The organism is Nonomuraea sp. NPDC005650 (assembly GCF_040605375.1).
Lineage (GTDB): Bacteria > Actinomycetota > Actinomycetes > Streptosporangiales > Streptosporangiaceae > Nonomuraea.
The window spans coordinates 170710-228380 of sequence record NZ_JBEXCR010000001.1; the positions used below are offsets into that span (position 1 = coordinate 170710).

The 57671-nt window shown below is 72.0% G+C and carries 48 protein-coding genes (1 of these 48 running past the window's edge); 24 read left to right on the forward strand and 24 right to left on the reverse strand.

From position 1 onward, the window contains the following. The first annotated feature begins 84 nt into the window (after window positions 1-84). The 3 genes from ABZS69_RS00770 (at window position 85) to ABZS69_RS00780 (ending at window position 2501) form a co-directional block, all read left to right on the forward strand. On the forward strand, window positions 85-1062 hold the full coding sequence (locus ABZS69_RS00770) for a hypothetical protein (RefSeq protein ID WP_355364179.1): 978 nt from the start codon (window positions 85-87) through the stop codon (window positions 1060-1062). Window positions 1063-1332: 270 nt separating this feature from the next. After that, window positions 1333-2187 carry a phosphotransferase gene (locus ABZS69_RS00775; protein ID WP_355364182.1) on the forward strand — a complete coding sequence of 285 codons (855 nt, stop codon included), beginning with the start codon at window positions 1333-1335 and terminating at the stop codon, window positions 2185-2187. A 59-nt stretch (window positions 2188-2246) separates the two neighbouring features. Next, complete coding sequence (locus ABZS69_RS00780) at window positions 2247-2501, forward strand: zf-TFIIB domain-containing protein (RefSeq protein ID WP_355364185.1); 255 nt, start codon at window positions 2247-2249, stop codon at window positions 2499-2501. 113 nt (window positions 2502-2614) lie between these two features. Here the strand turns inward: ABZS69_RS00780 and ABZS69_RS00785 are convergent, their stop codons facing one another. The 3 genes from ABZS69_RS00785 to ABZS69_RS00795 all read right to left on the reverse strand — a co-directional run bounded on the left by ABZS69_RS00785 (window position 2615) and on the right by ABZS69_RS00795 (window position 6139). Then, window positions 2615-3598: a hypothetical protein gene (locus tag ABZS69_RS00785; RefSeq protein WP_355364188.1), complete on the reverse strand. Its 984-nt coding sequence runs from the start codon at window positions 3596-3598 to the stop codon at window positions 2615-2617. 38 nt (window positions 3599-3636) lie between these two features. After that, window positions 3637-5388: an ABC-F family ATP-binding cassette domain-containing protein gene (locus ABZS69_RS00790; protein WP_355364191.1), complete on the reverse strand. Its 1752-nt coding sequence runs from the start codon at window positions 5386-5388 to the stop codon at window positions 3637-3639. Between the two features lie 229 nt (window positions 5389-5617). Next, the gene (locus ABZS69_RS00795) at window positions 5618-6139 is read right to left on the reverse strand and encodes a CGNR zinc finger domain-containing protein (protein ID WP_355364194.1); all 522 of its coding nucleotides are present in this window, start codon (window positions 6137-6139) and stop codon (window positions 5618-5620) included. A 25-nt stretch (window positions 6140-6164) separates the two neighbouring features. Between ABZS69_RS00795 and ABZS69_RS00800 the strand changes: the two genes are divergently transcribed. The 4 genes from ABZS69_RS00800 (at window position 6165) to ABZS69_RS00815 (ending at window position 10572) form a co-directional block, all read left to right on the forward strand. Beyond that, entirely contained in the window at window positions 6165-6323 is a 159-nt protein-coding gene (locus ABZS69_RS00800; protein WP_355364197.1) for a hypothetical protein, read from the forward strand. A gap of 191 nt (window positions 6324-6514) precedes the next feature. Next, the gene (locus ABZS69_RS00805) at window positions 6515-8827 is read left to right on the forward strand and encodes a CehA/McbA family metallohydrolase (RefSeq protein WP_355364200.1); all 2313 of its coding nucleotides are present in this window, start codon (window positions 6515-6517) and stop codon (window positions 8825-8827) included. 57 nt (window positions 8828-8884) lie between these two features. After that, window positions 8885-9502, forward strand: a complete 618-nt coding sequence (locus ABZS69_RS00810) for a TetR/AcrR family transcriptional regulator (RefSeq protein ID WP_355364203.1) — start codon at window positions 8885-8887, stop codon at window positions 9500-9502. Further along, window positions 9499-10572, forward strand: a complete 1074-nt coding sequence (locus tag ABZS69_RS00815) for an acyltransferase family protein (protein ID WP_355364206.1) — start codon at window positions 9499-9501, stop codon at window positions 10570-10572. The genes ABZS69_RS00810 and ABZS69_RS00815 overlap by 4 nt, the downstream gene beginning before the upstream one ends. Before the next feature lie 6 nt (window positions 10573-10578). Here ABZS69_RS00815 and ABZS69_RS00820 read toward each other — a convergent pair whose 3' ends face one another. From ABZS69_RS00820 to meaB, 3 genes are all read right to left on the reverse strand, one after another. Next, window positions 10579-10962, reverse strand: a complete 384-nt coding sequence (locus ABZS69_RS00820; RefSeq protein ID WP_355364209.1) for a thioesterase family protein — start codon at window positions 10960-10962, stop codon at window positions 10579-10581. Between the two features lie 7 nt (window positions 10963-10969). Next, window positions 10970-12736: a long-chain fatty acid--CoA ligase gene (locus ABZS69_RS00825; protein WP_355364212.1), complete on the reverse strand. Its 1767-nt coding sequence runs from the start codon at window positions 12734-12736 to the stop codon at window positions 10970-10972. Between the two features lie 86 nt (window positions 12737-12822). Continuing rightward, window positions 12823-13782, reverse strand: a complete 960-nt coding sequence (meaB, locus tag ABZS69_RS00830) for a methylmalonyl Co-A mutase-associated GTPase MeaB (protein WP_355364214.1) — start codon at window positions 13780-13782, stop codon at window positions 12823-12825. 112 nt (window positions 13783-13894) lie between these two features. Between meaB and ABZS69_RS00835 the strand changes: the two genes are divergently transcribed. After that, window positions 13895-16027, forward strand: a complete 2133-nt coding sequence (locus ABZS69_RS00835) for a protein kinase (protein ID WP_355364217.1) — start codon at window positions 13895-13897, stop codon at window positions 16025-16027. On the opposite strand, the gene scpA is transcribed toward ABZS69_RS00835, so the two are convergent. The 5 genes from scpA to ABZS69_RS00860 form a co-directional block, all read right to left on the reverse strand. After that, window positions 16021-18168, reverse strand: a complete 2148-nt coding sequence (gene scpA, locus ABZS69_RS00840; protein ID WP_355364220.1) for a methylmalonyl-CoA mutase — start codon at window positions 18166-18168, stop codon at window positions 16021-16023. The two genes, ABZS69_RS00835 and scpA, sit on opposite strands and share 7 nt — an antisense overlap. Continuing rightward, on the reverse strand, window positions 18165-19907 hold the full coding sequence (locus ABZS69_RS00845; protein ID WP_355364223.1) for a methylmalonyl-CoA mutase subunit beta: 1743 nt from the start codon (window positions 19905-19907) through the stop codon (window positions 18165-18167). Before ABZS69_RS00845 ends, scpA begins: the two co-directional genes overlap by 4 nt. 66 nt (window positions 19908-19973) lie before the next feature. Then, window positions 19974-21650, reverse strand: coding sequence for a peptidoglycan-binding protein (locus ABZS69_RS00850; protein WP_355364226.1), 1677 nt, complete (start codon window positions 21648-21650; stop codon window positions 19974-19976). 81 nt (window positions 21651-21731) lie between these two features. Beyond that, window positions 21732-22670, reverse strand: coding sequence for an S-methyl-5-thioribose-1-phosphate isomerase (gene mtnA, locus ABZS69_RS00855; protein WP_355364229.1), 939 nt, complete (start codon window positions 22668-22670; stop codon window positions 21732-21734). An 18-nt stretch (window positions 22671-22688) separates the two neighbouring features. Further along, a complete protein-coding gene (locus ABZS69_RS00860; protein WP_355364232.1) occupies window positions 22689-24554 on the reverse strand; it encodes a TrkA C-terminal domain-containing protein in 1866 nt (621 codons plus the stop codon). Window positions 24555-24650: 96 nt separating this feature from the next. On the opposite strand from ABZS69_RS00860, the gene ABZS69_RS00865 reads away from it, so the two are divergent. Further along, entirely contained in the window at window positions 24651-26222 is a 1572-nt protein-coding gene (locus ABZS69_RS00865) for a serine/threonine-protein kinase (protein ID WP_355364235.1), read from the forward strand. A 67-nt stretch (window positions 26223-26289) separates the two neighbouring features. Then, window positions 26290-27399 (forward strand): DUF5925 domain-containing protein, encoded by a 1110-nt coding sequence (locus tag ABZS69_RS00870; protein ID WP_355364238.1) that lies wholly within the window; start codon window positions 26290-26292, stop codon window positions 27397-27399. A 22-nt stretch (window positions 27400-27421) separates the two neighbouring features. On the opposite strand, the gene ABZS69_RS00875 is transcribed toward ABZS69_RS00870, so the two are convergent. After that, window positions 27422-30130 (reverse strand): hypothetical protein, encoded by a 2709-nt coding sequence (locus ABZS69_RS00875; protein WP_355364241.1) that lies wholly within the window; start codon window positions 30128-30130, stop codon window positions 27422-27424. After that, complete coding sequence (locus ABZS69_RS00880; protein WP_355364244.1) at window positions 30127-31470, reverse strand: SWIM zinc finger family protein; 1344 nt, start codon at window positions 31468-31470, stop codon at window positions 30127-30129. Before ABZS69_RS00880 ends, ABZS69_RS00875 begins: the two co-directional genes overlap by 4 nt. A gap of 86 nt (window positions 31471-31556) precedes the next feature. On the opposite strand from ABZS69_RS00880, the gene ABZS69_RS00885 reads away from it, so the two are divergent. The 3 genes from ABZS69_RS00885 to ABZS69_RS00895 are packed head-to-tail and all read left to right on the forward strand — an operon-like array spanning window position 31557 to window position 35741. Then, window positions 31557-32615, forward strand: a complete 1059-nt coding sequence (locus ABZS69_RS00885) for a C39 family peptidase (RefSeq protein WP_355364247.1) — start codon at window positions 31557-31559, stop codon at window positions 32613-32615. 4 nt (window positions 32616-32619) lie between these two features. After that, complete coding sequence (locus ABZS69_RS00890; protein ID WP_355364250.1) at window positions 32620-34482, forward strand: prolyl oligopeptidase family serine peptidase; 1863 nt, start codon at window positions 32620-32622, stop codon at window positions 34480-34482. Continuing rightward, window positions 34479-35741, forward strand: a complete 1263-nt coding sequence (locus tag ABZS69_RS00895; protein ID WP_355364253.1) for a M20/M25/M40 family metallo-hydrolase — start codon at window positions 34479-34481, stop codon at window positions 35739-35741. Before ABZS69_RS00890 ends, ABZS69_RS00895 begins: the two co-directional genes overlap by 4 nt. Here ABZS69_RS00895 and ABZS69_RS00900 read toward each other — a convergent pair. After that, window positions 35734-37329, reverse strand: a complete 1596-nt coding sequence (locus tag ABZS69_RS00900) for an FAD-dependent monooxygenase (RefSeq protein WP_355364256.1) — start codon at window positions 37327-37329, stop codon at window positions 35734-35736. The genes ABZS69_RS00895 and ABZS69_RS00900 overlap by 8 nt on opposite strands. Window positions 37330-37425: 96 nt before the next feature. Between ABZS69_RS00900 and ABZS69_RS00905 the strand changes: the two genes are divergently transcribed. Continuing rightward, on the forward strand, window positions 37426-38088 hold the full coding sequence (locus tag ABZS69_RS00905; protein ID WP_355364259.1) for a TetR/AcrR family transcriptional regulator C-terminal domain-containing protein: 663 nt from the start codon (window positions 37426-37428) through the stop codon (window positions 38086-38088). 128 nt (window positions 38089-38216) lie between these two features. Continuing rightward, entirely contained in the window at window positions 38217-38819 is a 603-nt protein-coding gene (locus ABZS69_RS00910) for a TIGR03086 family metal-binding protein (protein ID WP_355364262.1), read from the forward strand. A gap of 10 nt (window positions 38820-38829) precedes the next feature. Here the strand turns inward: ABZS69_RS00910 and ABZS69_RS00915 are convergent, their stop codons facing one another. The 3 genes from ABZS69_RS00915 to ABZS69_RS00925 all read right to left on the reverse strand — a co-directional run bounded on the left by ABZS69_RS00915 (window position 38830) and on the right by ABZS69_RS00925 (window position 40835). Continuing rightward, window positions 38830-39573: a DUF427 domain-containing protein gene (locus ABZS69_RS00915; RefSeq protein WP_355364265.1), complete on the reverse strand. Its 744-nt coding sequence runs from the start codon at window positions 39571-39573 to the stop codon at window positions 38830-38832. 62 nt (window positions 39574-39635) lie between these two features. After that, a complete protein-coding gene (locus ABZS69_RS00920) occupies window positions 39636-40223 on the reverse strand; it encodes a hypothetical protein (protein ID WP_355364268.1) in 588 nt (195 codons plus the stop codon). Window positions 40224-40367: 144 nt separating this feature from the next. Beyond that, window positions 40368-40835 (reverse strand): adenylyltransferase/cytidyltransferase family protein, encoded by a 468-nt coding sequence (locus ABZS69_RS00925; protein ID WP_355364271.1) that lies wholly within the window; start codon window positions 40833-40835, stop codon window positions 40368-40370. A 174-nt stretch (window positions 40836-41009) separates the two neighbouring features. Between ABZS69_RS00925 and ABZS69_RS00930 the strand changes: the two genes are divergently transcribed. Next, window positions 41010-41453, forward strand: coding sequence for an ATP-binding protein (locus ABZS69_RS00930; RefSeq protein WP_355364274.1), 444 nt, complete (start codon window positions 41010-41012; stop codon window positions 41451-41453). Here ABZS69_RS00930 and ABZS69_RS00935 read toward each other — a convergent pair. Beyond that, window positions 41433-42425, reverse strand: coding sequence for a LuxR C-terminal-related transcriptional regulator (locus tag ABZS69_RS00935; protein ID WP_355364276.1), 993 nt, complete (start codon window positions 42423-42425; stop codon window positions 41433-41435). The two genes, ABZS69_RS00930 and ABZS69_RS00935, sit on opposite strands and share 21 nt — an antisense overlap. A gap of 136 nt (window positions 42426-42561) precedes the next feature. Between ABZS69_RS00935 and thrS the strand changes: the two genes are divergently transcribed. The 4 genes from thrS (at window position 42562) to ABZS69_RS00955 (ending at window position 47356) form a co-directional block, all read left to right on the forward strand. Next, window positions 42562-43809: a threonine--tRNA ligase gene (gene thrS, locus ABZS69_RS00940; protein WP_355364279.1), complete on the forward strand. Its 1248-nt coding sequence runs from the start codon at window positions 42562-42564 to the stop codon at window positions 43807-43809. A gap of 90 nt (window positions 43810-43899) precedes the next feature. Further along, window positions 43900-45906, forward strand: coding sequence for a TRAP transporter fused permease subunit (locus ABZS69_RS00945; protein ID WP_355364282.1), 2007 nt, complete (start codon window positions 43900-43902; stop codon window positions 45904-45906). Beyond that, complete coding sequence (locus tag ABZS69_RS00950; protein WP_355364285.1) at window positions 45903-46850, forward strand: TAXI family TRAP transporter solute-binding subunit; 948 nt, start codon at window positions 45903-45905, stop codon at window positions 46848-46850. Before ABZS69_RS00945 ends, ABZS69_RS00950 begins: the two co-directional genes overlap by 4 nt. A gap of 26 nt (window positions 46851-46876) precedes the next feature. Then, a complete protein-coding gene (locus ABZS69_RS00955) occupies window positions 46877-47356 on the forward strand; it encodes a DUF1850 domain-containing protein (protein ID WP_355364288.1) in 480 nt (159 codons plus the stop codon). On the opposite strand, the gene ABZS69_RS00960 is transcribed toward ABZS69_RS00955, so the two are convergent. Next, complete coding sequence (locus ABZS69_RS00960; RefSeq protein ID WP_355364291.1) at window positions 47334-48305, reverse strand: magnesium transporter CorA family protein; 972 nt, start codon at window positions 48303-48305, stop codon at window positions 47334-47336. The two genes, ABZS69_RS00955 and ABZS69_RS00960, sit on opposite strands and share 23 nt — an antisense overlap. After that, complete coding sequence (locus ABZS69_RS00965; RefSeq protein WP_355364294.1) at window positions 48305-49012, reverse strand: DUF72 domain-containing protein; 708 nt, start codon at window positions 49010-49012, stop codon at window positions 48305-48307. The genes ABZS69_RS00960 and ABZS69_RS00965 overlap by 1 nt, the downstream gene beginning before the upstream one ends. 46 nt (window positions 49013-49058) lie before the next feature. On the opposite strand from ABZS69_RS00965, the gene ABZS69_RS00970 reads away from it, so the two are divergent. Beyond that, entirely contained in the window at window positions 49059-50321 is a 1263-nt protein-coding gene (locus tag ABZS69_RS00970; protein ID WP_355364297.1) for a YibE/F family protein, read from the forward strand. Between the two features lie 6 nt (window positions 50322-50327). On the opposite strand, the gene ABZS69_RS00975 is transcribed toward ABZS69_RS00970, so the two are convergent. From ABZS69_RS00975 to ABZS69_RS00990, 4 genes are all read right to left on the reverse strand, one after another. After that, entirely contained in the window at window positions 50328-51185 is an 858-nt protein-coding gene (locus ABZS69_RS00975; RefSeq protein WP_355364300.1) for an NAD(+)/NADH kinase, read from the reverse strand. Between the two features lie 102 nt (window positions 51186-51287). Next, window positions 51288-52610, reverse strand: coding sequence for an enolase C-terminal domain-like protein (locus tag ABZS69_RS00980; protein WP_355364303.1), 1323 nt, complete (start codon window positions 52608-52610; stop codon window positions 51288-51290). A 6-nt stretch (window positions 52611-52616) separates the two neighbouring features. After that, entirely contained in the window at window positions 52617-53531 is a 915-nt protein-coding gene (kdgD, locus tag ABZS69_RS00985; protein ID WP_355364306.1) for a 5-dehydro-4-deoxyglucarate dehydratase, read from the reverse strand. A 63-nt stretch (window positions 53532-53594) separates the two neighbouring features. Next, the gene (locus ABZS69_RS00990; RefSeq protein WP_355364309.1) at window positions 53595-54581 is read right to left on the reverse strand and encodes a LysR family transcriptional regulator; all 987 of its coding nucleotides are present in this window, start codon (window positions 54579-54581) and stop codon (window positions 53595-53597) included. A 136-nt stretch (window positions 54582-54717) separates the two neighbouring features. Here ABZS69_RS00990 and ABZS69_RS00995 point away from each other — a divergent pair, with 136 nt between their 5' ends. The 3 genes in view from ABZS69_RS00995 to ABZS69_RS01005 are tightly spaced (at most 23 nt apart) and all read left to right on the forward strand, a layout consistent with a single transcriptional unit that may run on beyond the window. Then, a complete protein-coding gene (locus tag ABZS69_RS00995; protein ID WP_355364312.1) occupies window positions 54718-55725 on the forward strand; it encodes a tripartite tricarboxylate transporter substrate binding protein in 1008 nt (335 codons plus the stop codon). Window positions 55726-55748: 23 nt separating this feature from the next. Then, window positions 55749-56276: a tripartite tricarboxylate transporter TctB family protein gene (locus tag ABZS69_RS01000; protein WP_355364315.1), complete on the forward strand. Its 528-nt coding sequence runs from the start codon at window positions 55749-55751 to the stop codon at window positions 56274-56276. A gap of 9 nt (window positions 56277-56285) precedes the next feature. Then, window positions 56286-57671: the 5' portion of a tripartite tricarboxylate transporter permease gene (locus tag ABZS69_RS01005; RefSeq protein WP_355364318.1), read on the forward strand. 132 nt of this gene lie beyond the right edge of the window; the window shows 1386 of its 1518 coding nt (coding positions 1-1386); the start codon lies at window positions 56286-56288; its stop codon lies off the right edge, out of view.

Below are 57671 nucleotides of genomic sequence, written 5' to 3' on the forward strand. Positions count from 1 at the left end.
TGCGGATCAGAGGCGGAGCTCGTTTGTGCATACGAAGCACATCTAACGCTTGTGCCGCAGGCCACATGTTTCTAATGTGACTCTATGCGGCGCTTCGAGCGACCTTTCGATGACAATTTGATCCTGAGCGACCACAGCACCCCGGATCGACCTATTCTGCGCCTTACTGCCGAATGCCTCCTCAACTCGGACAATGAAGTCGCCGAAGAGCACGAATACCGTCTCTTGGACAACGACGAATCCGCGTCGGGTGCCGCTGACTACCTGGAGAAGCATGGGCTCGCCTTGGAAGAGGAGAGACGCATCTACGAACTGGAGGCCGCCCATGCTCCTAGGCCTTGCATGTTCGCCATGGGGCGAGATTCGGACGCCATAGAAGATTTTGCTCAGTCCGCTATAGATCGGGGCCCTAACGGTCAGGCATTGATTAGCATCATGTTCTGCCATCCTCGGTCGATTGTGTTTCGCGATCTCCTCAACAACTTCGCGTACCTCGACCACCGATCTGGAATGAGCTGGGATCTGATCTTCGCCGGCTACACCAGCCGCAACCAGTTCCTGCCTCCACAAGTAGCCGGAATACGCATCTGGAAGTTCCGGCCGACAGACTTCCACGAAATCAGGCAACTAGTTTCTCAACACCATAGAAGGGCGCTGTGCCGGGATGTGCCCAGTGGGCTGACTCCATGGGAATACTCAGGAACGCCCGAGCTGGTCAGCGTCATGGCTTACGCGACGGAGGTCACTGCAAGAGGCTACACGGACACCGTCGCCAAAATTGATTGGGCCTCCCTTCGCGCAGTGCGCCTCACCGATCTCAACGGGAACTACAAGTCTCACAACCTGGGCACGTTGGTGGAAACTCTCAGCGACTGGAGAGAGGCTTCGGAGAGCACTGAACCGGTCCCCGCCTTTCGAGAGTTGGCACCCGGCGAAGCGCCTTCCACCACGACATCCGTTGAGATCCTCAGACCTCTGCTCAACGCGGCGGCAGCAGCGATCGCGGGAGGTATAGCAGGGAACGCCGCATACGATCTCCTCAAGAAAATCATGGGGATGTAGCAGCGCGCCCGCATCAAAGGGACCGTCAATAGACGGAAATGGGTTAGAGGAGCCGAAGCCAGGCAGCCTGCGTGGTGTGGAGGGCGTAGCGCAGGGCATCGACGGAGTGGTCATCGACCTTGACCGGAGAGTCCTCACCTTCTCGGCCGGGGAGTCGACCGGCGCACAATGGCACATGTCGAACGTGGGCGGGCCGCCGTTGCCGCAGGCCCGATCCGGCGATCGCGTCCGGCGGCGCGCACCGCCCGTACCGCCGAATACTCTGTACGAGTGGGGCTGGAGGAGGAGCTGGCGGGGACCGCCGCGGCGTACGGAGGGGCGGGCGAGCCCGTGCTGCATCCGACGCGCACGGACGTCGTGGTGTTACGCAGGGGCGAGGTCGTGGTCAAGGCCCACTCGGCGCGCGACGACGTGGAGTCGTTGCGGATCCGGTTGCGGGCCGCGGCGTCGGCCGCGGTGACCGGCGTGATGCTGGCCCCGCTCGACCCCGAGGTGCTGACGGTCGCGGGCCGCGCGGTGACGGTCTGGCCGGCCGGGCGGCCGGTCGCGCAGGACGACCCGGACTCCGCGCCGTGGGAGGAGGGCGCCAGGCTGCTGGCCAGGCTGCACGCCGTCCCGCTGACGCCGCTGCCCGGCCTGCCCCCGGCCGGCGGGCCCGCGCGGGCCGCCAGGGCGGTGGCCCGGATGACCGGCGACGGCCCGGTGGAGCAGCTCGTCAGGCGGGCCTTCAAGGAGCTGCCCGAGCCCGACCCGCTGCCCGGACTGCTCACGCACGGCGACTGGCATCTGGGCCAGCTCGTCCGCCGCGACGACTGGCTGCTCATCGACGTCGACGACCTGGGCGTCGGCGACCCAGCATGGGACCTGGCCAGGCCGGCCGCCTGGTATGCCGCCGGGCTGCTCGACCCGGCCGTGTGGGAGCGGTTCCTGGGGGCCTACCTCGGCTCCGGCGGGCCCGCGCTCGGCCGGGGCGACGACCCCTGGCGGCGGCTCGACGTGCCCGCCAGGGCGCTGACCGTCCAGCTCGCCGCCGTGGCCGTGGTCAACGCCGAGCGCGACGGCCGGGAACTGGACGAGGTCGAGCATTCGTTAGTGGAGTCGTGCAACAGAATCGTCCGAGCGTGACGGGGTTGCGCGCGGTAGGTTTCAACCCTGAGACCTCGAAGCCAAGGAGAGCGACCTAGATGCAGTGCCCCAAGTGCCGCGGCAACATGCGGACCTATGAGCGCAACGGCGTCCACATCGAGCAGTGTGACAACTGCCGCGGGATCTTCCTCGACTACGGCGAGCTCGAGACGCTGACCCGGATGGAGACTCAGTACCACACGGCTCCCCCGCCCCCGGCCCCCGGCCCCGCCTGGGGTGCCCCGCACCACGGTGGCCACCACGGCGGCCACCACCGGCAGCGCAGCTGGGTGGGCATGCTGTTCTCGACCTGACCGCGGTTCTCGACCCGACCGCGATGAAGGCCGCGCGCCGGTGGGGGTGCGCGGCCTTCGCGTCGCCTGCGGGGATCGGGGGTCAGCCTGGGAGGTCGTCGGGGTCCACGGGCTCAGCCGGGGAAGTCGTCGGGGTCGACGGGCGAGGTGCGGGCGTTGCCGCCCGCGATCGCGTGCAGCGTGATCCGCCAGTCGTGCCAGCGGATCTGCGTGGCGGTGAACGTCGTCTTGAACTTCACCGACTTCTGGAACCGCTCGAAGCTGCACTCACGCGTGAACGACTTGCTCTTGCCGTCCCAGTCCACGCCGTGCGTGAAGTAGATCTTGTAGTTGCCGTCGCGCACGCCCTTGACCTTGAACTTGGCGTTCCTGCGCACGTACACGCTGAACACCTTGCTCCCGCCCTTCATGACGGTGACCACGGAGTCGCGGGTGCCGCCGTTGTCGACCTCCAGCGAGCTGCGGCCGTTGAACGTGCTCTTCTTGATGAACGAGCCGTTGCTCAGCCGCCTGGTCTGCCGCTTGCCGGCCTTCACGTTCACGACGTCGGCCGGGTAGTCGCCGGCGCTCTGCAGGGCCTCCCCCGCCTTGTCGAGCGCGGCCAGCTTGTCGTCGAGGTCGATGAGGACGGCCGACGACGTGCACAGGTTTCGCCCGCCGACCTTGCCGGCCGTGGAGCCCAGCTCGCCGGCGAAGTCACGCAGGCCGGCCACGTACGCGTCGTGCTGGGTGCGTACGGCGTCGGGCGGGGTGATGGCGGCCAGCGCGTCCGCCGCCCCGCTCAGCGCCTCCTCGGCGCGGGTGACGCGCTGGTCCAGGGCCTTGACCCCGCGCGCGCCGGCCAGGGCGCTGATGGCGTCCGCCATCGACTTGTGCCTGCTCTGGAGCTCGCCCTTGTAGGCCTCGGGCGTGAGGGCGGTCGCGCTGGGGGTGCCCGCCGCCGTGCCGCCGCCCGCGGGCACGCCGCCGCCGTTGCCGCCGGCGACACCACTGACCTTCGGCTCGCCTCCGGTCGGTGAAGGTAACGCCGAGGAGCACGCGCCGAGCGTGAGGGTTGCCAGGGCGAGAACACAGGAGATCAACCGGGGTCCAGCCACCTGTCACACTATCGTCCGGTTGATCCCTGCCCGTCAATTCAGGATTCGGCCAGTCCGGCGTTGCGATCCTGCCGCAGCCACCGGGTGATCCCGATCGTCTCCAGGAACGGCACGTCGTGGCTGGCCACGACGAGCGCCCCCCGGTACGCGTTCAGCGCCTGGGAGAGCTGGCGGACGCTGGCCATGTCCAGGTTGTTCGTCGGCTCGTCGAGCAGGAGCAGCTGGGGCGGCGGCTCGGCCGACAGGAGCGCGGCCAGCGTCGCCCGGAAGCGCTCGCCTCCCGACAGCGTGCCGACGGCCTGGTTGACCCGCTCGCCCCTGAACAGGAAGCGCGCCAGGCGTGCCCGGACGTCGTTCACGGAGGCGGACGGCGCCACCGCCCGCACGTTGTCCACCACGCTCAGCGCGCCGTCCAGGAGGTCGAGGCGCTGCGGCAGGTACCGCACCGGGACATGGGCGCCGTGCTCGATGATCCGTTTGAGCAACGTGGTCTTGCCCGAGCCGTTGGGGCCCAGCAGCGCGATCCGCTCGGGACCCCGCACGACCAGCGCCTCCAGCACCACGCCGCGCACACCGCCTTCCTCGGCGTCTCCCGACTCCCCGGCTCCCTCCGCTTCTCCGGCCACGTCCGCCTCCCGCACGCGCCGCTGTCCGGACGCCCCGCGCGCGCCGGAGCCGCCCGCCTCCTCGGCTGCCCCACCGGCATCCGGGCCGCCGGTGGCCTCGGCCGCGCGCGTTTCACGTGCGGTGCCGACGTCGAGGGGAAGGTTCAGGACCGTGCGCCCCGCCGGGACCTCGGTGCCCGGCAGCTCGATGCGGATCTCCGCGTCGTCGCGCACCGCCTGCTCGGCCTCCGTCAGCCGCCCCCGTGCCTCCTCCAGCTTCTCGATGGCCAGGTTGCGCTGCTTGCCCGCCGTCACCTGGGCCTTCCGCTTGAGGCCGTTCGCGACGATCTTCGGCGCCTTCTTGTTCTCGAACGCCTTGCGGCCGGCCCGCTGGCTCCGGTCGATCCGGGTGCGGACGTCGACGAGCTCCCGCTGCTGCCGGCGGATCTCGCCTTCCGCGGTCCGTACCATCCGCTGGGCGGTCTCCTGTTCGGCGGCGACCTGCTCCTCGTAGTCGCTCAGGTTGCCCCCGTACATGCGCACAGTCCCGTCGCGCAGCTCGGCGATCTGGTCCACCAGCTCCAGCAGCGTGCGGTCGTGGCTGACCACGACCAGCACCCCCGACCAGGCGGCGACCGCGGCGTAGAGCCGCTCCCGGGCGTCCAGGTCGAGGTTGTTGGTGGGCTCGTCGAGCAGCAGCACCTCGGGCCGTTTCAGCAGCTGGGCGGCGAGCGCGACCATGATGGTCTCGCCGCCGGACAGCGTGCCGACCGTGCGGTCCAGCCCGATGTGGCCGAGCCCGAGCCGGTCGAGCTCCGCCAGCGCGCGCTCCTCCACGTCCCAGTCGTCGCCGACGGCCGCGAAGTGCTCCTCGGCCACGTCCCCGCTCTCGATGGCGTGCAGCGCCGCCCGCGTCGCGCTGATCTCCAGCAGGTCCGACACGGTACGGGCGGCGACCAGCGGGACGTTCTGCGGCAGGTATCCCACCTCCCCGGACACGGACACCGATCCGGGCCGCGGGGCCAGCTCCCCCGCGATGATCTTCAGCAGGGTGGACTTGCCCGACCCGTTGGTCCCGATGAGCCCGGTGCGCCCCGCGGGGAACGCGGCGTCGAGCCCGTCGAGCACCTTGGTGCCGTCCGGCCAGCCGAAGGACACGTGATCTACAACAATGGAAAAAGACATAAGGCGGCTCCCGTCACAAAGGTCGAAATTTCGTGACTTGGCGGGAAACACCGCAAACGCGCGCAGCACAACAAGGGGATTCGGGGCGAGAAAGGATCGCCGGAGGTCCAGGTGTGCGCGCGTGCCCACGACAGGGCGGAACGGCGCGGTGCCCGCGACCTCAGATCCTCACGTCAACTGCCCCCACGGCTCGGCGATAAGACGCCACACAGCGTACGCGACGCGTCGATCACCTCGCAAGGCCACGCGCCCGGTGCGCCGCGACGTTGACCCTGTTCGCGCAGGCGGGAGAGCAGAACCGGCGCCGCCCGTTGCGGGAGGTGTCGATGAAGACGATCGCGCACCCCTCGCGGTCGCACCGCCCCAGCCGGTGCCTGCCCGCGAACGACATCGCCATGGCCAGCCCGCCGGCCGTGGTGTCCTTCGCCCTGGACACGACGTCGGCGTCCACGGAGAAGAAGTGCAGGTGGGGCTCGCGGCCGTCGTGCGCGCTGACGTACGGCTTGGACGCGGTGACGTCGAGCAGGTCGTTGATCAGCTTGATCTGCGTGTCCTGATCGCGCTCCCCGAACACCGGCGACAGCCGCCCCGCCCACACCCGCAGCTCCTCGGCCTGCTCGGCGGTGACGGCGGTGCGAACGAGGCGATGCTCGGTCAGCATCGCCTCGACCGCCTCGGGGCTGAACTCGGTCGCGTTCACCAGCGCCGCCGCGAGCGCCGCCCCGTTGCCGCCGTAAGCGTTGAAATGCATAAGGCCATTACAGCAGATTGGAATCATGCACTCCAGACACCTGCACGACCCTCTGGCCCTGGCCGTCGTCTCCTCCCACCGCACCTCCGAGGGCACGGTCTCCTACCTGCGGTGCGCCTGCGGCGTGTGGGAGGTCCGCACTTCGGCCATGGTCGCCACCGTCCCACCCCGCCGCCGCGGCTGACGCAACGCTCCAGGGTCGTCCGTCAGCCGCCCACACCCGGCAATTCAGGACAGATGGAGAGGCCCAGGGAATACGTAGGGGCAGAGATTCTCCCCCGGGGGAGAAGATTCCGCACCGCCGCCAGAGCCGCCACGGCCTGCTTTTCGTGATCCATGTCACGATGGCGCGCAGGCTAGATGGGGAGGGCGTGGATGTGTAGTGAGCCAGTGCTGCCCGAAAGCGTGGCGGGCGCGTTGGAGGAGTACGGACAGCTGCTGGACGAGCACGGCATCACCTGGGGTGAGCCGGAGATCCATTACGTCAAGTTCTTCGCCAGGCGCAGGGTGCTGCCGTCCGCGCTGTCCGACCGGTTCTGGCAGCTGGTCTTCGAGGCGGTCGCCGAGAGCCGTCCGGGCCGGACGCGCGACCAGCTCGGGGCCTGCCTGGCCGAGCCCGACTACGACAGGGTGCTGCGTGACACCCTTGACGGCGTGCTGCCCCGGCACCTCGCCGCCGTACGCGTGGGGCCCGAGGAGGTCCGGCTCGAAGGCGCGCCGCGGACGGTGCTGCTGCCTTCGCGTCCGGTCCGGGGCGAGAGCGCGGGCAACCGCCGCGCGAAGGCGGGCCTGCGGTGGGCGCGCCGGCTCCCGTTCATCCCGCGTCCCGGTGGCGCGGGCTCGCGTCGCGTGAACGGAAATGGCCGGGGGCCCGAGAGCGGCGGGACGGATCAGGTGCCGTCCGTCCCGCGCCCCGCCCTCGCCGGGGACTCCGCCCCGTCCGCGGTCGATCCCGCCGGCGGGCTCGTGCCCGCCGGGCCGGGGCGCGGCGAGGAGCGGCTGTCGCTGCTCATCGACTCGAGGCGGGAGGAGGCCTGCCTGGTCAGCGTGGACGAGACGCAGCGGCGGCTCGACCCCGGCGGCGCGTGGCTGGTGGAGGTGGACCACGACAGCTCGGTAGTGGTGGACGGCGTGCGGATCCAGCTCGACACGCTCCTGAGACCCGCCCAGGCGGCCAGGCTGCGGCTGGTGGCGGGGATGCCGTGCCGGTGGAGCGTGACAAGCGAGGACGGCAGCGGCTGGTTCCCGCCCGACACCCCCAACCGGTACGACTACCACGGCCGCCCGTACTTCCACGGCGACGACATCGTCCTGGAGGTCCCCTGCGTGCCCCTGACGATCACGGTCGCCCGGGGCATGGAGTACGACGAGGCCAGCCTGGAGCTCGTACCCGAGCCGGGCGAGGAGCGCCTGGTCGAGCTCGCCCCGCGGCGCATCTACGACGCGGCCGCGCGCGGCTGGTACGGCGCCGACATGCACGTGCACCTCAACTGGGCGGGCGACCTCGTCGGCGCGCCCGCGGACGCCGCCGCCGCGCAGCACGGCGAGGACCTGCACGTGCTCAACCTGCTGGCGGGCAACGTCTCCGGCCGGCGCGTCTACGACCGCGAGGCCCTGGAACACTGGGCGGACGTCGACCTGCCGTGGTCCGACGCGACGCACGTGGCCAGGATGGGCGTCGAATACCGCAACGACCTGCTCGGCCACATCTACGCGTTCGCGCCGCGGGCCGCGCCGGGCCGCTATCACACCGGGTTCGAGGGCGACGCCGACTGGCCGCCCAACGCCGACGGGCTGCGGGAGCTGCGCGGGCTCGGCGCGCTCGTCGGCTACAGCCACCCCTTCCGCACCCCGATCTCCGACGGCGACCCGCCCAAGGGCATCGTGTCGCCCGTGTGGCGCAACTGTGCCGCCCGCGAGCTGGTCGCCGACGTCGCGCTCGGGCTCGTGGACAGCCTCGACGTGCTCACGCACGCCTCGATCCCGTCCACGGCGGCGGTCTACCGGCGGCTGCTCGGCGCGGGCAACCGGCTCTCCGTGACCGCGGGCACGGACGCGATGATCTCCTTCACCCGTTCCGACAACCAGTCGAACCCGCCCGGCTGGGCCCGTGTCTACGCCCAGGTCGACGGCGAGCTGACCGCCCGGTCGTTCGCGGCGGCCGTACGCGCGGGCCGTACGTTCGCCACCACCGGTCCCTGGCTGGAGTTGTCGGTGGCCGGTCACGGCCCCGGCCACGTGATCCAGGCCCGCAGGGGCCGGCAGGTCCGGGTCACGGCCGTCGCCGTCGGCCCGGAGGTCGCGGCGGTGCGCATCCGCACGGCGGAGGGCGTGGTCGCCGGGGGCGAGCGGCTGACGGACGAGCCCGGACGGGCCTTCGACGAGCCGCTGACCGTGACGGTCGACCTCACGGTGGACGCCTCCACGTACGTGATCGCGGAGGTCCTGTGCGGCCGGCACCTCCGCACCCTGACCTCCACCGGGTACGCCCTGACCAGCCCCGTCTACGTGGAGGTGGACGGCAGGCGGGTCGCCCGGCGGGAGGACGTCATGTGGTGCCTGGAGTGGCTCGACCTGCTGGAGGACCTGATCAAGCAGCACGGCCGCCTGGCCGGCGCCTACCAGTTCGGTGACCACGTGTCCCTGCTGGAACAGGCCAGGGGCGTCTACCGGTCCCGGCTGAGCTGAGGTCGGCGGATCCGACGGGCATCGACGTTTTCTGGCCGTACGTGTTAGATTTTGGCCATGCGGTCAGAAATTGAGCCGGACGGCCAGAAGCGGTCGTTCATCGAGGAGGCCAGGCGCGCGCAGATCGTGGCGTCGGCCGTCGAGGTGATCGCCGACGTCGGGTTCGCCCAGGCGTCCCTCGCGCGCATCGCCAAGCACGCGGGCATCAGCAAGGGCGTCATCTCCTACCACTTCGCCGGCAAGGAGGAGCTGATGGAGGAGGTGGTCACCCGCGCCTACACGGAGGCCGCCGAGGAGCTGCTGGCCGCGATGGAGGGCGTGGAGGGGGCGGGCGCGCTGCTGCGGACGTACTTCGTCGCCAACGCCGCGCACATGCGCAGGCACCGCTCGAAGATCCTGGCGCTCGGCGAGATCTTCAACAACCTGCGCACCGCCGACGGCAAGCCCCGCTACGGCGTGCGCACCAGTGAGGAGATCTACCGGGCGCTGGAGAAGATCTTCACCCTCGGGCGGCACACCGGCGAGTTCAGGGACTTCGACCTCCGCGTCATGTCCGTCACGGTGTCGGCGGCCATGGACAGCATGTTCGGCTACTGGGCCGCCTATCCCGACCACGACCTCGAAGCGCACGCGCGCGAGCTGGCCGACCTCTTCGAAAGGGCGTGCGGGAGATGAAGACCGAGCCGCGGACCCGGCTGCGCTCGATCGACAACCTGCGGATCGTGCTGACCGCGCTGGTGGTGGCCCACCACGCCGCCGTCACGTACGGGAACATCCCGCTGTGGTTCTACATCGAGCCCGCCAAGGACCCTTCGGGGGTCGCGCTCGACATCCTGGTGGTGTTCGATCAGGCGTTCTTCATGGGGTTCTTCTTCCTCATCTCCGGCTTCTTCACCCCCGGCTCGTACGACCGCAAGGGCCCCCGCGCCTTCATGCGGGACCGGCTGGTGCGGCTGGGCATCCCGCTGCTCGTCTTCCTCGTCCTGCTGCGGCCGCTGGTGAACTTCGGCGGGCTCGCGACGCGCCCGGAGATGCCGTATTGGCAGTACTACCTGGGCTCGTGGGACCCGGGGCCCATGTGGTTCGCGGAGGTGCTGATCGTCTTCGCGCTGGCGTACGCGTGGTGGCGGAGCCGGCGGCCGGCGCCGGCCCCGAGTCCCGCGCCGCTGCGGCTGCGCCGGGTGGTGCTGTTCGTCCTGGGGCTGTCCCTCGCCACGTTCCTATGGCGGATCCCGGTGCCGACCGGCAGCTACGTGCCGGTGCTGGGGCTGCCGACGCCGAGCTTCATGCCGCAGTACGTGGCCATGTTCGCGGTCGGGTGCGTGGCCTTCCGGCGTGGCTGGTTCGAGACGCTGCCCGCGCGGGCGGGGCACCTCGCGTTCGCCGCGGCGGGCGTGTCGACCGCCGTGCTGCTGCCGCTCTCGGCCATGACCGGCGGGGCGGTCAACTCGGCGGTGACGGCCACCTGGGAGTCCGCCTTCGCGGTCAGCATGGTCATCGGGCTGTCGGTGCTCTTCCGGGAGCGCTTCGCCGGGCAGGGGCCGCGCGGGAGGTTCCTGTCCGACCACGCCTTCACCGTCTACATCATTCATCCGCTTGTGCTGGTCGCCATCGGCTACGCGCTGCGCCAGTGGGAGGCGATCGCGGTCGTCAAGTTCGCGATCATGCTGGTGGTGGCGCTGCCGCTGTGCTGGGGGCTGGCGTATATGGTGCGGTCGCTGCCCGGGGCGAAGCGGGTTCTCTGAGCGAGCTCACGGGGCCGGCGGAGGAGGTCCTGTGAGCATGGCGGGAAGCGGGGCGGGGCGGCCGTCGCGGACGCAGACGTACGTGACCGTGCCGACGGCCACCAGCTCCTCCCCGCGCCGCATCGTGAACCTCATCGTGATCGACGTGGTGCCGACCCTGGCCGGCGCGCTCTCCACGGCCAGCACGTCGCCGAGGCGGGCGGGCGCGTGGTGCTCGCACCCGCTCGCCTTGACCACCAGGTCGGCGCCCTCCCGCCGCAGCCGGTCGTAGCCTCCACGGGCCCCGATCCAGTCGAGGAACGCGTCCTCGATGTACTCGTAGTAGCGGGAGGCGTGCATCATGGCCTGCGCGTCGCAGTGCCTCGGCCGCACCGGGAGGCGGGAGATCACGACGGGGTCACCCGTCGTAGAAGGAGTCGAGGATCTTGCCGTGACGCTCCTCGACAGCCCTGCGCTTGATCTTGAGGCTGGTGGTCAGCTCGCCCGTCTCCACCGTGAAGTCCTCCGCCAGGATCGCGAACTTCTTGATCGTGGCGTAGCCGGCCTGGTCCGCGTTGACCTGGTCGACGGCCCGGCTGACCTCCTCGCGCATGCGCGGGTGCTCGCGCAGCGCCTCGGGGTCGGACGGCAGCCCCTCCGCCTGGGCCCACGGCGTGACCACCTCCATGTCGAGCGTGACCAGCGCCGTGACGTAGTTGCGCCGGTCGCCGTGCACGAAGACGTGCGACGCGTACGGGCAGGCCGCCTTGATCCGGCCCTCCAGGTACGTCGGCGCGACGTACTTGCCCCCGGAGGTCTTGATCAGATCCTTCTTGCGGTCGGTGATGCGCAGCCGGCCGGCCTCGTCGAGTTCGCCGATGTCGCCCGTGTGCAGCCAGCCGTCCGCCAGCGCCTCGGCCGTCTCCCCCGGCAGCCCGTGGTAGCCGCGCATGATGCCGCGCCCGCCGATGAGGATCTCGCCGTCGTCGGCGATGCGGACCTCGGTGCCCGGCAGCGGCGGCCCTACCGTGCCGAACTTCACCGACTCCCGCAGGTTGAAGAAGCTGCCCGCCGACGACTCGGTCAGCCCGTACCCCTCGAGGATGGTCAGGCCCGCCGCGTCGAAGAACTCGGCGATGTCCCGCGAGAGCGGGGCGGCCCCGGAGACGAAGAAGCGGATCCGGCCGCCGAACCGGTCGCGGAGCTTGGCGAAGACCAGGCGGTCGGCCAGGGCGTACTCGATCCGGGTGGTGATCGGGAGGTCCGCCCCGCGCTGGCGGGCCCCGACGACCCGTACGCCGGTCCGCCGCGCCCACTCGAAGATGCGCAGCTTGACCCCGCCCTCGCGGCGCACGGTGGCCACGACCGTGTTGTGGATCTTCTCGAAGATGCGCGGCGCGGCGGCCATGAACGTCGGCCTGAGCACGCCGAGGTTCTCGGCGATCTTGTCGAGCCGGCCGTCGATCGCGGTCGCCACGCCGGCGTCGATCATGACGACCTGCAGCAGCTTGCCGAACGAGTGCGACAGCGGCAGCCACAGGAAGTGCAGGTCGGACTCGGAGACCAGGCCGAGCTCGCGGACGGCCCCCGAGACGTAGAGCCAGTTGTCGTGGGTCAGCTCCACGCCCTTGGGGCGGCCGGTGGTGCCGGAGGTGTAGATGAGGGTGGCCAGGTCGTCCTGGGCGATGGCGTCCACCATGGCGTCGTAGTCGCCCCCGCCATCGACCGCGCCGCCGAGGGAGCCGAGCGTGACCACCCAGCCGTCGTCGCTGGGCGAGCCGTCGACGACCACGACATGGGTGACGTCGGGCAGCTCCTCCCGGACGGACCTGATCTTGGCGACCTGCTCGTCGTTCTCGGCGATGACGACCGTGCTGCCGGAGTCGGTGATGACGAACGCCGACTCGGCGGCCGTGTTGGAGGGGTAGATCGTGGTCGTGGCCGCGCCGGTCGCCAGCACCGCGAGGTCGGCCAGGACCCATTCGTAGCGGGTCGAGCAGAGGATCGACACGCGCCTGCCTGGCCCCACGCCCAGCCCGGTCAGGCCCAGGGCCAGCTCGCGCACGCGTTCGCCCACCTCGCGCCACGACAGCGAGGCCCAGCCGTCGTCCGAGGGGAATCGGTACGCCTCGGCGTCGGGGGTCGCCGCGACCCGGTCGCGCAGCAGGGACGGGATGCTGGCCATGCCTGAACCTCCTGGACGGTGTTGAGGCCGACTCTAAGAGCAATCCCACCATTTGGGATAGACCATCGTGGCGCGCGTCCCCGGCCTCAGGGGCGTTTGAAGGCGGACAGGAGCCGGTCGGCCGCGAGCGCGGGGGTCAGCTCGCCCGCGAGGACCTCCCGCTCGACCTCCTCGGTGATCGCCGCCACCTCGGGGTCGTTGCGCAGCTCGGCCAGCAGCCGGTCCCGCACCAGCGTCCACGTCCACCCGACCTGCTGCCTGCGGCGTTTGGCGGCCAGGTCGACCGACTCCTGGTGGGTCAGCACGTGCCGCCAGAGCCTGTCCAGCCCGTCGCCGGTGAGCCCGCTGCAGGTGAGCACCGGCGGCGGGGCGGAGTCGGAGCGGAGCATGCGCAGCGCGCCCGCCAGCTCCCGCGCGGCCTTCCTGGCGGGCAGCTCGTGCTCGCCGTCGGCCTTGTTGACCGCGATGACGTCCGCGAGCTCCAGTACGCCCTTCTTGATGCCCTGGAGCTGGTCGCCGGTGCGAGCCAGCGTGAGCAGCAGGAACGTGTCCACCATGTCGGCCACCGCGGTCTCCGACTGGCCCACGCCGACGGTCTCGACCAGCACGACGTCGAAGCCGGCCGCCTCCACGACGACCATGGCCTCCCTGGTCGCCTTGGTCACGCCGCCCAGGGTGCCGGAGGTGGGCGAGGGGCGGATGAAGGCGGCGGGGTCGACCGACAGGCGGGCCATGCGGGTCTTGTCGCCGAGGATGCTGCCGCCCGTCCTGGTGGACGAGGGGTCGACGGCCAGCACCGCCACCTTGTGGCCCTGCGCGGTCAGCATCGTCCCGAGCGCGTCGATGAACGTGGACTTCCCCACGCCGGGCACGCCGGAGATGCCGATCCTGCGCGCGTGGCCGGACAGCGGGGTGAGCTCGACGAGCAGGCGCTGGGCCAGGACGTTGTGGTCGGGCCTGGTCGACTCGACCAGCGTGATCGCGCGGGCGATCCACGTACGGGACCCGGCCCGTACGCCTTGGGCGTAGGCCTCCAGCGAATGCACCCCGCTTACTCCTTTCTTTCCCGTTTGATCAGCCTAAGCTCTGACAAGTCTTGACTTTTGCCAGTAGGGTGCTGGAGTTCTAATCTCAGCCGTCACAGGAGTCACTCCCCTCATGCCCAACGTCGAACCCCTGCGCGAGGGCGACCCGGCAACGGTGGGGCCCTACCGGCTGGTCGGTCGGCTCGGCGCGGGCGGCCACGGTGTCGTCTACCTCGGCCAGGCCCGCAACGGGACCCCCGTCGCCGTCAAGGTGCTGCGCGAAGGGCTCTCCGTCGGCGACCGCCTCGCCACGGAGATCGCCGCCGCGCGCAAGGTCGAGCCGTTCTGTCTCGCGCAGGTGCTCGACGCCTCGACCAGCGGCAGGCCGTACATCGTGTCCGAGTACGTGGACGGGCCCTCTCTCGAGCAGGTCGGCCGGCTCGGCGGGGCGGAGCTCCAGCGGCTGGCCGTGGCGACCGCGACCGCGCTGGACGCCATCCACCAGGCCGGCGTCGTCCACGGGGACTTCAAACCGGCGAACGTCCTGATCGGGCCCGACGGGCCGCGGGTCGTGGACTTCGGCATCGCCGGGGCGCTCGGCACGGGGGTGAAGGCGACCGGCTCCTTCGTCGGCACGCCCGCGTACATGGCGCCCGAGCAGCTCTCCGGGAACGCGGCGGGGGCGGCGGCGGACGTGTTCGCGTGGGCGTCGGTGATGGTCTCCGCGGCCACGGGGGCGCCGCCGTTCGGGGACGACTCGCTGCCCGCGGTGATCAACCGCATCCTGAAGGACGAGCCGCGCATGGGCGAGCTTCGCGGGCCGGTACGCGAGATCCTGCTGGCCTGCCTGGCCAAGGAGCCGGGCTCCCGCCCCGCCATGCGTGACGTGCTGCTGCGGCTGACGGCGCCGTCCCGCCAGCAGACGGCCCCGTACCAGTCGCAGCCCCACCGGCCCGACCCGCCCCTGGCGTCCTGGCAGGACACGCCCGAGGCGACCCTCGATCAGGACACGCCGCCGCGCCGGGCCCGCGCCCAGGAGCCGGCGGCGGAGCAGCCCCCGGCCCCGCTGCCGCGCAGAACCTCGCGCCAGGGTCACGGCACCGACCCCCAGTCCCTGGGCCGGCCCGTGGCAGGACAGCCGGTGGGACAGCCGGTGGGACAGCCCGCCCCGGCCGCGGACCATGGTCAGGGCTCGCACTTCGGCCAGGGCGCACCCGCGCACCAACCCGGCACGGCCGCGCATTTCGACCAGGGCCCCGCCCACCATCAACCGCACCTCGATCAGGGCCCCGCCGGGCATCATCACGGCGCGGCCGCGCACTTCGACCAAGGGCCCGCCCAGCACCAGGGCGCGACCGCGCAGCACGGCCAGGGGCCGGGGACGTTCCCGATGGCGGCTCCGGTCGAGGCCGCGGCGGCCGCCGGGTTCCCGCACCACGCGCCCGCCGAGGCGCGGCCGGGGTTCCCGCCCGTGGAGGCACAAGGGTTCCCTCCCGTGGAGACGCCGGGATTCCCTCCCATGGAGGCGCAAGGGTTCCAGAACCCCGAAAGGCCGGGTGCCGAGCACGCGGTGCCCGAGCCGGCGGTGGCCCAGCACTCGGCGCTGGTCGACCTCCTCGTGCCCAGCGAGCCCGCCCCCCAGGCCCCGCCCAAGGCGCCCGCGCCGCCCCCGAGGCCCGGGCGGCGGCGGGCGAAGACCGTGCTCATCGCGGGCGTCGCGGGCGTGTCCGTGCTGGCGCTGGCCGGCGCCATCATGTGGCTCACCCCCACCACGCCCACCCCCAAGGCCAAGAACGTCGCCGACGTGTCCACCGCCCCCACCACCGAGGCGGCCGCCACCCCCACGACCCGCCCGAAGCGCACGCGCACCCCGAGGCCCAGCCCGCAGAACGACGGCACGCCGAGCAACGTCCCGACCGCGGAGACGACCGACGGCGCCACGCCCGTCGTCGAACGGCTCAGGCTCGTCTACGTCCGCCCGAGCGGCGCCAGCAACGGCACCTGCTGGACGGGCGGCGAGGTCACGCTCCAGGCGCTGGTGCAGCGCACGGGCCAGCCGCTGACCTTCGCCTACACCTGGTACATCGACAACGCCGCCGTCGGCCGTTCGTCGGCGGTCATCACCGCGAACGGCCGGCGCGTCCTGACCTCGCCGCAGAACCTCAAGAGCGCGGGCGGCGTCCATCGCGTCACGCTCCGGATCACGTCCCCGATCGCGACCCAGCGGACGATCTCCGTGACGATGTGCGACCGCGGGACTTATTGACGGTTCCTCAGCTGTTCGAGCAGGTCGAGGGCGGCGTCGGCGATCACCGTGCCGGGCGGGAAGATCGCGGCGGCGCCCGCGGCCCGCAGCTCGTCGTGGTCGCCGGGCGGGATGACGCCGCCGACCACGATCATGATGTCGCCGGCGTCGAGGTCGGCCAGCGCCCGGCGCAGCGCGGGCACCAGCGTGAGGTGCCCGGCGGCCAGCGACGAGACGCCCACGATGTGCACGTCGGCCTCAACCGCCTGCCTGGCGACCTCCTCAGGCGTCTGGAACAGCGGGCCGACGTCCACGTCGAAGCCGAGGTCGGCGAACGCGGTGGCGATCACCTTCTGGCCGCGGTCGTGCCCGTCCTGACCCATCTTGGCCACCAGGATGCGCGGGCGGCGGCCCTCGGCGCGCTCGAAGTCGGCGCACGCCCGGCGGGCGTGCTCGATGCCGGCGGAGGGGCCTGACTCGTCGCGATACACCCCAGAAATGGTACGTACCTGCTCGGCGTGCCTGCCGAACGCCCGTTCCAGGGCGTCGGAGATCTCGCCCACGGTCGCCTTGGCCCTGGCGGCGTCCACGGCCAGCTTGAGCAGGTTGTGCTCCAGGCCCGGCGCGGGGTCGCCGGCGGCCTCGGTGAGCGCGTCGAGCGCGCGCCGCACGGCGCCGGGGTCGCGTTCGGCCTTGAGCCGGGCCAGCTTGTCGAGCTGCTGGGCGCGTACGGCGCTGTTGTCGACCTTGAGCACCTCGACGGCCTCGTCGCTCTCGGCGCGGTACTTGTTGACGCCGATCACGGGCTGGCGGCCCGAGTCGATGCGGGCCTGGGTACGGGCGGCCGCCTCCTCGATGCGGAGCTTGGGCAGGCCCGCCTCGATGGCCCTGGCCATGCCGCCGGCGGCCTCGACCTCCTGGATGTGGGCCCAGGCGCGTTCGGCGAGGTCGTGGGTGAGGCGCTCGACGTAGTAGGAGCCGCCCCACGGGTCGATCACCTTGGTGGTGCCCGACTCCTGCTGGAGGAGGAGCTGGGTGTTGCGGGCGATGCGGGCGGAGAAGTCGGTGGGCAGCGCGAGCGCCTCGTCGAGGGCGTTGGTGTGCAGGGACTGGGTGTGGCCCTGGGTGGCGGCCATGGCCTCGACGCAGGTGCGGGCCACGTTGTTGAAGACGTCCTGCGCGGTGAGTGACCAGCCGGAGGTCTGGGAGTGGGTACGAAGGCTCAAAGATTTCGGATTTTTCGCGTTAAATCCGGAAACGAGATTGGCCCACAGCAACCGCGCGGCCCTGAGCTTGGCGACCTCCATGAAGAAGTTCATGCCGATGCACCAGAAGAACGACAGCCGCGGCGCGAACCGGTCGACGTCCATCCCGGCGGCGACCCCGGCCCGCAGGTATTCGACGCCGTCGGCGAGGGTGTAGGCCAGCTCCAGGTCGCACGTCGCGCCGGCCTCCTGGATGTGGTAGCCGGAAATGCTGATGGAGTTGAATTTCGGCATCTTCTCGCTCGTATAAGCGAAAATATCCGAAATAATCCGCATCGACGGCGCCGGGGGATAAATGTAGGTGTTGCGGACCATGAACTCTTTGAGGATGTCGTTCTGGATGGTCCCCGCGAGCTGCTCCGGCGCGACGCCCTGCTCCTCGGCCGCCACGATGTAGAGCGCGAGGACGGGCAGCACGGCACCGTTCATGGTCATCGACACCGACATGCGGTCGAGCGGGATGCCGTCGAACAGCTGCCGCATGTCGTAGATGGAGTCGATCGCCACCCCGGCCATGCCCACGTCGCCGGCCACGCGCGGGTGGTCGGAGTCGTACCCCCGGTGCGTGGCCAGGTCGAAGGCCACCGACAGGCCCTTCTGCCCGGCGGCGAGATTGCGCCGGTAGAAGGCGTTGGAGTCTTCCGCCGTGGAGAAGCCCGCGTACTGGCGGACGGTCCAGGGCTGGTTGACATACATGGTGGGGTACGGGCCGCGCAGGTAGGGGGCCACGCCCGGATAGGTGCGCAGGAAGTCGAGCCCCTCGAGGTCATGGGCCGTGTAGAGCGGCTTGACCCCGATGCCCTCAGGCGTCTCCCACACCTCACCGGCACGCGCCGGCGCCTCCGGCCCGTCCTTGGGCAGGGCGTTGAGCGGGATCTCGGAGAAGTCCGGGATCATCGGGTCACCTCCAGGTGGTCGAAGGTCTGGCGGAGCACGGCCAGCGCGTCGCAGCCCGCGAAGAGGTTTCCGTCCACGCCTTCGTACTCCCCCTTCCCCGCCAGCCAGACTTTCCTCGCCCCGGCCTTGCGCAGTGCGGTGGCGACGGCGGCGGCGTGCTGGGCGTACAGCTTGTCGGTCGAGCACAGGCAGGCGACGGACGCGCCGCTCATGGCGAACGCGGTGGCGATCTGCTCGGGGTCGGCCCCGGGACCGGCGGTCTCGGTGTCCAGCCCGCCCGCCTGGAACAGGTTGGCGGCGAACGCGGCCCGCGCGGTGTGGGCGGCCACGGGCCCGATGGTGGCGAGAAAGACCGTGGGCCGTTCGGGCTGCGCGTCGGCCAGGTCGCGCAGGGCCTCGAACTCCTCGGCGTACCGGACGCGCGGCAGGCCGCCCGTCTCGGGGGCGGCCTGCGCGGGCGTGGGCGGGCGTACCGGCTTCTCGTGCACGTTCGGGAACTCGCTCACGCCCGTGATGGGGAAGCGGCGGTGGGCGATGTCGTCGGCGCGGCGGGCGCGGGTGGCGGCGATCCGCTCCGACACCGGCCCGGCGGCCCGCGTGATCCCGCCCGCCGCCTCGATCTCCTGGAACCAGGCCCACGCGCGTTCGGCGAGGTCGGCGGTGCGGCGCTCGACGTACCAGGAGCCTCCGGCGGGGTCGATGACGCGGCCGAGCCCCGACTCCTCCAGCAGCAGCGCCTGGGTGTTGCGGGCGATGCGCCGCGAGAAGGCGTCCGGCAGCCCCAGGCAGGCGTCGAACGGCTGCACCGTGACCGCCTCCGCGCCGCCGACGCCGGCCGCGAAGCAGGCCAGGGTGGTGCGCAGCATGTTCACCCAGGGGTCGCGGGCGGTCATCATGGCCGAGCTGGTCACCGCGTGCTGCCGCTGGCCGCCGTGCCCGGCCGCCCCTCCGGGAGCGCCGCACACCTCGGCGACCCTGGCCCACAGCCGGCGGGCCGCGCGCAGCTTGGCGATGGTGGCGAACTGGTCGGCGGTGGCGGCGTACCGGAACTCGATCTGCCCTAGCGCTTGCTCGACAGACAGCCCGCCACCGGTGAGCGCCCGCAGCTCGGCGACGCCCTGGGCGATCGAGCAGCCCAGCTCCTCGGCGTCGCTGCCGCCGGCGTCGTGGTAGGGGGTCGCGTCGACGGTGATGGCCCTGAGCCCGGGGAACCCGTCGACGCAGCGCCGGGCCAGCTCCAGCCCGGGCCCCGTGACGGCGGAGGCGCCCAGGTTGCCCAGCACCGCGCCGCCGCGCCCGAACAGGACCTCGGCGGCCTCGCGCACCTGATCCCCGGCCTCCAGCACGACCGGCGCCAGGTCGAGGTAGACGTCCTTGAGCACGGCGCCCAGGGCGTCCACCGGGATCGCGCCGTCCCCGACCACGAGCCACAGCGAGGTGACCCCGTTCTCCAGGTCGGCCAGCACCGCCTCGGGGTCGGCCACGGCGTGCCGCTGGCGCACCTCCCAGCCGGGGGTGCCGCGGGCTCCGCGCACGTACGGCGCCTCGCCGGGCAGCCCGGGGTCGCCGGGCAGGTCGTCCAGGTCGTAGAGGGGCGAGATCGTCACTCCGTCGTAGGTGGCGGTCGACAGCGCCTCCTCCGGCGCCTCCGTCTCGATGCCCGATTTACGGAGGACCTCGACCGCCAGCGCCCGCCAGCCGTCTCGCGAGATGGACTCGAACCCCGTGGCCAGTTCCATGGTCGGATACTAGGCGGAGCTTCGAAGGCGCGGTAACCCCGGGTCCGGGGTGTCGCCGCCCCGGCTTCAGGACGCCGGGGCCTCCCAGGCCAGCCGCCACGTCAGGGCACCCACGATCCCGTCGTCCTCGATGCCCTGCCGGCGCTGGAACGTGCGGCACACCTCGCGTGACCCGGCGCCGTACGCCCCGTCCACGGCCAGGTCGAAGCCGCGCTTCTTCATCTGCGCCTGCCAGGTCCGCACGTCCTCGCCGTGCATGACCGGCGGATATTTCAGCAGCCGCCCGGGGAACGGCGGCGTGGACGGCACCGTGGGCGGGGTCCCGCCGCCCGGGCGTGGCGCGCCCCGCCGGATCCAGGCGTAGAGCGGGTCGCCGGGGCAGTCGGTCGAGTAGCCGTCGCGGTGCCCCTTGATCTCCTGGCCCGCGCGGCCCTTGTCGCGCAGGTACTGGATCGCGTCCAGGATCGCGTGCAGCACCCCGTCGGGCGGCTGGACGAGCCCGGCGTTGCCCACGAGCCCCAGCACGGCGTAGTGGCCGGCGTTGAGCCCCGGGCCGTTGGCGGCGGGCAGGTGATGCAGGCCCCGTCCCTCGAACACCTTCCGGTGCGGGCAGGCGACCATGGTGTTGCCGGTGAAGTAGACCGTGCCGTCCCTGCGGGCCAGCCAGCTCTGGTTCTCGGTCCTGGGGCACCAGATCCGGCCGCGGTAGGTCTCCTTCCGGACGCTCAGGGCCGGTCGGGGCACGAGGGACTGCTGCCGCCGGATCGTGGTCACCCACATGCCGGTCTCGGGCACGCGCCGCATGGTCGCCCCCGCCCCCGACAGCAGCGCGGCGAACATGAACGCCTCCGCCCCCGCCCGGTCCTGGCGTTCGAGCCGGTCGCGCCCGGCGTCGCCCGCCATCAGGGAGGTCTCCAGGAACAGGGCGAGCTGGGCCCGGGACAGCGACAGGAGGAATTCGAACCTCGGCACCCCGCCCGGCGCCACCTCGGCCAGCCGCCGTCCCGTGGCGGCCGGGAGCCGGAACTCGACGAGGTCGCCCTCGACCGTCTCGCTCCCCCCGGGCACCCCGTGGAGCACGGCGCGGATGCGCATGAGATGCGCGTGGTCCCGCCGCGGCCGGTGGATCGCGGCGCCGTTCGAGGAGCCTCCGGCCGAGAACCACGCGACCAGCTCCACGAAGGCGTCCGACCACTTCGGCTCGGCCGGCAGGTCGGCGCAGGGCGCCGCGGCGGGAATGCGGTCGGGGTGCGCGATGGTCTCGGTGGTCACCCACCGGCGCTCCGTGCCTCCCGCGGCGTGGCGCTCGACGGGCCAGCGGTGATGGGGAGTGGTCAGGGAGGAGTGGGCGGGCCCCTCCATCCGGATCATCTCCCGCTCCTTCGCGGGGAACACGCACACCTCGAGCACGGGCTGCCACTCCGACATGCCCGTGCGGTGGTCGAGCGTGAGCGCGACGTCGCCCGCGCGCAGCTCCCGGTACGACTTCCACCCCTGCCGGGTGAGGATCTCGGTCTCCTCGTCGACGCAGTAGCCGATGTCGATCCAGCCGTTGTCGTCCATGTGGAACGCCTGGATCGACCGCACCAGCGCGACGCAGCCGCTGTGGTCCGAGACGATGCCGGGATCGACCCGGCCGCCCGTGTAGTGGACCTTCACTCCCTTGGTGGAGTCGAGCTGCGTGTAGTCGCCGCGCGGCGGGCGGGCGTTCCAGTCTTTGCGTAACACCAGGTCGATGGCCACGGTGAGCTCCGAGTGTCGCTGTCGAGACCACCGAGCGTAACCCGGGGCATGCGGACGGGTCCTGAAGTTGGATGATTTGGGCTAAGGTCTGATCACCCGTTTGTCCGTGACGATCGCCGTGATGAGATCGTGCGGCGTCACGTCGAACGCCGGGTTCAGGGCCTGCGTCCCCTCGGGCGCCACCCGCACACCCCGGACGGTCACGATCTCGTCCGCCCCTCTGTCCTCGATCTGGATCTGCTCGCCGGTGGGGGTGCTCTGGTCGATCGTGGACTCGGGCGCGACCACCACGAACGGCACCCCTGCGCGCTCCGCGCCGAGCGCGAGGGCGTACGAGCCGATCTTGTTGGCGGTGTCGCCGTTGGCGGCGATGCGGTCGGCGCCGATGAGCACCGCGTCCACCTCGCCCTTGGCCAGCAGGTACGGCCCCGCCGAGTCGGCGATGAGCCGGTGCGGCGCGCCCATCCTGGCCAGCTCCCACGTGGTGAGCCGGGCGCCCTGCAGCAGCGGGCGGGTCTCCAGCGCGAGCACCTCGGCCAGCCGCCCGCGCTCGTGAAGCGTCTGGACGACGCCGAGCGCGGTGCCGCGTTCGACGGCGGCCAGCCCTCCGGTGTTGCACACGGTCATGATCCGCAGCCGGTCGCCTTCGAGCAGGTCGGCCCCGCGCTCCCCCATGGCCACGCAGGCGGCGATGTCGTCGTCGCGCACGCGCAGCGCGGCCGCGAGCACGGACTCGCGGCCTTCACGAAGGTGGGCGGCGGCCTGGTCGACGCCCCACGCGAGGTTGACGGCGGTGGGCCGGGCGGCGCGGAGCCTGGCGATCTGCGCGGGGTCGCCGTCGGCCAGCACCACGCCGAGCGCCCCCGCCACGCCGAGCGCGGGCGCCCCGCGCACGGCCAGCCGCCGGATGGCGTCCACGAGTTCGTCCACGGTGCGCACGCGCAGCGTCACGCACTTGTCGGGCAGCAATGTCTGGTCGACGAGCTCGACGGCGCCGTCCACCCAGTCAATGGTCCTCACAGGGCAAACTGTATGTTTTCAGCGCTCGGCCAGGACGATCACCGAGTCCCCCTTGTTCAGGACGACGGGCACGGACTTGTCCGGATTGAGGACGATGCCGTAGTGGGGCGGGTCGTTGCGCGCCAGGGCGTTGCGGTAGCCGATGGCGGTCTCGCCCCTGCGCCTGGCCGACTCCACGACCGTGGAGAAGTGCACCTGCGTCCCCGTCTTCACGTAGGAGTCGGCGGGCCGGGGGTAGATCTCCGAGCCGCGCGAGTCGAACAGGTAGCCGAACACGTCCGCCAGGTGCCGGTTCTCGGCGAGCTGGGCCAGCAGCAGGCCGATGACGGTGTCGCTGATCACGATGTCGTCGGCCTCGGTCACCTCGGCCAGGGCCCGGTTGCTCTCCTCGTGCATCTCGCTGACGATCGAGTAGTGCTCGCCGAGCGCGCTCTGCATGTCGCGGAGCTGGAGCAGCGTCATGAGCGTGCGCGTGTCGGAGTGGTGGGCGGCGAAGCGGTCGTCGGACAGCACGATGACGTGCTGGAAGAGGCCGACGCCGAGCGACTCCAGCGCGTACCTGTCGGTGGTGTCGCAGTCCTTGACGTTCACGGTGAGGTTGCGCAGGCCCGCCAGGCCGGTGCCGGCCCTGGGGTGGTCGGCGGCGACCTCCAGCACCGAGCCGGGGGCCACGTAGCCGTCGAGGTAGCGGACGATCTGCTCGGCGCGGCCGTTCCAGTTGAGCAGGAGCGTGCGCTCGGGCTCGGCGGGCGGCGCCTCCGACTCGACGACGGCGGCCTCGTCCAGGGACGGCTTGCCGGCGGCCAGGCGGATGTGGGAGTCGTCGCCGGCGATGACGATGACCTCGTCGTCGGCGTTGATGACGGTGTCCACGTCCGGGTTCAGCACGACGCCGGTCGGCCGGCGCAGGCCGATGACGGAGGCGGTCTGGTACGCGTGCAGCGCCTCGCCGTACGTCATCCCGACGAGCTTCCTGGGCGTGCGCAGGTAGATCTCGCCGCCGTCGAAGTTCAGCAGGTCCATGCAGACGACGGACATGCCGGACTGCCGCGAGGACTGCACGATGAGCCGGGAGGCGGTGTCGTCGGAGTCGACGAGGTGCACGTCCGCGCCGCCGGCCAGGCGGGCGGCGGCGATGTTGCGGCTGGAGGCGAGCGCGGCGACCACCGGCGGGTGGACGCCGCGGCGCTTGGCCAGCGCGAGCAGGATCTTGATGACGTGCGCGTCCGGGTCCTCGCCCTCGGGCGAGAGCACGACGACGGAGCGGGCGCTGGCCAGGTTCATCAGCGCGAGGTCGCGCGGCTCCGTGGGCCGCCCCGTGCGGCAGACCAGCCGGGTCCGGCCGAGGTCGCCGACGTGCTCGCGGATGGCCTCCTCCATGTCGAGCTTGTCGTGCTCGGCGAGCACCGCGATGACCGACCGCTTCTGGCTGGCCTGGGCCTTGACCAGCTCGGCCACGATCGTGAACACCTGGTCCGACCAGCCGAGCACCACGGTGTGACCGGACTCGACGATCCGCGAGCGCCCCCTGCGCAGGCGGTCCACCTTCTGCTTGAGCCCGTTGGACAGCAGGCCGACGAGGATGCTGACGATGAACAGGCCGCCGAGCGATCCGGCGAACATCACGGTCAGATACGCGACGGAGCCCTTGTCACTGGCGATCTTGAGAGGGGACAGCGCGTGCATGAGGGAGATCCAGAGGACCTCCCCCGCATGGCTCACGCCCTCGGGCTCACCTGGCGCGAGCCAGAGCGTCAACGCCGTCACCACCACGACGAGCCCCACCGAGACGACCGCCAGCCAGCCTATGAGCGAGGCGGTGCCCTTGGACATGGTGTTGTCGAACCAGTAACGCGCCCGCTCACGGAACGTAACCTTCGACACTTTCCCCGATACCTCCGTGTATGGAGTGATTTGATCCAACGGTCCAAGGTACCGGTGGATCTTCACGCGCGCATGGCGAGCGGTAACGTATCGGCCATGGCGAGCCCCCTCCGACCAGACGACCCGGCGGCTCTGGGCCCGTACCGCCTGGTCGGCCGGCTCGGGGAAGGCGGGCAGGGCGTGGTCTACCTCGCCCACTCCGCCGCCGGCGAACAGGTCGCGGTCAAGCTGCTGAGCGCGGGCGACCAGCAGACGCGGGCCAGGCTGGCGCGCGAGCTGGACGCGCTGGAGGGCATCGCCTCCTTCTGCACCGCGCGGGTCCTCGACGTCTCGGCCGACGGGCCGCGGCCGTACGTGGTGAGCGAGTTCGTGGACGGCCCCTCGCTGGCCGAGCGGGTGCGCGAGCGCGGCCCCCTGCGCGGCGGCGACCTCGAACGCCTGGCGGTCGGCACGGCCACCGCCCTGGCCGCCATCCACGCGGCCGGGATCGTGCACCGCGACTTCAAGCCCTCCAACGTGCTGCTCGGGCCCGACGGGCCCCGTGTCGTGGACTTCGGCATCGCCCGGGCGGAGGGGGCGGCCACGATGACGTCCGGCCTGATCGGGACCCCCGCCTATCTGGCCCCCGAGCAGATCAACGGCTCCCCGGCGTCGCCGGCCTCCGACGTGTTCGCGTGGGCCGCGTCGATCCTGTTCGCGGCCACGGGCACGAGCCCGTTCGGCGCGGACACCGTGCCGGCCGTGCTGCACCGGGTGCTGCACGCCGAGCCTGACCTGTCGCCGCTGCCGCCGCGCCTGCGCGGGGTGATCGCGTCCTGCCTGGCCAAGGACCCGTCGCGGCGCCCCACGGCCCAGCACCTGATGGTGTCCCTGGTCAACCCCAACACCCCGCAGGGCCCGCCGGGCCCGCCGGCAGGCCCCGGCGCCCCGGCTGGCCCTGGCATCCAAGCGGCCCCCGGCGCCCCGGCGAGCCCCGGCGTCCCGGCGGGCCTCCGTACGGGTCCCCAGGTCGCGGCCGCCACCCAGGAGACGCGGCGCGCCCGCTCCCGGGGCCTGCTCATCGGCGCGCTGGCGGGCCTGGTCGCCCTCGCCGCGGCCGTCGCCACGACCCTCTACCTCAACAGCACCCCGGCCCCGCTCGCCGACCGGGACGACCGCTCGGCCTCGGCCACCCCACCGGACTCGCCGTCGCCGTCCTCTCCGTCCGACACCGGCACCCCCACGGAATCGCCGTCCGGCACCCCCACGGAGTCGCCGTCCGAAACCGGCACGGAATCGCCGTCCGCCACCGGCACGCCGCAGGAGTCCGCCTCCACCGACCCCGGCGGCAAGCCCAGGATCCCCGCCGCCTACGCGGGCACGTGGACGGGCCGGACGGAGAGCACCAACCCCCTGGACACCGACGGGGCCGAGAACACCGTGGTGCTGAAGCCGGACGCGTCCACCGCGCAGTGGAGCGAGAAGGACACGGGCGTGAGCTGCCGCGGCACGATCACGCTGACCAAGGTGGAGGCGGCGCGGCTGACGTTCTCGCTGGGGGCGAACGAGGGCAACTGCATCGCGGGCACCATCTGGCTCGCCAAGCAGGGCGACACCCTCGCCTACACCTGGAAGGACGAGCCCGGCCCCGGCCTCGTCACCCAGACCGGCACCCTCAACAAGGGCTAGCAGACAGACCGAACTTTCCTGCAAAACCCTTCGACATGTGACGACTGGACGCTGGATCATTAACGTTATGTCTGTGATGAGGGAGGTGCCGTTCCCCAGCCGGGAGTCTTCCGAGCTCCCGATGAACATCTGGATCGACGACGCCGACTCCGCCATCGACGTCATCGACGCCTTGGCGCTGTCGCCGTTCGCGACGGGTGCGCAACCGTGGTCCCGCCTGGCCAACCTGGAGCGCGTACGCCCCGACGCCCCGCTGAGCCCGGCCGACGGCCGGCTGCTGCGGACCGCGCGGGTCGAGGACGGCTCGGAGTCGCGGCTCATCGCCGGTGAGGGCTGGACCCTGCGCGTCGTGCGTCACCGCAACCGCACGGCCACCGTCAGCGTCACGGCGGTGGACGAGGAGCTGGCCAAGACCGTGCTCGCGGAGAGCATCGACGGCGCCGAAGAGGCGATGCCGGAGGTGGACCACGTCGAGATGGGCTTCTGGTGGCGGGGCATGCACGGCGGCACCCGCTCGGAGAAGCCGATCACGGCGCAGCCCTGGGCCGAGATCAGCAAAAACTATTCGGGCAAGGTGCGCCCGGCCCTAGAGCGGCTGATGTCGATCACCCCCGCCGACGTCAACGGCCGCCTCATCCTCCTGCACGGCGAGCCGGGCACCGGCAAGACGACGCTGCTGCGCACGCTGGCCAAGCAGTGGCACGACTGGTGCCAGGTCGACTGCGTGCTCGACCCCGAGCGGCTGTTCAACGAGCCCGGCTACCTGATGGAGGTGGCCGTCGGCTACGACTCCGACGAGGACACCCAGCGCTGGCGGCTGCTCGTCCTGGAGGACTGCGACGAGCTGATCAGCTCGGGTGCCAAGGCCCAGGCGGGCCAGGGGCTCTCGCGCCTGCTCAACCTGACCGACGGCCTGCTCGGCCAGGGGCGGGACGTCCTGGTGGCGATCACCACGAACGAGGACCTCGCCCGCCTCCACCCGGCCGTCGTCCGCCCCGGCCGCTGCCTGGCGCAGGTGGAGGTCGGCCCGCTGTCGAAGGAGGAGGCCGTCACGTGGCTGGGCTCCACCAACGGGGTGGGCCCGTCGGGCGCGACGCTGGCGCAGCTGTACGCCCTGCGCGCGGGCCGCGAGTTCACCCCGCAGCCGGGCGACGAGTCCACGGGCCTGTACCTCTGACCGGCGCGCCGGCCAGAGGGGGTCACGTCAGGTAGGTGTGCAGGCGGCGGGCCTCGCGGACGAAATTGTTCGAGGCCCGCCGCTCGGCGATCTCCGCCACGCAGGGCACCGGCTCCCGCGCCCCGGCCCACCGGGCGGCACGCAGCGCGAACGCCAGCGCCTGGGTGTGCCGGGTCTGCGGCTGCTCCTCCGGCCCCGGCAGGAACACGGGCAGGAACCCGGTCATGACCCGCCACACGTCCTCATGCGCCCCCTGCTCGGCGGCGCTCTCCAGCGCCTCGAAGACCGGGCCGGGCTTGAGCCACGTCCTGCGCAGCAGCAGCCCGAGCTGGCGCCCGATCTCCCCGGCGTCGCCGTCGCCGCGGGCCGCCAGGTCCACCATCAGGCGCGCCCGCACCACGGGCAGCTTCGACCAGGACGGGTCGGCCAGGAGACACGCCAGCACGAGCGCCATCCCCTCGCCCCACGGCCCGCCGGCCAGCGAGAGGGCGTAGACCTCGGCCGGCTTCGGCCCCTGCGCCGGCCACCCGTACAGCAGGTGCGGGACGAAGTGGAGCGCGACGACCTCCCGGTGGGACGGCATCACGTACGGCCACCACGGCAGCAGCCCGCCCTGCCCCTCGCGCCGCCGCCAGCCGGGCTCGGCGAGCAGCTCGTCGACCAGCGCGAGCCCCGTCGGCGCCACCCGGATCCTGGGCTCCAGGTCGGGGGTCCGGGTGGTGGCCGCCTCCTGGTCGTCGCGGTATTCGCCGAGGTCCAGCCGCCCCGAGCCGAGCCAGCCGATCTCCGTGACCGGCTCGGGGCGTCCGCCGTCCATCCAGCGGGCCGCCGCCCGCCCCGCCTCCGAGGTGAGCCGCCGCGCCCGCGCCACCACCTCGGGCGCCGCCTCGCGCGGCAGCCGCAGCAGCGCCTGCTGCAGGTCCGCCGGCAGGGCCTCGACGCCGCGACGCTCGTAGCCCGCCAGCCGCGCCACGAGCTCCGCCGCGTCCACGTGCCCGGTGCCCTCGGTGGGCTCGGCCAGCAGGTACGGCGGGAGAGTGCCGTCCTGGAGCGCCGAGTGGACCTCGGCCCAGCGCCGCAGCAGGAACAGGTGCGGCGCCGACACCGAGCCGGGCCGGGGCAGCCCCTGGGCCGGGGAGGCGCCCGTCAGGATCAGCCGGGCGATCTCCTCGGCCCACTGCCAGACGTCCGGCCACGGCCGTTCGGGCGAGCGGGCGCCCGGCCGCCACTCCGACAGCCTGGTCACGAGCCCGGCCCGATCGTCGTGGTGCAGCCGTACGACGCCGGCCAGCCACAGCTCCGCGGCCTCCCATCCGCCCCCGCGGGGTCCCAGCTCGACGGGCGCCGTCACCGGATCGGGGAACGCCTCGGCGTAGCGCGGCGCGGGCAGCGGCACGGGTGTGAAGGGCTCCGGCGGCTCCTCGGCGGCCTCCCCGCCGAACACCGCCGCGAGCGTCTCCCCGAGCTGCGGCGGCAGTTGCCCGATGACGTCCCTGAGGGCCTGCGCCCCCACCGGCGTGAACCGCTTGGCGTGCTTGACCGCGACCCGCACCGCCCGCCCCTGCACGTCGGCGGACTCGCAGGCGAACGCGTACCCCAGCGCGGGCGCCAGCTCGTCGAGGTCGCCCGGCCAGCCGGGGGCGACGGCGTCGAGCCAGGTCAGCCCGGCCGTCACCAGCTTGCGCTCCGCCCTGAACAGCAGCGCCCGCAGCGCCTCCGCCACCTCCGCGCGGTCCAGGTGGTCGAGCCCGCGCAGGTGCCGCAGCGCCATCTCCGCGACGGCCCCTGGCGCGGCGGGCAGCAGCCGCAGGTAGTCGACGGCCCGCTTGCTCACCTCGTCGCGGGACGGCTCGAGCAGCTCGTGCAGGCGGACGAAGAAGCGCAGGTCAGTGGCCTCGCCGCCGCGCAGGAAGCGCCGTACGCACCCGTCGAGCAGCAGGTCGCGGCGGCCTTGGCCGGCCAGCTCCGTGAGTGCGGCCAGCCAGGTGCCGGGCGCCGGCGGCTCCGCGCGCTCGCCCCGCAGGGCCGCGCCCACGCCCTCGGCCTCGAAGATCCGGGGAAGGAGGTGGTCGAGCAGCGGGTCGCCGGGGGCGGGCGGCCGGCGTACCCAGGCCACGACGAGGGGGTCGTGCTCCGGCGGGACCACCCCCGTGCGGCGCAGCATGGCCAGGGCGATCGCGTCGGTCTCGTCCGAACGGCGGCGCCGGCGCGGGGCGGGGCGCAGCCGGATCGCGGCGCGGGTGGCGAAGTCCTCCTGCCAGGCGGCCGGGCGGGTGGACAGGACGCGTTCGAGGATGGCGGTGGTGTCGCCGCTCACCTCCCAGCGGTCCTGGAACTCGCGCCGGTTGAGCCAGGCCACGACGGCCGCCGCGCCGCCGATGGCGGCCGCGCCCGCGACCCGCAGGGGATCGACCCAGGTCTCCTCGCGTCCGGGCTGCCAGAGCGGGTTCCAGGGGGTGTTCCACTCCCAGCGCTCGCGCTCGTGGACGGTGCGGCCGACGCTCCTGGCCCGGCGCACGTGCTCGCGCCAGGCGGCCTCGCTCTCGCGCTCCCGCCTGGTGATGCGCTCAAGCTGCCGGGCCTCGGCCCGGCGCTCGGCCACCGCGATGTGACCGGGGAGCAGGGCGGCCACCTCGCGGCGCTCGCGCTCGCCGAGGGCGAGCACGCGGTCGGCGACCCGCTGCGGGTCTCCGGTGTCGATGGCCGCCACCACCGCTTCCCATGCGGTCACGGAGCGACCTCTACGGCGACGCGGGCGGCGATCCTGGCCGCCAGCACGTGCTTGCACGGCCCGCGCGAGCCCCGGTGGTCGAACCACCACGGGCACGTGCACTCGCCCTCGACTATCCGCACCCGCCGCACCCCGCCGTCGGTCGTCACCTCGGCCGTCTCCCCGAGGGCCGTCTCCCCGAGCAGGCGCACGGCCCCGGAGTCGACCAGCGCGCGGGCGGCCGTCAGCCGGGGGTTGAGCTCGGCCACCTGCTCCCTGTCGTAGGGCAGCTCGCGGTGGAAGTGGGCCGCCTCGTGCAGGTCGTAGCCGACGCGCCCGGCCGTGCCGAGCTGGGTGAGGGCGGCGCGTACGCGTTCGGGCGAAAGCCCCGAACGGTCGGCGAGCAGCCCCAGCTCGACCGTGGGCTCGAAGTTGAGCAGCATGCCGACCACGTCGGCGTCGTCCGCGGCCTCGTCGGTGGCCAGGTCGGACAGCACCGCCCCCTCGCCGGAGAACCCGCGCCACGGCTCGGGCGAGACCGCCAGCGTGTAACGCATGCCGGGCAGCTCCAGCTCCCAGGCGCCGGCCGTGGACGAGCCGTCGGCGGGCCCGTAGGCCCTCAGCGCCTTGGCGAACCTGAGCAGCGGCAGCAGCGTGGCCACCCGAGCCGTGCCCGACAGGCAGACCCCACCCCGCGCGGGGCCCGAGGCCAGGCGCAGGTCGCGGCCCGAGGGGACGGCCCACACGGTGGAACGGGCGCCCTTCGGCAGGGAGCGCAGGAAGCGCACGGCCTGCGGCCCGGCCAGCTCGGCCCGCAGGTCCCATCCGGCCGCGATCACCTGCACCTCCGCGAACCCGCGCAGCCACCGCGACGGCAACGGCACCTTCTTCTCCACGACCGCGCCGTCGAGCGTGGTGACGGTCAGCTCGTCGGGCCCGACGCCCAGGTGGAGCGGGTCCCGGCCGCCCACCCTGGCCAGGGACTCGCGCAGCGGGCCGTTGACGTCGACGTTGGTGGTGCCCCGGTCGAGCACGTCGCCGTCGAGCTCCAGCACGTCGAGCCGGGCGTAGACGCCGCCGCAGGCCGAGAACGACTCGAACCGCAGCCGCCCGCCGTCGCACGTCACCACCGGGTCGCGGGTCCAGCCCGGCCTGGGCTGGTGGTAGCGGGCGAGCGCGACATCCGCCACGGCCAGCAGCCCGGCCGCGGCCGGGGCAGCATGGGTGAGCAGCCCGCTGAAGAAGCGCGGGTGCGTCCGCGGCCCCGATAACGCCGTGCCGCCGGAGGTCGAGAGACCGAGCCTGCCGTCGGTGAGCGTGGAGGGACCCGCGTAGGAGTATGCCTGTACCGCCTGAGTCATGCCCCGAACCATAGAGATCACCACCGACACAAATCAGGGCCGGTACGTAAAACATCCGATGTGCGACACACGGTGCGAAAACCACAATGTGGCTGGTGCTCACCGTCGATCTGGCCCGCGTCGCCTTCGCCCGCTTCGCCGTACCGGCGGGCCCGTCGGCGAGCTCGTGGACGAGCGGGGAGCAGCGGGTCGGGTTCCCGGCGACCCAGCTCGTGCCCTCGTGGACCGCGCGCACCCCGCCGGGCTCGTGGATCGAGGTGGCGCTCCGGGCCAGGACCGCCCGGGGCGATCTCACCAAGTGGTACGTCATGGGCCGCTGGTCGGAGCACGGCGGCCCCCGCACCTCGGTGCCCGGTCAGGGCGACGAGGACGGGGACGTGGCGGTGGACACGTTCGTGGCCCGGCGGCCGGTCGTGGCCTACCAGGTGCGGGTCGCCATGCACGGCGCGGACGCGCGCGTGACCGGGCTGGGCGTGATGGCCTCGGCCGTGCCGCGGCGCCCGGTCGCGCCGAGCCCCTTCGGCGCGGCGGGGGCGGTGGAGCTGGCGGTGCCCGCGCACTCCCAGCACGCGCACGCCGGGCACCATCCGCAGTGGGACGGCGGGGGCGCCAACTGGTGCAGCCCGGCCTCGGTGGCCATGGTGCTGGGCTACTGGGACCGCGGTCCCGGCCCGGACGAGCTGGCCTGGGTGGGGGACGGCGACCCGGCCCCGTCCGTGGACCACGCCGCCATGGGCACCTACGACGAGAGCTACCAGGGGACCGGCAACTGGCCGTTCAGCGTGGCGTACGCGGGGCGGTACGGCCTGGCCGGGTTCGTGACGCGGCTGCGCTCGGCGGTGGAGCTGGAGGCGTTCGTGCGGGCGGGCGTCCCGGTGATCACGTCGCAGTCGTTCAAGGCGGCCGAGCTGCCCGGTTCCTGCTACTCCACCAGCGGGCACATCCTGGTGGTCACCGGTTTCACCGCCGAGGGCGACGTCGTCGTCAACGATCCCGCGGCTCCCGGGGACGCCTCGGTTCGAAGGGTCTATCCGCGGGCAGCGTTCGAGAACGTATGGCTTAGGAGCTCGGGCAGCGGGGGCATCGCGTACATCCTTCACCCGCCCGACCATCCACTTCCTCCCTGTACGAATGGCAATTGGTGACTTGATGAGCATTCGACCGATCGACGTGGCCCGGACCGACGGCGGCCCGCAGTGGGTGGAGGCGGTGGCCACGCCCTCCGGCGTCGAGGTCTGGTGGGACGAGCCGCGCCCGCACGAGGGCGGGCGCCGCTGCGTGGTGCGCCGCCTCCCGGACGGCACCCGCGTGGACGCCCTGCCGCCGGGCTGGAACGCGCGCAACCGGGTGATCGAGTACGGCGGGCGCTCCTGGCGTCCGCTCCCGGGCGGGGGCCTGGTCTTCACGAACTGGGCCGACCAGCGCCTTTATCGCCTCGCCGAGGGGGCGGAGCCGGTGGCGATCACCCCGGAGGGCCCGTACCGCTACGCGGACCTCTACCTCCCGCCCGGCCGGGACGAGGTGTGGGCGGTCCGGGAGACGGACGGCGTGCGCGACCTGGTGGCGGTCCCCCTGGACGGCGGCCCGGTCACGGTGATCGCCAAGGCCCAGCACTTCCTGATGAACCCGCGCCTGTCCCCGGACGGCCGCCACGTCGCCTGGATCGGCTGGGACCACCCGAACATGCCCTGGGACGGCACCGAGCTGTGCGTGGCCCCGCTGCGCGAGGACGGCACGGCGGGCGCGTACCGGGTCGTCGCGGGAGGCCCCGAGGAGTCGGTGGCCCAGGCCGAGTGGCGCGACGACGGCAGCCTGTACGCCGTGACCGACCCCACCGGCTGGTGGAACGTCCACCTCGTCCACCTCGACGGCTCCCCCACCACGAACCTCACCCCGATCGAGCAGGAGTTCGGCGCCGCCGCGTGGAAGCCCGGTATGACGTACCTGGCCATCACGGACACGGGCCAGCTCGCGGTCGTGTACGGCACCCCGGACCTGCGCCGCCTGGGCGTGCTGAACCCCGAGACCGGCGACATCTGGGACCTCGGCGGCGCGGCCACCTACTGGTCCTCGACCGTGTCGGTCGCGGGCGGCAAGGTGGCGGCCGTGGGCGCGACCCCGTACACGCCGCTGGAGGTCACCCTCGTCGACCTCGCGGACGGCACCCACGAGGTCGTGTCGCAGCCCAAGCCGCTGCCGGACCGCGACCTGCTCCCCACCCCCGAGGCCGTGAGCGTCGAGGGCGTGCACGCGCACCTCTACCCGCCGTCCGGCGGCGAGGGCGGCCCGAGCCCGTACGTGATCTTCGTGCACGGCGGCCCGACCGGCAACCTGCCGATCGTGCTAGACCTGGAGATCGCGTACTTCACCAGCAGGGGGCTCGGCGTGGCCGTGGTCAACTACGGCGGGTCGACCGGGTACGGCCGGGCCTATCGCGAGCGGCTTCGCCACCAGTGGGGCGTGGTGGACGTACAGGACTGCGCCAGGGTGGCGCGCGGCCTGGTCGAGCTGGGCAGGGCCGACGCCGCGAAGATCGCCATCCGCGGCGGCAGCGCCGGGGGCTGGACGACGGTGGCGGCGCTCGTGCACAGTGACGTGTTCGCGGGCGGGGTGGCGCACTACGCGATCACCGACCCGGAGAGCTGGGCGGCCGAGACCCACGACTTCGAGTCCCGTTACCTGGACGGCCTGGTGGGCCCGCTGCCCGAGACCCGCGACCGCTACACCGAGCGCTCACCCCTCCTGAACGCCTACCGCGCGTCGGGCCCGTGCCTCATGCTGCACGGCCTGGAGGACGCGATCGTGGACGTGAGCCAGGCCGAGCGGTTCACCGCCGAACTGGACAAACACGGCAAGGAGTGGGCCCTGCTCACCTATCCCGGCGAGCAGCACGGCTGGCGCCGGGAGGAGACCATCGTCGCGGTGCTGGAGGCCGAGCTGGCCTTCTACGGGCTGATCTTCGACATCGAGATGCCCGAGGTGCCGCCGCTGACACTGAAGGGAAGAGCGTGAAGAGCGTTGCCGAGATCTGCTCGGATCTGATCAGGTTCGACACCACCAACCCGGGCTCCGGCGAGCGACCGGCGGCCGAATACGTGGCCACGCTGCTGGCCGACGCGGGGATCGAGCCGGTGGTGTTCGAGTCGGCTCCGAAGCGGACCACCGTCGTGGCCAGGATCGACGGCGACTCACCCGACGCGCTCCTGATCCACGGCCACCTGGACGTGGTGCCCGCCGACCCGGCCGAGTGGCAGTTGCACCCGTTCTCGGGGGAGATCGTGGACGACTGCGTGTACGGGCGCGGCGCGGTCGACATGAAGGGCTCGTGCGCGATGACCCTCGCGACCGTGCTCGACCTGGCCGCGCGCGGCGTGCGCCCGAAGCGTGACCTGGTGCTGGCGTTCCTGGCGGACGAGGAGGCGACCGGCGACTACGGCTCCCGGCACGCCGTCACCGAGCAGCGGGGGCTGTTCGACGGCGTCACGGAGGCGATCAGCGAGTCCGGCGGCTTCAGCGTGTCCTCCGGCGAGCACCGGGTGTACCCGATCGCGGTGGGCGAGCGCGGCACCGCCTGGATGAAGCTCACCGCGCACGGCGTGGCCGGGCACGGCTCGCGCCCGCCGGTGGACAACCCGGTCGCCACGCTGGTGCACGCCCTGTCGCGGGTGGCCTCCCACCAGTGGCCGGTACGCCTGACGCCGTCGGTGGCCGCCCTCATCCAGGACCTTTCCGAGATCACCGGCCAGCCGGTCGACCTCGACCGCCTCGACGAGGAGGCCGCCCGGCTCGGGCCGCTGGGCAGCCTGTTCAAGAGCCAGATCCGCAACTCGGCGAACCCGACGATGCTGAACGCCGGATACAAGGTGAACGTGGTGCCCTCGACCGCCGAGGCGCACGTGGACGGGCGCTACCTGCCGGGGCTGCAGGAGGAGTTTCTGGAGACGATCGACGCGCTGCTCGGGCCGAAGATCACCCGCGAGTTCGTCAACCTGGAGGACGCGCCCGACGCGCCGTACCCGTCGGCGTTCTTCGACACGCTGGCGGGCGCGCTGGTGGCCGAGGACCCGCTCGCGCGGCCGGTGCCGTACGTGATGAGCGGCGGCACGGACGCGAAGTCCTTCGCCACGCTCGGCATCAAGGGGTACGGCTTCGCGCCCCTCATGCTCCGGCCGGACCTGGACTACTTCGGGATGTTCCACGGCAAGGACGAGCGGGTGCCGGTGGAAGGACTCGAATTCGGCACCCGCGTCCTCACCCGCCTCCTCACCTGACCACCGGCCGTCCCTGCCTGGGCGGGCCGAACCACGTGGTGAGCGCCTCGGCGACCCCGTCGCGCCCGCCCGCCCAGGCGACGTAACCGTCGGGCCGCACCAGCAGCACCTCCGCGCTCCCGGCCGCGCCCGACGCGGTGGGCACGGCGGCGGTGGGCACGGCGGCGGTGTCCGCGTGCGCCACCCGCACCCGGTCGCGGTGACCCGCCACGGCGGCGTCGAGCCCGCCGTCGCCGGGCGCGCCCGCGAGGGCCAGCACGAGGCCGCGCCCGTCCCGCAGCAGCTCGGCGACCGCCCGCGCCGTCTCAAAGGCCGGGCCCGTGGGCGGGGCCGCCGGGATCGCCTCCAGGCGCGGTGCGAAGCGGCCGACCAGGGGGTGCGCCGCGCCGGGCGCGTAGTCCACGGCCGTCCCGTCGGCCATCCCCGCGAAGTGCCGCCTGGCCTCCGGCAGCTCGATCACCTCCCCCAGCACCTCCCGCAGGGCGTCCACCTGCGGCCCGGGCCGCATCAGCGCCACCTGGGCCCGGGTGTTGCGCAGCACCCGCGCCGCCACCGGGTGCCGTTCGGCCGTGTAGGTGTCCAGCAGCCCCTCGGGCGCGAGCCCCCGGGCCACCAGGGCCAGCTTCCACCCGAGGTTGAACGCGTCCTGCAGCCCCAGATTGAGCCCCTGCCCGCCGATCGGCGAGTGCACGTGCGCCGCGTCCCCCGCCAGCAGCACCCGCCCCTTGCGGTACGTCTGCGCGTGCCGGGTGTTGTCGCTGTAGCGGATGCCGGTCTCCAGCGCCTTGACCACCACGTCGTGCCCCGTCACCCGCCGCAGGCTGCCCTCCAGCTCCTCGGCCGTCATCGGCGCGTCCCGGCCCCCGGGCCCGCCGTCGAACTCGATGGTGGCGATCTCCCCCGGCACCAGCGACAGGTTGGCCAGCCCGCCGGGGTGGCGCAGGGACGACGTCACGGCCTCGTCGGAGGCCAGCTCGGCCACGGCGGTCCGCCCCGTCATCGTCGGCGGCGTCCCCTCGAACGCGAACCCCGTCAGCTTGCGCACCACGCTCCGCCCGCCGTCGCACCCCACGAGGTACGCGGCCCGCACCGTCCGCCCGTCGGCGAGGGTGGCCACGGCGGCGGACTCCTCCTGCGCGACGTCGGCCACCGCACACCCCTGCCAGATCCGCACCCCCAGGCCGGCGGCCCGCTCGGCCAGGACGGCCTCCAGCCGGTCCTGCTTGAGCATGAGGTATTCGGCGTTGCCGGCCTCGTCCAGCAGCGGCAGCCCGCTGAAGTGCCCGCTGACCATCCCCTTCCTGAGCAGCTCCACCATCATGGCGACCACGTCGGCCCCGGCGGGATCGCGGCGCGCGGCCAGGTCGTCGAGCATCGCCCACTGCTCCCCGGCGACCGGCCCGGCCAGGTCGCGCAGGGCCAGCGACTGCACGGTGCGCGCGTTGAGCGAGCGCAGGCCGAGGCTGCGCGTGCGGCGCTCCTCGCCCGTGGCCGCCTCCAGGACCAGCGGGTCCGCCCCGCCCAGCTTGAGCTCGCACGCCAGCAGCAGCCCCACGGGCCCGCCGCCGACGATGATCACGTCGGTCATCCCCACTCCCCTACTTACGGCGTAAGCTTACGCAGTAAGTAGTACACATACACCGTAAGCTTTGTCAATCCGAGAAATCCGAGGAAGGGGCGCCGGATGGCACGACGGGAGCCGCTGAACAGGGAGAGGGTCCTGGACGCGGCCCTGGAGCTGGCCGACAACGAGGGCCTGGAGGGCCTGACCATGCGGCGGCTGGCCAAGGCGCTGGGCGTCGAGGCGATGTCGCTCTACAACCACGTCTCGAACAAGGCCGACATCCTCGACGGCGTGGCCGAGCGGGTGTTCGTGCAGGTCGAGCGGCCGGACCCGGCGCTGACATGGCAGGAGCAGGTGCGCGGGGTGGCGCTGAGCATGCACCGGGTGTTCAGCCGGCATCCGGCGGTGCCGCTCGCGCTGGTCACCGACCAGTCCAACCCGACCTCCGTACGGGCGCTGGAGCCGCTCGACGCGCTGGTGGGGGCGCTGTTCCAGGCGGGGTTCGACGACCTGGGCGCGTGGCGGGCGCTGACCGCCGTGAACAGCCTGGTGTTCGGGTCGCTGATGCTGTCGACGGGCGGGTTCACCGGCGACCCGGGCGTGCACGCGGGCGAGCAGGGGGTCAGCGCGTACATCCGCGAGATGGACCCGGTACGGCTGCCGCACTTCAGCAGGCTGCTGCGGAGCACACGGAACGGCGTGGACCCGGCGGCGGACTTCGAGCGGGCGCTGGACATGCTGATCCACGGCCTGACAGCCGAGGCGTCAAGTCTCGCCAACTAGTGGAACAAACTATTCCGTTCTGCTATACTGAAGGCACAACGAAAAGGGGGCTCACCAATGAGCGAGCGAAGCGAGCGACCAATCGAACACAGCCGACTGTCGCTCATGCGACCGACGAAGGAGGGCGCATGAGCGACATCACCATCAGCGGCTGGGACGTTCTCGACGCCTCGCACGAGGCGCTGCGCCGGGTCGTCGGCGGCGTGCCGGCCGGCGGCTGGCACCTGCCGACGCCCTGCGCGGCCTGGAACGTCACCCAGGTCCTGCAGCACGCGGTCGGCGACCAGATCGGCTTCGCCGCCGCGCTGACCGGCGAGCCCGGCCCGGCGTTCAACCCGTTCGAGCCGTCGGGCGAGCCGGAGGCGGACCCGTCGGCCTTCACGCAGGACGCGCTGGCGCGCTCGGCCCGCGCGTGGGCGGGCGTCGACCGCGACGCCGCAGAGGTGCCGACGCCGGTGCCGCCGCACAAGATGTCGCCGTGGTCCGGCTCGACGGCGTGCGCGCTCGACGCCGCCGTGCACGCCTGGGACATCGCGGTCGCGACCGGCCAGCCCTCGCCGCTCACGCCGGAGCTGGCCAGGCCCCTGCTGAAGGTGGCCATGGAGATCGTCGAGCCGCTGCGCGCCTGGGGCGCGTACGCCGCGGTGCTGGACTCCGAGCCCGGCGACGACGACGTGGCCGCGCTGCTTCGTTACCTCGGCCGCGACCCGGGCTGGACCCCCTCCTCCTGACCGCCGACGATCAGGCGAACTTCGACTTCGGGCGCTCCTGGAGCTCGCCGTCCACGTAGATGTCGAGCTTCTCGTTGTAGAACGCGACCAGCCCGGCGACCTTCTCGCTCTCCGGCAGCGGCGTGCGGTACGACCAGGCCAGGTCCTTCCGACCGTTGACCGTCCAGTATTCCGCAGTGCCCTTGTAGGGGCAGTGGGTGGCGGTGTCGGTGTGTTCCAGCAGGTCGAGCCGTACGTCCGTCTTCGGCAGGTAGTAGCGGGCGGGCAGGCCCGTCTCGAAGAGGATGCGCGGGCTGCGGGAGTCGGCCACGGTCACGCCGTCCACCTCGACCCGTACGTGCCGCGAGCTCGGCAAGATGTCCACCCGGGTGTACGGGTCACGCGGATGGACGTAGACCTCCTCGTCCTCCTCGAACCAGGCGTCCATCGCGTCCCACTCGAACCGGACGTAACCGCGGATCTGCTCCAGCGGCGAGTCGGGATAGACGAGCGCGGCCTCGGCCGCCTCCGCCGTGCCCGAGGTGACGGTGTGGACCAGGCCGTCTCCCCTGCTCGGGGAGTGCTTGGTCGCGCCGGTGGCCTTGAGCGCGGACTGGTCCACGTCGGCCGGCGGGAAATAGTAGGTGGGGTAGTACGGCACCTCCCACACCAGGAGGGCGGAGGTGGAGTCGGCCACCACCCGGCCGCCGAGATAGGTCCTCACACGCTTGGCCGTCGGCTCGACGCGTACCCGGCCGCGGTTCGTGGCATCCATATGAGCGCAAACCCCGGCCGCGGTGCCCCTATTCCGGTCCGGGGCGGGGGCGGCGGGGGGGCTCAGCCCAGGCCGAACGCGGCCAGCGTCGCCCAGGTCGCGATCGTGCCGACCACCGTTCCCACGACGACCTGGGGCCAGGTGTGGTGCGTGAGGCGTACCCTCGCCCAGCACACCAGCGCCACGACGGCGGCCCCGGCGATCGCGGCCGGCCAGGCGGGCAGGACATGGGCGAACACGACGACCGTGCCCGCCGAGACGGCGGCGTGGAAGGAGATCTTCCAGCGCAGCGTCACCGGCACGGTGACGGCCAGCGCGACCAGCATCGCGGTCACGGTGGCGACGAGCAGCGTCGGCGCGCCCAGCAGCACCAGCAGGGCTAACGCCACCAGCACGGCCGCCACGGCGGCGAGCAGGGGGCCGGTGCGGCGGGCGCGGTCGACGATGTGGTGGGAGTCGAGGTGGCCCGCGCGCACGCCGACCGCGATCACCGCCGCCGGCACGCCGCCGCAGATCGCCGAGGCCACCAGGCCCCACGCCGCGCCACCCCAGCCCTGGGCGAGCAGGCCGACCAGGGGCGGCATGGCGATCACCAGCACTTGGGGTGCCAGCAGGTTCGTCACGCGTTTCGCCAGCAGGTCGGCTGTCATGTCACGAAAGCGTACGCGATCATGCCCTCCCGCCCACCTTCGCCTCCCACCCCGCCTCACCGCCCCCGACGCACTCCCCCACGGGCGCGACACCGCCGTAGGCGCGGGTCCAGCGTGGGCGCGGTGCTGCCGGGGCGGGGGTCGTCAGCCCTTGCCGGCCGCGTTCACGATCCGGGTCGTGGAGCGGCCGGGGATGGAGGCCATCTCCCAGCACTCCGCCCCCAGGATCGCCGCGGCAGCCGCACGCGCCCCCGCGTGCGGGTCGCCGGCCGTGTGAGCGAGCGCCCCGGGCCGCATGGGGGCCAGCAGGTCGATGTAGTCCTCAGGCCCGTGTGCCTCGGGCGGCCCCGTCACGATGAACACGCCGGTCACGAAGCGGAGGGCGGCCAGCACCTCGGCCCGCTCCTCCGCGGGGTTGAGCGGGCGGCTCGGCCCCTTCCAGGCCCGCACCCGGGGATCGTCCTCGACGCCGACGACCAGCGGCAGCCCGCGGTCGGCCACCGCGCCCAGGTAGCGCACGTGGCCCACGTGCAGGATGTCGAAGACGCCGGTCACGACCGCCGCCCCCGGCCGGTCGTACGGTTGCACCCAGACGGCCTCCAGGCTGCTCACGAGACCTCCCACGCTCTCCCCTATGGCCTAGACGACTCGTCGATCGCAGCGTACTCGGTCGGTGTCCGCGGTCGTGCAGCCGACCTCGGGCAAGGTCATTCCTACCTTTTCGCGATAATCTCCGGCCCACCTCTGGCGCGTCTCATAACGTCACCGAATTTGGGGGAGGTCGCCGTGGCACCGCCGGACTTTCACAGCGTCGACGGAGGCGACTCCCGTGATCTCGTCGCCCGGCTCCCGGGCGTGCCGTCCCAGGTGGCCAGGGCCCGGGGGCTCGTGACGGCCGCGCTCGGCCGCGACCACCCGCTGTACGACGACGTGGCCCTGCTCACCAGCGAGCTGGCCACGAACGCGATCCTGCACACCAGGTCCGGTTCGGGCGGGTCGTTCACGGTGACCGTGACGAGCTCGGAGACGGCGGTGCGGGTGCTCGTGTCGGACGCCGGGTCCGACGGGCCGCCGTGCGTGTGCCGTACGAGCGCGCAGTCCACCAGCGGGCGCGGCCTGCCGCTGATCGAGGCGCTCAGCCACCGCTGGGGCTTCACCCGCGAGGAGGGCACGACGACGGTCTGGTTCGAGCTCCTGGGGTCGCGCCTGTCAGCCGGGGTGGCCGTCTAGCTGGAGGTCGAGGCGGCACAGGCCCTCGGCGAGGGCCTTGGTGGTCAGGCGGGTACGGCTGTCGCAGCCGAGCTTGGCGAAGATGTGCTCCAGATGGGTCGTCACGGTGCGGACGCTGAGCACCAGCGCGGCGGCGATCTGCGGGTTGGAGTCGCCGGCCGCCACGAGGGTGAGCACGTCGACCTCGCGCCCCGTGAGGTCGTACGGCAGCGGGCACGGCCGCTCGGCCACGACCGCTCCCTGGAGCGCCCCCTGGAACCCGACCCCGGCCCTGAGCAGCCGTAACTCGTGCCAGCGCCCCTCGCGGTCGAGCCAGAGCCCGTGCCTGCTCAGCTCCCGCGAGTCGATGAACGCCCGGGCGAACGCGGCCACCGCCGGGTCGTCGCGCAGCGCGGCCGACGCCTCGTGGCCCGGCACCTCGCGCCGCGTCCCCACCCGGTCGAAGGCGACCGCCCGGAAGTCCCGCGGCAGCCCCACCGGGTCGATCACGCACCTGGTCAGGTCGGTGACGTGGGCGAGCATCGGGCTGATCGCGAGGACCAGCGCGCCCGTGCGCCGGGGGAAGGCGTCCTTCGTGGCCAGGTGGAGCAGCCCCGTGTAGCGGCCCTCGCTCAGGAACAGCGGCGCCGTCAGCCCCGCCCGCCAGCCGTAGGGGGCGAGGTGGCGCCGGAAGTAGCGCTCGGTGCCCGGCTCCGGCATGACCACCGGCGCGCGGGTGGCGATGGCCCTGCGGCACGCGTCGAGCCTGGCGTATTCCTCGGCCGCGTCGTGGTCGATGCGGTGGTGGCCGTCGGACACGACGCTGTGGTGCCGCCCGGTGGCCGGATCGAAGGCGACGAACTCGTACGCGTCCACCGGGACCACCCGGCGCAGGGCCGCCATCGCCGCGTGCGCGCCACCACCGCCCGCGACCTGGTAGCCGACCTCGGCGAACGCCTGGAGCTGGCGGACGTCCAGGATGATCTCGGCCACCGAGCCTTTATATCATTTGCCAAACCTTGAGGTCTTGTTGAAACTTTTTTTCACGGGCGCCCGGATGCTACCGTGAGGAACATGCAGCGCGCCCTCGTCACGACGACGCCGGACACGGTCCCGGCGCGCTGATTCCATGCATCCCGGGCGGACGCCCGGGAGCTGGTCGTTCGCCCTTTCCACGCAAAGGACGATCATGAACGACCACCGCAGGCTCGGCCGTGAGCTGGGCATCTTCGACACCGACCCGCTGATCGGCGCGGGTCTGCCCTACTGGCTGCCCGCCGGGGCGGCCGTGCGCAAGGCCGTCGAGGACTACGTCCACGAGCTCGAACGCCGCAACGGCTACCACCACGTCAACTCCCCCGTGCTGGGCAAACGCGAGCTGTACGAGAGATCGGGCCACTGGGCGCACTACATGGAGGACATGTTCCCGCCCATGAACGTGGGCGGCGAGGAGTTCGTGCTGCGGCCCAGCCTGTGCCCGCACCACGCGCTCATCTACCGCTCGCGCGGGCGCGGACGCCGCGACCTGCCGCTGCGCGTGGCCGAGCTGGGCGGCATGTACCGCTCCGAGCTGTCCGGCGTGCTCGGCGGGCTGAGCAGGGTGCGGGCCGTCCAGCTCAACGACGGCCACGTGTTCTGCGCGCCAGAGCAGGCCGCCGCCGAGGTGTCGGCCGCGCTCGACCTGATCGAGGCCGCGCACGCCCAGCTCGGCATCGCCGCCGCGCGCCACCGGCTCTCGCTGCGCGGCGAGGACGGCGAGGAGGGCGGCAAGTACGTGGACGACCCGGCCATGTGGGCGCGCTCCGAGGCGATCCTGCGCGGCGTGCTGCGGGAGCGGGGCCGCGACTTCGACGAGGAGCGCGGCGAGGCCGCCTTCTACGGCCCCAAGATCGACATCCAGATCGCGGACCCGGCGGGCCGCGAGGCGACCCTGTCGACCGTCCAGGTGGACTTCTTCCAGCCGGAGCGCTTCGACCTGCGCTATGCCGGCGGCGAACGCCCCGTCATGGTGCACCGCAGCGTCATCGGCGGCATCGAACGCCTGGTCGCGCACCTCATCGAGGTCCACGGGGGCGCGTTCCCCGCCTGGATGGCGCCCGTGCAGGCCGTGGTGCTGCCGCTGTCGGACGCCGAGCTGCCCGCCGCCGAGGCCCTGCTGCGCCGCTGCCTGGCCGCCGGGCTTCGGGCGGAGCTGGCGCCCGCCGGCCGGGGCAGCCTGGGGGCCAGGATCAGGGCGCACCGGCTGGTGCCGTACCAGCTCGTCGTGGGGCCGCGCGAGGCCGCGAGCGGCCGGGCGTCGGTGCGGCTGCGCGACGGGAGCCAGGCCGGCGAGGTGCCGGTGGAACGGCTTGCCGGGGATTCACGGCCTTTGTTCTGACGCTTGGAGATCGAAAAGATAACGGCCTCTTCCCTCCGCGCGTAACCGGCTCGTAAAGTCCGCTGCAACGCCGTGTCGGGGGAGGACGTCTTGACCGAGCTGAGCGACCGTGAGGCCGAGCTGGTCTCCGCGCACGAGCAGGAACGCCCGGCGCGGCAACTCGGCGGGCGGCTACGGCTCAGCGTGTGGATCGTCGGCGGGCTGCTGTCGGTCTATTCGCTGGTGGTGGTGTTCCGGCCGGTGGAGGCGCTGGAGCACCGGATGACGTTCCTGGCGGTGGCGCTGCCGCTGGTCTACCTCTGCTACCGGTCGGGCTGGTCGGTGCCGCGCCTGTTCAGACGCGGCACCTCCGCGAGCCCGCCACCTGAGACCTCAGCGGAGGGCGTGTCGCGGGCGGAGGGGACTCTGCGGTCCGAGCAGCCGACCGTGGCCGACTGGCTGCTCGCCGCCGCCTCGCTGGCCGTGCTGGTCTATCCGCTGCTCGACATCGACGGGTTCCGCGACCGGGGCTCCGGCGCCGCGCTGACGGACCTCGACATCGTGGCGGGCCTGGCGCTGACGGTGCTGCTCCTGGAGGCGGTACGGCGCACCGTCGGCTGGTCACTGGCCATCATCTGCATAGTTTTCCTGATTTATGCCTATTACGGGGCCTATCTGCCGATTGACTGGACCATCGGGCACCGCGGCTTCGACCTCGGCCAGATCGTGTCCCAGCTCTACACCGGCACCGAGGGCTTCTTCGGCGTCCCCATGCAGGTGGCCGCCAGCTACATCATCCTGTTCACGATTTACGGCGCGGTGCTCGACTATTCGGGCGCGAGCAAGTTCTTCATCGACCTGAGCTTCGCCGCCTTCCGCAAGTCCCGCGCCGCCCCCGGCCGCACCGTCACCACGGCCGGATTCCTGCTCGGCACCGTGTCGGGCTCCGGTGTGGCCACCACGGTCAGCCTGGGCAGCGTCGCCTGGCCGGTGCTGCGGCGGGCCGGTTACCCGAAGGAGCCCGCGGGCGGCATCCTGGCGGCCGGCGGCATCGGCGCCATCCTGTCGCCGCCCACGCTGGGCGCGGCGGCGTTCATCATCGCCGAGTACCTCCGGGTCAGCTACCTCGAGGTGCTGCTGTACGCGACGATCCCCACGCTCCTGTACTACCTGGGCATCTTCCTGGCGATCGAGATCGACTCGCGCCGCTTCAGCACCCACGCCGTGCAGGTCGACGCGCCCAAGGCGGGCAGGCTGCTGCTGCGCTTCGGCTACCACTTCAGCTCGCTCATCCTCATCATCGTGCTGATGGCGCTGGACCGCTCGGCGTTCCAGTCCGTGGTGATCGCCACCGCCATCGCGTTCGCGCTGTCCTTCCTCGACCCGCAGCACCGCATGGGCCCCAGGCGCATCGGGCAGGCGCTGGCCAAGGGCACGCTGGAGGTGCTGCCGGTGACCGCGGTGTGCGCGGCGGCGGGCATCATCGTCGGCGTCATCACGCAGACCGGCCTCGGGCTCAACCTCAGCGCGATCATCGTGGACTTCGCCGCGGGCAACCTCATCCTGACCACGCTCATGTCCGGCATCGCGGTCATGCTGCTGGGCCTGGCCGTGCCGGTGACCGCGAGCTTCATCATCGCCGCGGTGATCATCGGCCCGGCGCTCACGACGCTCGGGGTGACGCAGGCCGAGGCGTACATGTTCGTCTTCTACTACGCGGTGCTGTCGGAGGTGAGCCCGCCCACGGCGCTGTCCGCGGTGGCGGCGGCCGCGATCACCGGCGGCAACACGTACAAGACGATGATGATGACCTGGCGCTACACGCTGCCGGCGTTCCTGGTGCCGTTCGCCTTCGTGCTGACGCCGAACGGGCAGGCGCTGCTCGGGCAGGGGCCGATCGGCACCGTGCTGCTGATGACGGGCGTCTCGGCCGTCGCCGTCGCCGCGCTGGCCATGGCGACCGGCGGGCTGGCCGGATGGCCCGAGCGCGTGCTCGCGGCGGTGGCCGCGGTGCTGCTGCTGTTCCTCGAACCCGTTCCCATCGTCGCCGGTCTGGCCGTGCTGGCCGTGGCCGGAGCCGTGCACCTCGTCAGAAGCAGGAGAAGGGACCCAGCGTGAAGCGGATCTTTGCGATAGTGGCCGTCGCCGTCCTGACCGCGGCGGGCTGCGGCGGAGGTGGCGCGGGCGGCTCCGGAAACCGGCTGTCGATCGCCACGGGCGGCACGACGGGCGTCTACTACGTGTACGGCGGCGGCCTGGCCAAGCTGCTGTCGTCCAGCATCCCCAACACCCAGGCCACGGCGTCGGTGACCTCGGCCTCCGTCGAGAACATCAAGCTGCTGGCCTCCGGCAAGGCCGACATCGGCTTCTCTCAGTCCGACACGGCGGCCGACGCGGTCAACGGCAAGGACACCTTCTCCTCGAAGCAGCCCATCAAGGCCATCGCCCGCATCTACGACAACTACACCCACCTCGTGGTCGCGCCCGGCGTCAGGGCGGCCAAGGTGGCCGACCTGAAGGGCATGCGCGTCTCGCTCGGCCCGGCCAACTCCGGCACCCAGGTCGTGGCCAGGCGGGTCCTGCAGGCGGCCGGGATCAACCCGGACAACGACATCACCAAGCAGCAGCTGTCGATCAACGAGTCGGTGCAGGCGGTCAAGGACGGCACGATCGACGCGTTCTTCTGGGTCGGCGGCCTGCCCACGGCGGGCATCACCGACCTGGCCACGAGCAAGCCGGACGTGAAGGTGCTCGACACGAGCGACGCGCTGACCACCATGCAGTCGACCTACGGCCAGCAGTACGTCGGCCTCGACGTGGACCTGTCCGTCTACAAGCTGACCGGCACGATCAAGACCGTGGGCATCGCGAACGTGCTGCTCGTGCCCGACAAGATGAGCGAGCAGCTCGCCTACGACATCACCAAGACCCTGTTCGAGAAGAAGGCCGAGCTGTCGAAGGTGCATCCGGAGGCCAAGAAGCTCGACGTCATGCTGGGCCAGCAGGTGGCGCCGGTCGAGCTGCACCCGGGCGCGGCCCGCTACTACAAGGAGAAGGCCTGACGAGGCTGCTCGCGGCGCTCACGGCGGTGACGTGGCTCTGCTCCGGCGGCGGCGCCGGGCGCCTCACCGTGAACGGCCTGCCCGTCGTCGCGGGCGCCTTCTCGATCGGGTACGTGCACTCGATCTACCGGGCGCCCTCCGCGGAGGTGTTCACCGTGGAGGGCCGCCGGTTCACCATGCGGGCGGTCGTCTCGACCAACGAGAGCGTCCTGGAGTACTACGAGCTCGACGGGACGCGGTCGCGCACCCCGGAGGGCATGTGGGTGCTGCGCCTGGCCGTGCCCGCCACGTACGAGGAGCTGTCGCTGCTCACCACGCCGATCGGCCGCCGGACCCTCATCTCGGGCGGCCGCTGCCTGCCCCTGTATCCGGCGGACGGCGCCGCGCGGGTGCGGCTGGCCGTGGAGGAGCGCCCGGACGCGCTCAGCGGGCCCTGCGGCCCGCCCTACGACCTGCCCGCGCTGCGCTGGGCCGCGCGGAAGTTCACAGCCAGTCCTTCTTCTTGAACACCGCGTACAACCACACGGACACGCCGGCCACCAGCACCGTGGAGATCCAGAACCCCCACGGCTCGCCCGAGCCCGGGTAGGGGACGTTCTGCCCGTAGAAGCCGGTGATCGCGGTGGGCACGGCGATGATCGCGGCCCAGCTCGTGACCCGCTTCATGATCTCGTTCAGCCGGAAGCCCTGCTGGGCGAGGCGGGTCTCGCGGACGTTCGCGAGCATGTCGCGGATGGTCTCCACCCATTCCGTCACGCGGATGACGTGGTCGTTGACGTCCTCGTAGTAGGGGGCCATGTCGGGCTCGTCGATGAAGTCCTGGTCGCGGTGGAGCAGGGTCGAGATCACCTCGCGCATCGGCATCGCGATCTTGCGCAGCCTGGCGGTGTTCTTGCGCAGCTCGTACATCGTGCGCTGCAGCGCCCTGCCGTCATGGGGGCCGTCCTCGTCGAACAGCGACTCCTCCAGCGCCTCCGCCTGCGCATCGAGGTCCTGCACCAGGTCGAACTGGCTGTCGACCACGTAGTCGAGCAGCCCGTGCAGCAGGAACGCCACGCCGTGCCCGGCCAGCCGGGTGTTGGCGTCCCAGCGCCTGACCACCTCGCGGATGTCGAAGTGGTCGTTCTCGCGGACGGTGACCAGGGCGTTCCTGGTGACGAAGACGTTGACCTCGACGGGGTCGAGCCGCTCGTCGTCGAAGTGCACCCCATAAACGGTGATGAACAAGTGGTTGTCGTATATATCGACCTTCGGCCGCTGATGGTCGGACAGTACGTCCTCGACGGCCAGCTCGTGCAGCCCCAGCTCCTCGCTGATCACGCCGAGGTCGGCGGGCGAGGGGCAGCACAGGTCGAACCACACCGTGTTGCCGGGATCTTCCACATAGTCGGAGACCTCCTCGATCGGAAAACCTTCCTTTTCGAGGGTGCCGTTCCTGTAGAGACGTGTATGCACTAGCCGAGTCTGGCAAATCGTCTCGCGTTACGCACAGCGGCTCCTCCCGGATCGTTGTTGAAGTAGACGTACACGTCCCGCCAGCCCGCCTCGTGCACGCGCCTGGCCCACGTCTTCAGCGCGGTGTCGCCGTACGCCCAGCCGGACGGCCCCTCGTGCAGGCGCACGTAACCCCACTCCGCGGTGCGCCAGAGCGGGTTCTGCGGCCTGCCCAGCCGGTCGGCCCAGCACAGCGCGGCCCCGTGCGCGCTCAGGAGCTCGCGTACGCCCTCCGTCCACCATGACTCGTGCCGCGGCTCCACCGCCACCCGCGCGCCCGCCGGGAAGCAGCGCAGGCATCGGTCGAGCCGGTCGGCGTCCACCTTGAGCGTGGGCGGCAGCTGCAGCAGGACCGGCCCGAGCTTGTCCTTCAGCTCCGCGGCCCGGCTCATCAGGCGCTCCACCGGCTCCTCCGGGTCGGCCAGTCGCTTGATGTGGGTCAGGAACCTGCTGGCCTTGACCGCCATCACGAACCCGCCGGGCGTGCGGTCCCGCCAGGCCGCGAACGTCTCGGGGCTCGGCAGCCGGTAGAACGCGTTGTTGCTCTCGACGGTCGGGAACTCCGCCGCGTACTCCTCCAGCCAGAGCCGCTGCGGGACGTCCTCCGGATAGAGCACCCCGCGCCAGTCCTTGTACTGCCACCCCGAAGTGCCGACCAGCCACGACATGCCTAACGCCTACCCAGGGGGCCGGGGTGCAGTACTGTCGTCAGCCATGGGCGCCAATCACGCGCATCCTCCCAGCTCCCGGCGCACGGTGATGGCCGGCCTGGCCGTGCTGGTGCCGCTGGCGGTCATCACGCTGGCCGGCCTGCTGTGGCTCTGGCCGGACGGGAAGGCCACCGGCGATCCGGCCCGGTCCAGCGTGGAGCGGGTCACGGGGACGGTCACGGGCGTCACGCTCAAGAAGTGCCCCGCCGTCCCGGAGGGCGCACCTCAGTCCGACCCGGCCACCTGCGGCAACGCCGACGTCCGGGTCGAGGGCGGCGAGGCCGTCACGCTGCGGCTGCCCAGCGGGCCGGGGGCCCAGCACTTCGCGGCGGGCGACGACGTGATCCTGCTGCGCGGCGCCGACGGGAAATACCAGATCTCCGACCACGACCGGTCGACGCCGCTGTGGCTGTTCGGGGCGGCGTTCGCGCTGGCGGTCATCGCCTTCGGCCGCTGGCGCGGGGTGACGGCGCTGGTGGGGCTGGTGATCACGTTCGTGCTGCTGCTGACGTTCGTCATCCCCGGCATCCTGGAGGGCGAGCCGCCCCTGCTGGTGGCCATCGTGGGGGCTTCGGCGATCATGCTGCTGGTCCTCTACCTCACGCACGGCTTCTCGCTGGCCACGTCTGTGGCCGTGCTGGGCACGCTGGCCAGCCTGACGCTGACGGGCGTGCTGTCGTACGGGGCGCTGGGGTTCGCGCGGCTCAACGGCATCACCGACGACAGCGCGCTGGCGCTGGACATGAGCCTGAAGATCGACACCCAGGGCCTGCTGCTGGCCAGCATCATCATCGGCGCGCTGGGGGTGCTCGACGACGTCACGGTCACGCAGGCGGTCACGGTGGCCGAGCTGGCCCACGCCAACCCCTCCTACGGCTTCGCCCGCCTCTACCGGGCGGCCGGCCGCATCGGGCGCGCGCACATCGCCTCGGTGATCAACACGATCATCCTGGCGTACGCGGGGGCGTCGCTGCCGCTGCTGCTGCTGTTCAGCATCGGGCAGCAGCCGCTGGGAGACGTGCTGACCACGCCGATCATCGCCCAGGAGATCGTCCGCAGCATCGTCGGCACGCTGGGGCTCATCGCCGCCGTGCCCATCACCACGGCGCTGGCGGCCCTGACGGCCTCCCGCCACCACCCGGAGGCCGACCCGGAGCCCCTTCCCGCGGAGGAGAGCTTCTTCACGCCCCACACCGACCAGCACGCCCATGACCACGGGGTCCCCGCGGAGCGTCCGGCCCGGCACCGCCGCCGGACGCGCGCCTGAGCGGGATCAGAGGGCTTCGGCGCTGCCGTCCACGCGCAGCTTCCGCCGCGCCCGCTCGTAGAACGTGGTGCCCAGCCGGACGACCTTCGCCGCCCCCGGCCACGCGGCCACGGTGACGGTGTCTCCCGGGCACAGATGGGCCACCACGGCCCCGTCGACCTCCACCGCCAGCCGCCCGCTGGTGGGCAGCACCTCCAGCGTGACCTCCTCGTCGGCGGGCAGCACCAGCGCCCGGTTGAAGGCCGAGTGGGCGGCGGCGGGCACCACCAGCACCGCCTCGACGCGGGGCGACACGATGGGCCCGCCGGCCGAGAAGCTGTAGGCGGTCGAGCCGGTGGTGGTCGCCACGATCACCGCGTCGGCCGCGTAGCGCACGAAGTCGCTGCCGGCCGGGGTGACGGAGATCGCGGCCAGCCCTTCGCCGGGGATCCGGACGAGCGCGATGTCGTTGAACGCGGTCACGTCCGTGCCCGCGAGCCGGCTCTTGATCGCCATGCGCGGCTCGATCGTGTAGCGGTGGTCGTCGATGGCCGACAGCGTGTCGGCCAGCTCGTCCACGTCGATCTCGGCGAGGAAGCCGAGTTTGCCGAGATTCACCCCCAGAATGGGCGTGGGCCGGCCGGCCAGCAGCCGCATGGTCCGCAGCATCGTGCCGTCGCCGCCCAGCCCGACCAGCAGGTCGGCCCGGTCGACGAGCGCCTCGGCGTCCACGGGGACGGCGGTGCAGTCGATCCGCCCCACCTCCTCGGGCAGCCCGAGCACGGTGGCCCCCTTGTCACCGGCCCAGCGCAGGATGGTGTCTATCGCCTTCTTGGAGTCGCGCCGGGGATGCAGCACCAGCCCGACCGTACCGACCATGCCCATGAGGCCAACCTTAGGCCAGCCGTCATGGGCCGGTCGGCGTGGACCCTGCAGAAGGGGACCCCGCAGAAGTGGACGCTGCAGAAGTGGACGCCGCAGAAGCCGTCAGCGGACGAGGCAGGGGCGCTTCGGGTCGAAGACCCAGTCCTTCACCAGATACTGCATGGCCACGGAGTCGTCGCGGGCGCCGAGGCCGTGGCGGAGGTAGAGCTCGTGGGCCTCGGCCAGGGCCGCGCGGTCGAGCTCGACGCCGAGCCCGGGGCCCGTCGGCACCTCGATGGCGCCGTCCTCGATCTGGAACGGGCTGGTCGTGAGGGCCTGGCCGTCCTGCCAGATCCAGTGCGTGTCCAGCGCCGTGATCTCCCCCGGGGCCGCCGCTCCGACGTGCGTGAACATCGCCAGCGAGATGTCGAAGTGGTTGTTCGAGTGGGAGCCCCAGGTCAGCCCGAAGTCGTGGCAGAGCTGGGCGACGCGGACGGAGCCGGCCATGGTCCAGAAGTGCGGGTCGGCCAGCGGGATGTCCACCGCGCCCGCGCGTACGGCGTGGGCCATCTCCCGCCAGTCGGTGGCGATCATGTTCGTCGCGGTGGGCAGCCCGGTGGCCCGCCGGAACTCGGCCATCGTCTCCCGGCTGGAGAACCGGCCCTCGGCCCCGCACGGGTCCTCGGCGTAGGCCAGGACGCCGCCCAGCCCACGGCACAGCCGTACGGCGTCGGCGAGCAGCCAGCCGCCGTTCGGGTCGAGGGTGACGCGGGCCTCGGGGAAGCGGCGGGCCAGCGCCGTGACCGCCTCGATCTCCTCCTCGCCGGTCAGCACCCCGCCCTTGAGCTTGAAGTCGGCGAAGCCGTACCGCTCCTGGGCGGCCTCGGCCAGCGCGACGACCGCCTCGGGCGTGAGCGCCTCCTGGCGGCGCAGCCTGGACCAGCGGTCCTGGCCCGCGTCGTCCACCCGGTAGGGCAGGTCGGTCCTGCCCGGGTCGCCGACGTAGAACAGGTAGCCCAGCATCGGCACCCGGTCCCGCTGACGCCCCTCGCCGAGCAGGTCGGCCACCGGCAGGCCCAGGTACTGGCCGTGCAGGTCGAGCAGGGTGGACTCCAGGCCGGTGACCGCGTGCACGGTGGTGCGCAGGTCGAAGGTCTGGGCGCCGCGCCCGCCGGCGTCCCGGTCGGCGAAGCGCGCCGACACCGACCGCAGCAGGCTCCGGTACCGGGCCACGGGCTCGCCGGCCAGCAGCGCGCCCGCCTCCTCGACGGTCCGCCGGATCGCCTCGCCGCCGGGCACCTCGCCGAGGCCGGTACGCCCGTCGGAGTCGGTGGTGATGACGACGTTGCGGGTGAAGAACGGGCCGTGGGCGCCGCTGAGGTTGAGCAGCATGCTGTCGTACCCGGCCACCGGGACGACCTCGACGCGCTGGATGGTGGGAGACATGGCGCCCTAGCTGATCTTGTTGATGAGGGCGGCCAGCTCGGCGGCCTCGCCGTCGGTGAGGTTCTGCAGCGGCGGCCGGACGGGGCCCGCCGGGCGCCCGACGGCGGCCAGGCCCGCCTTGATGATCGAGACGGCGTATCCCTTCTGCCGGTCGCGGATGTCCAGGTACGGGAGCACGAACTCCTTGATCCGCCGGTAGACGGCGTCCCGGTCCTGGGCGCGCACGTCGGCGTAGAAGTCGAGCGCGTACTGCGGCACGAAGTTGAAGATCGCCGAGGAGTAGGTGCTCATGCCGAGCTGCAGCAGCGGCAGCGCGAACGTCTCGGCCGTGGGCAGGCCCCCGATGTAGGCCAGGCGGTCGCCGACGGTGGCGTAGATGCGGGTGAGGTTCTCGATGTTGCCGACGCCGTCCTTGAACCCGACGAGGTTCGGGTTGCGCTCGGCCAGGGCCTCGACCGAGCGGTCGTTCAGGACCGCGTTGGCCCGGCTGTAGACGATCACGCCGAGGCCGGTGGCGCGGCACACCGCCGAGACGTGCTCCACCAGGCCCGCCTGGCCCGCCTCCGTGAGGTAGGGAGGCATGAGCAGCAGCCCGTCGGCCCCGGCGGCCTCGGCGGCCCTGGCCTGCGCGACGGCGCTCGCGGTGCCGCCGGTGGCGGGAGCCACGACCGGCAGCTTGCCGTTCACCTCGCTGACCGCCGCCCGCACCACCTGGTCGATCTCGGCGGCGGTCAGCGAGAAGCCCTCGCCGGTGCCCCCCGCCGCGAACAGGCCGGCCACCGGGAACGCGCTCAACCAGGACAGGTGGTCGCGGTAACCCGCCTCGTCGAACTCCAGCTCCTGCGTGAAATGGGTGACCGGGAACGACAGCAGCCCGCTCTTGAGCTGGTCGGCGAGCTCCTGGGGCGAGTAATTCGGCATGAACGTCCTCTGCTGACACGCGGCCCGTGGGATCCCCCGCACCGCCGGTAAAGGTTGATGCCGTCAGGCTAGGAAGGAGGGTGGATTCCTGTCCAAGTGCGATTCTGTATCTGGCGATACCGAACGAGCATCGTCCTTCCCGGGCTCGGGCAGCAGTTCGAGGACGCGCCACAGGGCGGGGTTGGTGGAGCCGCGGTCCCAGATGACGTGCAGCTCCACCGGCTTGCCCGCGACGCCGTCGCCTTTGTCGAGCGGGTCGCCGCCGCCCCGGATGAGATCGCAGAAGACGATGCCGTCGATGCCGAGCGAGCGCGCGCTGGCCGGCGCCAGCGCCACGCCCCGGCCGGCGGCCACGAGCAGGGCGGCGGTGAGGATCTGGTGCACCTGCTGCTCGATCCTGGGGTGGGCGTTGGTGAGGAACCGGACGGTCAGCTCGTGGAAGTAACGCGACTGTACGGGGTTGTAGCTGATGACCGGCAGGCCGTCGAAGTCGTCCGGCGCGAGCGGCCGGCCGAGGTCGGCCAGCGGGTGCCCGACGGGGACCACGGCGCACAGCGGCTCGCGGAAGACCACCCGGGAGTCGAGCGTGGCGATGTCGAAGGGCGGCCGGGCCAGGCCCAGGTCGAGCTCGCCGCGCAGGATGCCGTCGACCTGCCCGGCGGTCACCCGCTCGTGGAGGATGACGTCGATCTCCGGCAGTTGCTCCGTGAGACGGCGCAGGATCGTGCCGAGCATGCTGATGGCCGAGACCGCGGTGAAGCCGAGCCGTACGGTGCCCGCGGCGCCCTTGGCGATGCGGCGGGCCCGGTCGCCCGCGGTGTCGACGAGCGAGAGCATGCGCCGCGCGTCCTCCAGGAAGCCGCGCCCGGCGTCGGTGAGCACGACGCGGCGATTGTCGCGTTCCAGGAGGATGACGCCGATCGCGCGCTCCAGCTTCTGGATGTGGCGGCTGAGCGGCGGCTGCGTCATGCGGAGTCGATCAGCGGCCCGGCCGAAATGGAGCTCCTCGGCGACCGCCACGAATGCCCGGATCTGATCCAGTGTTAGCATGATGCCTGCAGAGTATCACCTGATACCGAATTGAGCCTGGACAGGCATCGAGGCTGGTCCCTAGTCTCCGGAGAACTACAGAGCGGAAACCACCCCGTAACCTCCATACACACCGCTCGTACATAAGGAGAAGTCCATGCCGACATCCCGGACGACCCCCCGCCGCATCCTCGCGGGTGTCATCGGTGGCGTCGCCGCGCTCGCGCTGACGGCGTGCGGCGGTGTCAAGACCACGTCCTCCGGCGGCGGTGACGGTAAATATCCGACGGGCAACATCGAGTTCAGCGTCGGCGCGTCCGCGGGCGGCTCGACCGACCTCATCACCCGGGCGCTGGCCCTGGGCATGGGCAAGGACCTCGGCGTCTCCGCCCCGGTGCTGAACAAGCCCGGCGCGAACGGCGCGCTCAACGCCAAGGAGCTCCAGTCCGCCAAGGCCGACGGTTACAAGATCGCCGTCCAGAACGCGTCCCTGTTCACCATCACGCCGCTCACGGTCTCCCCGGCCGAGGCCACGAAGATCGACTCGTTCGACGTCATCACCGGCGTCTCGCGTGACGACTACGTCATGGCGACCAACGCCCAGTCCGGCTACAAGTCCATCGAGGACATGAAGAAGGCCGGCAAGACCATCCGCTACGGCACGACCGGCGTCGGCACGGGCGCCCAGCTCGCCTCCGCGCTGACCTTCAAGACCGCCGGCATCGAGGCCACGGCCGTGCCCTTCGACGGCGGCGCCCCCGCGCTGACCGCCCTGCTGGGCAACCAGGTGGACGTCTCCACCATGCAGATCGGCGAGGCCATCGAGAACGTCAAGGCCGGCAAGCTCGTCCCGCTCGCGGTCTTCTCCGATCAGCGCATCCCCTTCATGCCGGATGTGAAGACGGCCAAGGAGCAGGGCTTCGACGTCCTGGTGACGCAGTACCGCTTCCTGACCGCGCCCAAGGGCACGCCCGAGGACGTCAAGGCCCGCCTGCTGGACGCGGCAAAGAAGACGTTCGCCACGCCTGAGTACAAGAAGTTCAACGAGGACAACTCGCTCACTCCGATGGAGGTCTCCCCGCAGGAGGTCCTCGACTCCCTGCAGAAGGACACCGCCACGTACAAGGAGCAGCTGAGCAAGTTCGGCATCAGCCTGGCCGGATAGTCCCCCTAGGAGCGAGCATGTCCATGTCTGACCCTCTGGAGGCGGGGCCTCGCGAGCCCGGTCCTCTCCAGTCCGCACCTGTTGAAGAGGTCGCCGACGAGAGCCGGCCGCCGCACGCCGGCCCCATCTCGCAGATCGGCGCGGCCCTGGCGGCGCTGGCCGTCGGCGTCGCCGGGGCGATCGGCTCGGTCGCGCTCGGGCTCGGCCGCCTGACCCAGCCGGGCCCCGGCCTGTGGCCGTTCGCCATCAGCGTCGTCATCGTCGTGCTGTCGGCGGTGCTCGTCGTCACCGGCCGCAAGCTCGAGGACACCGAACGGTTCTCGAAGGCGAGCCTGCTCACCGCGGCCGGCCTGGCGACGCTCATCCTGCTGGCCTGGCTGCTGCCGCTGATCGGCTTCGAGATCCCCTCCCTGCTGCTGGTGTTCGTCTGGCTGCGGTGGCTGGGCAAGGAGTCGTGGCGCACCTCCATCGTGGTCAGCGTGGCCACGGTGGCGGCGTTCTACCTGCTCTTCGTCGTGCTGCTCCAGGTCCCGCTCCCGCGCCTCATCTGAGAAGACCCCATGGACATCTCCCCCATCCTCAACGGCTTCGGCGTCGTCATGGAGCCGGCCAACCTGCTCTACTGCCTCATCGGCGTGATCATCGGCATGCTGATCGGCGTGCTCCCCGGGCTCGGACCCGGCGCGACGATCGCCATCCTGCTGCCGATCACGTACGGCATCGGGCCGGTCTCCGCGATCATCATGCTGGCCGGCATCTTCTACGGCGCCCAGTACGGCGGGACCATCACCTCGGTCCTGCTCCGCCTGCCCGGCGAGGCGTCCTCCGTCGTCACCGTCTTCGACGGGTTCGCCCTCGCCAGACAGGGCAAAGCGGGCACCGCGCTCGGCATCGCCGCCATCGGCTCCTTCATCGGCGGCACCGTCTCGATCATCGGCCTGACGATCCTGGCCCCGGTCGTCGCCGGCTTCGCGCTCGACTTCGGCCCGCCCGAGTACGCGGCGCTGGGCGTGCTCGGCGTGCTGCTCATCTCCTCGGTCGGCAACGGCAACAAGCTCAAGGCGATCATCGCGGCCTGCATCGGCCTGCTCATCGCGACCGTCGGCCGCGACACCTTCACCGGCGCCGAGCGGTTCACCTTCGACAGCCTCAACCTCGCCGAGGGCATCGACTTCATCCCGATCGCCATGGGCCTGTTCGGCCTCAGCGAGATCCTCTACAACCTCGAGGAGCGGCACAACCAGGTGCACGCGCCGGCCAAGGTCGGCAACGTGTGGCCGTCGCGCCAGGACCTCGGCCAGGCCAAGGGTGCGATCGGGCGCGGCTCTGTCATCGGGTTCGTGCTGGGCGTCCTGCCCGGCGGCGGCGCGGTGCTGTCGTCGCTGGCCGCGTACGCGTTCGAGAAGCGCCGCGCCAAGCAGCCCGAACGCTTCGGCAAGGGCGCAGTCGAGGGCGTGGCCGCCCCCGAGACCGCCAACAACGCCGCCGCCACCTCGTCCTTCATCCCGCTGCTGACGCTCGGCATCCCGGCGAACGCGACGATGGCGCTGATGTTCGGGGCGCTGCTCATCCAGGGCATCCAGCCGGGGCCGCAGCTCGTCACCGAGCACCCCGACGTCTTCTGGGGCGTCATCAACTCGATGTACATCGGCAACATCCTGCTGCTCATCATGAGCATCCCGATGGTCGGCGTCTTCGTGAAGATCCTGCGCGTGCGCCCCGCGATCCTGGCCCCGATCACCGTGCTCATCACGCTGCTCGGCGCCTACACCGTGAACAACCAGGTGTACGACGTCTTCCTGGTCATCGCCTTCGGCGTGCTGGGCTACCTGATGAAGAAGTTCGGCTTCGAGCCGGGGCCGCTGGTGCTCGCGTTCGTCCTCGGCTCGATGATCGAGAACTCGTCGCGGCAGGCGCTGCTCATCTTCGGCGGCGACCCGACCGGC

Bases quoted from the DNA above. Each gene is read 5' to 3' on its own strand.
- ABZS69_RS00885 (WP_355364247.1), top strand. From the start codon at position 31,557: ATGTGGCTGGTGCTCACCGTCGATCTGGCCCGCGTCGCCTTCGCCCGC.
- ABZS69_RS00880 (WP_355364244.1), bottom strand. From the start codon at position 31,470: ATGACTCAGGCGGTACAGGCATACTCCTACGCGGGTCCCTCCACGCTC.
- ABZS69_RS00825 (WP_355364212.1), bottom strand. From the start codon at position 12,736: ATGGCCAGCATCCCGTCCCTGCTGCGCGACCGGGTCGCGGCGACCCCC.
- ABZS69_RS01000 (WP_355364315.1), top strand. From the start codon at position 55,749: ATGTCTGACCCTCTGGAGGCGGGGCCTCGCGAGCCCGGTCCTCTCCAG.
- ABZS69_RS00900 (WP_355364256.1), bottom strand. From the start codon at position 37,329: ATGACCGACGTGATCATCGTCGGCGGCGGGCCCGTGGGGCTGCTGCTG.
- ABZS69_RS00905 (WP_355364259.1), top strand. From the start codon at position 37,426: ATGGCACGACGGGAGCCGCTGAACAGGGAGAGGGTCCTGGACGCGGCC.
- ABZS69_RS00790 (WP_355364191.1), bottom strand. From the start codon at position 5,388: ATGTCTTTTTCCATTGTTGTAGATCACGTGTCCTTCGGCTGGCCGGAC.
- ABZS69_RS00965 (WP_355364294.1), bottom strand. From the start codon at position 49,012: ATGTCGTGGCTGGTCGGCACTTCGGGGTGGCAGTACAAGGACTGGCGC.
- ABZS69_RS00915 (WP_355364265.1), bottom strand. From the start codon at position 39,573: ATGGATGCCACGAACCGCGGCCGGGTACGCGTCGAGCCGACGGCCAAG.
- scpA (WP_355364220.1), bottom strand. From the start codon at position 18,168: ATGATCCCGGACTTCTCCGAGATCCCGCTCAACGCCCTGCCCAAGGAC.
- ABZS69_RS00920 (WP_355364268.1), bottom strand. From the start codon at position 40,223: ATGACAGCCGACCTGCTGGCGAAACGCGTGACGAACCTGCTGGCACCC.
- ABZS69_RS00970 (WP_355364297.1), top strand. From the start codon at position 49,059: ATGGGCGCCAATCACGCGCATCCTCCCAGCTCCCGGCGCACGGTGATG.
- ABZS69_RS00865 (WP_355364235.1), top strand. From the start codon at position 24,651: ATGGCGAGCCCCCTCCGACCAGACGACCCGGCGGCTCTGGGCCCGTAC.
- ABZS69_RS00890 (WP_355364250.1), top strand. From the start codon at position 32,620: ATGAGCATTCGACCGATCGACGTGGCCCGGACCGACGGCGGCCCGCAG.
- ABZS69_RS00910 (WP_355364262.1), top strand. From the start codon at position 38,217: ATGAGCGACATCACCATCAGCGGCTGGGACGTTCTCGACGCCTCGCAC.
- ABZS69_RS00780 (WP_355364185.1), top strand. From the start codon at position 2,247: ATGCAGTGCCCCAAGTGCCGCGGCAACATGCGGACCTATGAGCGCAAC.
- kdgD (WP_355364306.1), bottom strand. From the start codon at position 53,531: ATGCCGAATTACTCGCCCCAGGAGCTCGCCGACCAGCTCAAGAGCGGG.
- ABZS69_RS00975 (WP_355364300.1), bottom strand. From the start codon at position 51,185: ATGGGCATGGTCGGTACGGTCGGGCTGGTGCTGCATCCCCGGCGCGAC.
- ABZS69_RS00845 (WP_355364223.1), bottom strand. From the start codon at position 19,907: ATGGAACTGGCCACGGGGTTCGAGTCCATCTCGCGAGACGGCTGGCGG.
- ABZS69_RS00980 (WP_355364303.1), bottom strand. From the start codon at position 52,610: ATGTCTCCCACCATCCAGCGCGTCGAGGTCGTCCCGGTGGCCGGGTAC.
- ABZS69_RS00815 (WP_355364206.1), top strand. From the start codon at position 9,499: ATGAAGACCGAGCCGCGGACCCGGCTGCGCTCGATCGACAACCTGCGG.
- ABZS69_RS00835 (WP_355364217.1), top strand. From the start codon at position 13,895: ATGCCCAACGTCGAACCCCTGCGCGAGGGCGACCCGGCAACGGTGGGG.
- ABZS69_RS00805 (WP_355364200.1), top strand. From the start codon at position 6,515: ATGTGTAGTGAGCCAGTGCTGCCCGAAAGCGTGGCGGGCGCGTTGGAG.
- thrS (WP_355364279.1), top strand. From the start codon at position 42,562: ATGCATCCCGGGCGGACGCCCGGGAGCTGGTCGTTCGCCCTTTCCACG.
- ABZS69_RS00870 (WP_355364238.1), top strand. From the start codon at position 26,290: ATGTCTGTGATGAGGGAGGTGCCGTTCCCCAGCCGGGAGTCTTCCGAG.
- ABZS69_RS00770 (WP_355364179.1), top strand. From the start codon at position 85: ATGCGGCGCTTCGAGCGACCTTTCGATGACAATTTGATCCTGAGCGAC.
- ABZS69_RS00795 (WP_355364194.1), bottom strand. From the start codon at position 6,139: ATGCATTTCAACGCTTACGGCGGCAACGGGGCGGCGCTCGCGGCGGCG.
- ABZS69_RS00800 (WP_355364197.1), top strand. From the start codon at position 6,165: ATGCACTCCAGACACCTGCACGACCCTCTGGCCCTGGCCGTCGTCTCC.
- ABZS69_RS00810 (WP_355364203.1), top strand. From the start codon at position 8,885: ATGCGGTCAGAAATTGAGCCGGACGGCCAGAAGCGGTCGTTCATCGAG.
- ABZS69_RS00990 (WP_355364309.1), bottom strand. From the start codon at position 54,581: ATGCTAACACTGGATCAGATCCGGGCATTCGTGGCGGTCGCCGAGGAG.
- ABZS69_RS00995 (WP_355364312.1), top strand. From the start codon at position 54,718: ATGCCGACATCCCGGACGACCCCCCGCCGCATCCTCGCGGGTGTCATC.